This is a genomic window from Streptomyces sp. KLMMK, assembly GCF_036961605.1.
Classification (GTDB): domain Bacteria; phylum Actinomycetota; class Actinomycetes; order Streptomycetales; family Streptomycetaceae; genus Streptomyces; species Streptomyces telluris.
In genome coordinates, this window is sequence record NZ_JBAMDC010000007.1 from 1 (window position 1) to 56,735 (window position 56,735).

Annotated in this window: 53 protein-coding genes and 1 pseudogene (1 of these 54 running past the window's edge); 23 read left to right on the plus strand and 31 right to left on the minus strand. The window is 70.5% G+C overall.

Features of this window, described 5'->3' with window-relative positions; genetic code table 11:
- Nucleotides 1–1,317, minus strand: a 1,317-nt coding sequence (locus V7793_RS02560; RefSeq protein ID WP_335581216.1) for a DUF2252 domain-containing protein, incomplete at its 3' end; no start/stop codon positions are given.
- A 5-nt stretch (nt 1,318–1,322) separates the two neighbouring features.
- Entirely contained in the window at nt 1,323–2,312 is a 990-nt protein-coding gene (locus V7793_RS02565; protein ID WP_335581217.1) for a hypothetical protein, read from the minus strand.
- Nucleotides 2,313–2,454: 142 nt separating this feature from the next.
- On the opposite strand from V7793_RS02565, the gene V7793_RS02570 reads away from it, so the two are divergent.
- Complete coding sequence (locus V7793_RS02570) at nt 2,455–3,846, plus strand: diacylglycerol/lipid kinase family protein (RefSeq protein WP_443057830.1); 1,392 nt, start codon at nt 2,455–2,457, stop codon at nt 3,844–3,846.
- Here V7793_RS02570 and V7793_RS02575 read toward each other — a convergent pair.
- Both V7793_RS02575 and V7793_RS02580 read right to left on the minus strand, forming a co-directional pair.
- Entirely contained in the window at nt 3,814–4,353 is a 540-nt protein-coding gene (locus tag V7793_RS02575) for a potassium channel family protein (RefSeq protein ID WP_335581219.1), read from the minus strand. The genes V7793_RS02570 and V7793_RS02575 overlap by 33 nt on opposite strands.
- Nucleotides 4,350–5,975: an MFS transporter gene (locus tag V7793_RS02580; RefSeq protein ID WP_335581220.1), complete on the minus strand. Its 1,626-nt coding sequence runs from the start codon at nt 5,973–5,975 to the stop codon at nt 4,350–4,352. Before V7793_RS02580 ends, V7793_RS02575 begins: the two co-directional genes overlap by 4 nt.
- Nucleotides 5,976–6,181: 206 nt before the next feature.
- Between V7793_RS02580 and V7793_RS02585 the strand changes: the two genes are divergently transcribed.
- From V7793_RS02585 to V7793_RS02600, 4 genes are all read left to right on the plus strand, one after another.
- Nucleotides 6,182–8,893: a LuxR C-terminal-related transcriptional regulator gene (locus tag V7793_RS02585; protein WP_335581221.1), complete on the plus strand. Its 2,712-nt coding sequence runs from the start codon at nt 6,182–6,184 to the stop codon at nt 8,891–8,893.
- 190 nt (nt 8,894–9,083) lie between these two features.
- Nucleotides 9,084–9,281, plus strand: a complete 198-nt coding sequence (locus tag V7793_RS02590; RefSeq protein WP_335581276.1) for a hypothetical protein — start codon at nt 9,084–9,086, stop codon at nt 9,279–9,281.
- 166 nt (nt 9,282–9,447) lie between these two features.
- Nucleotides 9,448–10,791, plus strand: coding sequence for a hypothetical protein (locus tag V7793_RS02595; protein ID WP_335581222.1), 1,344 nt, complete (start codon nt 9,448–9,450; stop codon nt 10,789–10,791).
- Nucleotides 10,788–11,204, plus strand: coding sequence for an SHOCT domain-containing protein (locus tag V7793_RS02600; RefSeq protein WP_335581223.1), 417 nt, complete (start codon nt 10,788–10,790; stop codon nt 11,202–11,204). The genes V7793_RS02595 and V7793_RS02600 overlap by 4 nt, the downstream gene beginning before the upstream one ends.
- 41 nt (nt 11,205–11,245) lie before the next feature.
- Here the strand turns inward: V7793_RS02600 and V7793_RS02605 are convergent, their stop codons facing one another.
- Complete coding sequence (locus V7793_RS02605) at nt 11,246–11,884, minus strand: DUF4232 domain-containing protein (RefSeq protein WP_335581277.1); 639 nt, start codon at nt 11,882–11,884, stop codon at nt 11,246–11,248.
- Here V7793_RS02605 and V7793_RS02610 point away from each other — a divergent pair.
- The 5 genes and pseudogenes from V7793_RS02610 (at nt 11,883) to V7793_RS02630 (ending at nt 17,174) form a co-directional block, all read left to right on the plus strand.
- Nucleotides 11,883–12,014, plus strand: a complete 132-nt coding sequence (locus V7793_RS02610; protein ID WP_335581279.1) for a hypothetical protein — start codon at nt 11,883–11,885, stop codon at nt 12,012–12,014. The two genes, V7793_RS02605 and V7793_RS02610, sit on opposite strands and share 2 nt — an antisense overlap.
- Before the next feature lie 496 nt (nt 12,015–12,510).
- A pseudogene (locus V7793_RS02615) lies at nt 12,511–12,717 on the plus strand (TetR family transcriptional regulator C-terminal domain-containing protein); the annotation flags it as partial.
- 52 nt (nt 12,718–12,769) lie between these two features.
- Entirely contained in the window at nt 12,770–13,183 is a 414-nt protein-coding gene (locus tag V7793_RS02620; RefSeq protein ID WP_335581224.1) for a hypothetical protein, read from the plus strand.
- A 153-nt stretch (nt 13,184–13,336) separates the two neighbouring features.
- Nucleotides 13,337–14,167 (plus strand): ammonia-dependent NAD(+) synthetase, encoded by an 831-nt coding sequence (gene nadE / locus V7793_RS02625; protein WP_335581225.1) that lies wholly within the window; start codon nt 13,337–13,339, stop codon nt 14,165–14,167.
- Nucleotides 14,168–14,468: 301 nt separating this feature from the next.
- Nucleotides 14,469–17,174 carry an AMP-binding protein gene (locus V7793_RS02630; RefSeq protein ID WP_335581226.1) on the plus strand — a complete coding sequence of 902 codons (2,706 nt, stop codon included), beginning with the start codon at nt 14,469–14,471 and terminating at the stop codon, nt 17,172–17,174.
- 95 nt (nt 17,175–17,269) lie between these two features.
- Here the strand turns inward: V7793_RS02630 and V7793_RS02635 are convergent, their stop codons facing one another.
- The 6 genes from V7793_RS02635 to V7793_RS02660 all read right to left on the minus strand — a co-directional run bounded on the left by V7793_RS02635 (nt 17,270) and on the right by V7793_RS02660 (nt 22,888).
- Entirely contained in the window at nt 17,270–17,494 is a 225-nt protein-coding gene (locus V7793_RS02635; RefSeq protein ID WP_335581227.1) for a hypothetical protein, read from the minus strand.
- A complete protein-coding gene (locus tag V7793_RS02640; protein ID WP_335581228.1) occupies nt 17,491–17,652 on the minus strand; it encodes a hypothetical protein in 162 nt (53 codons plus the stop codon). The genes V7793_RS02635 and V7793_RS02640 overlap by 4 nt, the downstream gene beginning before the upstream one ends.
- Before the next feature lie 204 nt (nt 17,653–17,856).
- Entirely contained in the window at nt 17,857–18,366 is a 510-nt protein-coding gene (locus V7793_RS02645; RefSeq protein WP_335581229.1) for a metallophosphoesterase family protein, read from the minus strand.
- Nucleotides 18,367–18,382: 16 nt separating this feature from the next.
- On the minus strand, nt 18,383–20,500 hold the full coding sequence (locus V7793_RS02650) for a catalase (RefSeq protein ID WP_335581230.1): 2,118 nt from the start codon (nt 20,498–20,500) through the stop codon (nt 18,383–18,385).
- Nucleotides 20,501–21,048: 548 nt separating this feature from the next.
- Nucleotides 21,049–22,047 carry an L-histidine N(alpha)-methyltransferase gene (locus tag V7793_RS02655; protein ID WP_335581231.1) on the minus strand — a complete coding sequence of 333 codons (999 nt, stop codon included), beginning with the start codon at nt 22,045–22,047 and terminating at the stop codon, nt 21,049–21,051.
- A 259-nt stretch (nt 22,048–22,306) separates the two neighbouring features.
- Nucleotides 22,307–22,888: a hemerythrin domain-containing protein gene (locus tag V7793_RS02660; RefSeq protein WP_335581232.1), complete on the minus strand. Its 582-nt coding sequence runs from the start codon at nt 22,886–22,888 to the stop codon at nt 22,307–22,309.
- Between the two features lie 148 nt (nt 22,889–23,036).
- Here V7793_RS02660 and V7793_RS02665 point away from each other — a divergent pair, with 148 nt between their 5' ends.
- Nucleotides 23,037–23,402, plus strand: coding sequence for a DUF488 domain-containing protein (locus V7793_RS02665; protein ID WP_335581233.1), 366 nt, complete (start codon nt 23,037–23,039; stop codon nt 23,400–23,402).
- A gap of 101 nt (nt 23,403–23,503) precedes the next feature.
- Here the strand turns inward: V7793_RS02665 and V7793_RS02670 are convergent, their stop codons facing one another.
- Both V7793_RS02670 and V7793_RS02675 read right to left on the minus strand, forming a co-directional pair.
- Nucleotides 23,504–24,361 carry a geranyl diphosphate 2-C-methyltransferase gene (locus tag V7793_RS02670; RefSeq protein WP_335581234.1) on the minus strand — a complete coding sequence of 286 codons (858 nt, stop codon included), beginning with the start codon at nt 24,359–24,361 and terminating at the stop codon, nt 23,504–23,506.
- A gap of 75 nt (nt 24,362–24,436) precedes the next feature.
- Nucleotides 24,437–25,714, minus strand: coding sequence for a family 2 encapsulin nanocompartment cargo protein terpene cyclase (locus V7793_RS02675; protein ID WP_335581235.1), 1,278 nt, complete (start codon nt 25,712–25,714; stop codon nt 24,437–24,439).
- A 598-nt stretch (nt 25,715–26,312) separates the two neighbouring features.
- Here V7793_RS02675 and V7793_RS02680 point away from each other — a divergent pair.
- The gene (locus V7793_RS02680) at nt 26,313–27,686 is read left to right on the plus strand and encodes a cytochrome P450 (RefSeq protein WP_335581236.1); all 1,374 of its coding nucleotides are present in this window, start codon (nt 26,313–26,315) and stop codon (nt 27,684–27,686) included.
- 21 nt (nt 27,687–27,707) lie between these two features.
- Here the strand turns inward: V7793_RS02680 and V7793_RS02685 are convergent, their stop codons facing one another.
- Nucleotides 27,708–28,646, minus strand: coding sequence for an amidohydrolase family protein (locus tag V7793_RS02685; protein WP_335581237.1), 939 nt, complete (start codon nt 28,644–28,646; stop codon nt 27,708–27,710).
- A 323-nt stretch (nt 28,647–28,969) separates the two neighbouring features.
- Here V7793_RS02685 and V7793_RS02690 point away from each other — a divergent pair, with 323 nt between their 5' ends.
- Nucleotides 28,970–29,575, plus strand: a complete 606-nt coding sequence (locus V7793_RS02690; protein WP_335581238.1) for a carbonic anhydrase — start codon at nt 28,970–28,972, stop codon at nt 29,573–29,575.
- Between the two features lie 55 nt (nt 29,576–29,630).
- Nucleotides 29,631–29,906, plus strand: a complete 276-nt coding sequence (locus V7793_RS02695; RefSeq protein ID WP_335581239.1) for a hypothetical protein — start codon at nt 29,631–29,633, stop codon at nt 29,904–29,906.
- 89 nt (nt 29,907–29,995) lie between these two features.
- Here the strand turns inward: V7793_RS02695 and V7793_RS02700 are convergent, their stop codons facing one another.
- Nucleotides 29,996–30,430, minus strand: coding sequence for an ester cyclase (locus V7793_RS02700; protein ID WP_335581240.1), 435 nt, complete (start codon nt 30,428–30,430; stop codon nt 29,996–29,998).
- Between the two features lie 160 nt (nt 30,431–30,590).
- On the opposite strand from V7793_RS02700, the gene V7793_RS02705 reads away from it, so the two are divergent.
- The 4 genes from V7793_RS02705 (at nt 30,591) to V7793_RS02720 (ending at nt 33,670) form a co-directional block, all read left to right on the plus strand.
- Entirely contained in the window at nt 30,591–31,079 is a 489-nt protein-coding gene (locus tag V7793_RS02705; RefSeq protein WP_335581241.1) for a hypothetical protein, read from the plus strand.
- A 174-nt stretch (nt 31,080–31,253) separates the two neighbouring features.
- Entirely contained in the window at nt 31,254–31,781 is a 528-nt protein-coding gene (locus V7793_RS02710) for a hypothetical protein (RefSeq protein WP_335581242.1), read from the plus strand.
- A gap of 368 nt (nt 31,782–32,149) precedes the next feature.
- Nucleotides 32,150–33,169 carry an outer membrane protein assembly factor BamB family protein gene (locus V7793_RS02715; RefSeq protein WP_335581243.1) on the plus strand — a complete coding sequence of 340 codons (1,020 nt, stop codon included), beginning with the start codon at nt 32,150–32,152 and terminating at the stop codon, nt 33,167–33,169.
- A 147-nt stretch (nt 33,170–33,316) separates the two neighbouring features.
- Nucleotides 33,317–33,670 (plus strand): SH3 domain-containing protein, encoded by a 354-nt coding sequence (locus V7793_RS02720; protein ID WP_335581244.1) that lies wholly within the window; start codon nt 33,317–33,319, stop codon nt 33,668–33,670.
- A gap of 276 nt (nt 33,671–33,946) precedes the next feature.
- Here the strand turns inward: V7793_RS02720 and V7793_RS02725 are convergent, their stop codons facing one another.
- Complete coding sequence (locus V7793_RS02725) at nt 33,947–34,786, minus strand: protein kinase (RefSeq protein WP_335581245.1); 840 nt, start codon at nt 34,784–34,786, stop codon at nt 33,947–33,949.
- Nucleotides 34,787–34,872: 86 nt separating this feature from the next.
- On the minus strand, nt 34,873–35,352 hold the full coding sequence (locus V7793_RS02730) for a glycine-rich domain-containing protein (RefSeq protein WP_335581246.1): 480 nt from the start codon (nt 35,350–35,352) through the stop codon (nt 34,873–34,875).
- Between the two features lie 397 nt (nt 35,353–35,749).
- Between V7793_RS02730 and V7793_RS02735 the strand changes: the two genes are divergently transcribed.
- A complete protein-coding gene (locus tag V7793_RS02735) occupies nt 35,750–37,801 on the plus strand; it encodes an insecticidal delta-endotoxin Cry8Ea1 family protein (protein WP_335581247.1) in 2,052 nt (683 codons plus the stop codon).
- Between the two features lie 97 nt (nt 37,802–37,898).
- On the opposite strand, the gene istB is transcribed toward V7793_RS02735, so the two are convergent.
- From istB to V7793_RS02760, 5 genes are all read right to left on the minus strand, one after another.
- Nucleotides 37,899–38,666 (minus strand): IS21-like element helper ATPase IstB, encoded by a 768-nt coding sequence (gene istB, locus V7793_RS02740; protein WP_443057832.1) that lies wholly within the window; start codon nt 38,664–38,666, stop codon nt 37,899–37,901.
- A gap of 53 nt (nt 38,667–38,719) precedes the next feature.
- Nucleotides 38,720–40,402: an IS21 family transposase gene (gene istA / locus V7793_RS02745; RefSeq protein WP_443057831.1), complete on the minus strand. Its 1,683-nt coding sequence runs from the start codon at nt 40,400–40,402 to the stop codon at nt 38,720–38,722.
- Nucleotides 40,403–40,761: 359 nt separating this feature from the next.
- Nucleotides 40,762–40,920, minus strand: coding sequence for a hypothetical protein (locus V7793_RS02750; protein WP_335581249.1), 159 nt, complete (start codon nt 40,918–40,920; stop codon nt 40,762–40,764).
- A gap of 136 nt (nt 40,921–41,056) precedes the next feature.
- The gene (locus tag V7793_RS02755; RefSeq protein ID WP_335581250.1) at nt 41,057–41,188 is read right to left on the minus strand and encodes a hypothetical protein; all 132 of its coding nucleotides are present in this window, start codon (nt 41,186–41,188) and stop codon (nt 41,057–41,059) included.
- Nucleotides 41,189–41,295: 107 nt separating this feature from the next.
- Nucleotides 41,296–41,532, minus strand: coding sequence for a hypothetical protein (locus tag V7793_RS02760; RefSeq protein WP_335581251.1), 237 nt, complete (start codon nt 41,530–41,532; stop codon nt 41,296–41,298).
- A 118-nt stretch (nt 41,533–41,650) separates the two neighbouring features.
- Between V7793_RS02760 and V7793_RS02765 the strand changes: the two genes are divergently transcribed.
- Nucleotides 41,651–42,859: a helix-turn-helix transcriptional regulator gene (locus tag V7793_RS02765; protein ID WP_335581252.1), complete on the plus strand. Its 1,209-nt coding sequence runs from the start codon at nt 41,651–41,653 to the stop codon at nt 42,857–42,859.
- A 1,875-nt stretch (nt 42,860–44,734) separates the two neighbouring features.
- Here V7793_RS02765 and V7793_RS02770 read toward each other — a convergent pair.
- The 4 genes from V7793_RS02770 to V7793_RS02785 all read right to left on the minus strand — a co-directional run bounded on the left by V7793_RS02770 (nt 44,735) and on the right by V7793_RS02785 (nt 48,462).
- Nucleotides 44,735–45,577, minus strand: coding sequence for a phage major capsid protein (locus V7793_RS02770; RefSeq protein WP_335581253.1), 843 nt, complete (start codon nt 45,575–45,577; stop codon nt 44,735–44,737).
- 21 nt (nt 45,578–45,598) lie between these two features.
- Complete coding sequence (locus V7793_RS02775; protein ID WP_335581254.1) at nt 45,599–45,835, minus strand: hypothetical protein; 237 nt, start codon at nt 45,833–45,835, stop codon at nt 45,599–45,601.
- A gap of 199 nt (nt 45,836–46,034) precedes the next feature.
- Nucleotides 46,035–46,286, minus strand: coding sequence for a hypothetical protein (locus V7793_RS02780; protein WP_335581255.1), 252 nt, complete (start codon nt 46,284–46,286; stop codon nt 46,035–46,037).
- Between the two features lie 478 nt (nt 46,287–46,764).
- Nucleotides 46,765–48,462, minus strand: coding sequence for a recombinase family protein (locus V7793_RS02785; protein WP_335581256.1), 1,698 nt, complete (start codon nt 48,460–48,462; stop codon nt 46,765–46,767).
- A gap of 51 nt (nt 48,463–48,513) precedes the next feature.
- Here V7793_RS02785 and V7793_RS02790 point away from each other — a divergent pair, with 51 nt between their 5' ends.
- Both V7793_RS02790 and V7793_RS02795 read left to right on the plus strand, forming a co-directional pair.
- On the plus strand, nt 48,514–48,849 hold the full coding sequence (locus V7793_RS02790; protein WP_335581257.1) for an antibiotic biosynthesis monooxygenase family protein: 336 nt from the start codon (nt 48,514–48,516) through the stop codon (nt 48,847–48,849).
- A gap of 218 nt (nt 48,850–49,067) precedes the next feature.
- The gene (locus V7793_RS02795) at nt 49,068–49,259 is read left to right on the plus strand and encodes a DUF1272 domain-containing protein (protein WP_335581258.1); all 192 of its coding nucleotides are present in this window, start codon (nt 49,068–49,070) and stop codon (nt 49,257–49,259) included.
- Between the two features lie 35 nt (nt 49,260–49,294).
- On the opposite strand, the gene V7793_RS02800 is transcribed toward V7793_RS02795, so the two are convergent.
- Complete coding sequence (locus tag V7793_RS02800; protein WP_335581259.1) at nt 49,295–50,329, minus strand: MerR family transcriptional regulator; 1,035 nt, start codon at nt 50,327–50,329, stop codon at nt 49,295–49,297.
- A 161-nt stretch (nt 50,330–50,490) separates the two neighbouring features.
- Entirely contained in the window at nt 50,491–51,204 is a 714-nt protein-coding gene (locus V7793_RS02805) for an MOSC domain-containing protein (protein ID WP_335581260.1), read from the minus strand.
- Between the two features lie 82 nt (nt 51,205–51,286).
- Between V7793_RS02805 and V7793_RS02810 the strand changes: the two genes are divergently transcribed.
- Nucleotides 51,287–51,958 carry a LysE family translocator gene (locus V7793_RS02810; RefSeq protein WP_335581261.1) on the plus strand — a complete coding sequence of 224 codons (672 nt, stop codon included), beginning with the start codon at nt 51,287–51,289 and terminating at the stop codon, nt 51,956–51,958.
- A gap of 153 nt (nt 51,959–52,111) precedes the next feature.
- On the opposite strand, the gene V7793_RS02815 is transcribed toward V7793_RS02810, so the two are convergent.
- From V7793_RS02815 to V7793_RS02825, 3 genes are all read right to left on the minus strand, one after another.
- On the minus strand, nt 52,112–53,233 hold the full coding sequence (locus V7793_RS02815) for an alpha/beta hydrolase (RefSeq protein ID WP_335581262.1): 1,122 nt from the start codon (nt 53,231–53,233) through the stop codon (nt 52,112–52,114).
- 478 nt (nt 53,234–53,711) lie between these two features.
- On the minus strand, nt 53,712–55,382 hold the full coding sequence (locus tag V7793_RS02820; protein WP_335581263.1) for an amidase: 1,671 nt from the start codon (nt 55,380–55,382) through the stop codon (nt 53,712–53,714).
- Between the two features lie 171 nt (nt 55,383–55,553).
- Nucleotides 55,554–56,735: the 3' portion of an aminotransferase class I/II-fold pyridoxal phosphate-dependent enzyme gene (locus V7793_RS02825; RefSeq protein WP_335581264.1), read on the minus strand. It continues 87 nt past the right edge of the window; 1,182 of the gene's 1,269 nt are visible here — the last part of the coding sequence; its start codon lies off the right edge, out of view; the stop codon is at nt 55,554–55,556.

Below are 56,735 nucleotides of genomic sequence, written 5' to 3' on the forward strand. Positions count from 1 at the left end.
CTCGGCCGCGGCCCGCTCGAAGGCCTCGCCGCCGCCCAGGTACGCGGCGATCGCGATCCGGTCGCCGGACCGGGCGTGGGCGCGGGCCAGGGTGGCGCCGCACAGCTCCCCGTAGAGCTGCAGTTGCCCCGGCGACATCGTCTCCGGCCGGGCGCTCCCCTTCCAGTCGCGCAGCTGCCGGACGTAGAAGTCGCGCCGGCGGCCGTCCATCCCTTCGGCACGCTCCCACCCGAGGAAGATGTCGCCGACGGCCTGCATCAGGCGCTGTCCGCAGACCACGCGCTGTCCTTCGTTGCGGTACGCGCTCGGGCGCACGTACGGCGCCAGCACCGACGGGCCCGCCTCCTTGGCCTGCAGGAGCAGCGGATCGTCGTCGTCCTTGCCGAACATCAGCACGATCCAGCAGCGGGTGCCGACGCTGCCGACGCCCACGACCTTGCGCGCGGCGTCGGCCATCCGGAACCCGCTCAGGAGGTGCCGGCGGTCGGAGGCGAGGCTGTGGCCGTAGCGCCCGACGAGCAAGCGGAGACGCTTTTCGAGTTCGGCCCGCGGTTCCTCGGTCATCAGGTCGCTCAGCGGGACGAGCAGGGGCGGATCGGCGGCGATCCGCCGGGCGCCGTCGACGACCGTGGTGAGCCGTTGGGAGGCTTGCAGGTTGTCGCGGTGACGTGCGGTTTCCAGCGCCCGGGAGACCCGTCGGCGCTCCTGCTTGCCGAGCCTGTCGGCGAACAGCACGCGCAGGCGTTCGGCGTCGAAGTGTGCGTACCAGACGTCGAGGTTGCCCATCTCGGCGAATCCGCGCATCGCCTGCCGGTAGGACCGTACGCTGCCGCGGACGACGTCCGCGCGCCGTTTCCGTGAGAAGCCGTTCTCCCGTCCCGCGACGGCCAGGCTGGCAGCAAGCCGCTCGACGTCCCACTCCCACGGCCCGGGCAGGGTCTCGTCGAAGTCGTTGACGTCGAAGACCAGGTGGCGCTCGGGCGAGGCGAAGAGGCCGAAGTTCAGCAGGTGGGCGTCTCCGCACAGCTGCGCCTCGATCCCGGTGGTGGGCCGGGCGCCGAGGTCCGCGGCCATGACGGCCGCGGCACCGCGGTAGAAGGCGAACGGCGACTCCAGCATCCTGCCGTAGCGGATCGGGACGAGTTCCGGCACGCGGTCGGCGCTCTGCCGTTCGAGGATCTCCACCGGGTCCGCCCGGTCGGCCCGGGGCTCGAACCGGGCGTGGGCCGAGCGCGGCATCCGGCGGCGGGCCGCCTTGCCGCGGGCCGCGCGTTCGCCCGGCGTCAGGCGGGGTTCCTGCGTGCTCGAAGAAGCCATGTCCGTCACTCCTCGTCCCCTCCTCGCCGCCCCCGCGACCGGCGGTGTACGAACCAGACGCCCGCCGCGAACAGGGAGACCGCGACGAGGACGAGCAGGCACGTCCCCCAGAACCCGCCGGTCAGCCGGAGCCCCGCCACGGCGGCCACGGCCGCGACCACGAAGGGGACGATCGCGAGGGCGACGACCCGCAGTACGGCGGCGACGCCCGCCACCGTGGGCACATGGACAAGCCGTCTGCGGTGTCCGCCCCACTCCTCCGCGGCGTCCGGGGTGTAGTAGCGCACGGCTTTCGCCCCGAGCCGCAGGGTGTTCTGCCGGTAGATCACCGCGAGGGCGGGCACCCAGATCAGCGGCAGCACCATGCCCACGAGGAACAGGGCCGCGATCAGGGTCGTCGAGACCACCTGCTGGAGCCGGCTGCGCTTCTCGCCCCCGCCCACGATGCCGAGGAGCGCCGCCATCCTGACGATCATCGACCACCGTGTCCGCCGGGGAAGCCGTCCCCGGCCTCCCGGCGGGTGGCGCTTCGTCTCGCTCAGGGCCTGGGCGGCCACCTCGGTCGACGGGTACACGTCCTGAAGGACCAGCAGGTCCGCCACGCGGTTCTCGCCCCGGGGGTCGTGTCCGGCGAGGGCGGCCAGTTCGATCACCATCTGCGCCTGGGAGAGCAGCGCCGCGACGAAGCTGACGGGCATGGTGATCATGAACGGCCCGCCCAGCACGGCCCCGTCGGCGATCGTGAGGCGCGTTCCGTGGGCGATGACGTCCCGGCGGAGCTCGTCGTCCCCGGCCAGGGGCTTGCGCTGCTTCCGGCGGGCCACGTACGCGTCGGCCCGGGGCCCGAAGCGCCTCACCGCGAAGAGGGCCAGCTGCTCGGGCATGTGCTGCGGGTCGGCCCAGATCATCGGCAGCAGCGCCTGGGCCTGGACCGTCGCCGACTCGGCCGTACGGGCCTGTCGTGATCCTTCGGTGGTACGTCCGCCGCCGTTCATCGGTCCCACTGTGGGCCCGGTGCGCCGGGCCTGCCTCACCCGTTGCGGGTGAGGTGGTCGCCGCCCGCTGCGGGCGGCGACCATGGGTGAAAGGGGTCGTCCGGGCCGCGGGGGCCGGAGGGCTCCGAGGGCTGGAGGTCCCATGAGGCGTGGTCCTGTCGGGCATGGTTCTGTGAGGCGTGGCGTCGCCCGCGGAGGGGCGAGGCAGCGCTGGTGCGCGCGGCTGGCGGTCGCGGCGACCGCCGGTGCCGGAGTGCTCCTGCTGTCGGTGGCGGGGCTCAAGAGCGTGGTGCTGGTGGCCGTGGGGCTGGCCGGCCTGGTGGTTGCGGCAGCCGCCGGGTGGTGGGCCCTGACGCGCCGGGGCGTGGTGCGGGGCCTCGCTCTGGTCCTGGCCGTGGCGGCCCCGGTGGCCGTGCTCGCGTCCTACGCCGCAGCGAAGCTGCTCTGGCTCGTCCTCGTCTCCGTGGCGCTGTGGGCGCTCGCCGCTGTCGCCGGCTGGGCCGCGCTGAGGACGGAAGCGGCCCCCGCCGCCGCGGCTCCCGGCCGGCCCGTTGCGCCGCCCGAGCACGCCTGCCTGCTGATGAACCCTCGCTCGGGTGGCGGAAAGGTGGGGCGCTTCGGGCTCAAGGAAAAGGCCGAGGCGCTGGGCGCGGAAGTCGTGCTCCTCGGCTCCGCTCCCTCCTGGGACGTCGCCGAGCTCGCCCGCGAGGCCCTCGCCCGGGGCGCGGACCTGCTCGGCGTGGCGGGCGGTGACGGTACGCAGGCGCTGGTGGCGGGTGTGGCGGCCGAGCACGGGGTGCCGTTCGTGGTGATCCCGGCCGGGACGCGCAATCACTTCGCCCTGGACCTCGGGCTCGACCGCGAGGACCCGTCCCGGAGCCTGGAAGCGCTCACCGACGGGGTGGAGCTCCGGGTGGACCTCGGGCGCATCGGCGGGCGGGTCTTCGTCAACAACGCGTCCTTCGGCGCGTACGCGGAGGTCGTGCAGAGCCCGGCGTACCGCGACGACAAGGTCGGCACCCTGCTGCGGCTGCTGCCCGACGTGCTGACCCACCAGCACGGCCCGCGGCTCACGGTCCGCGCCGCCGGTGCGGCGCCCGTCGACGGCCCGCAGGCCGTACTGGTCAGCAACAACCCGTACCGGGTCGGCGACCGTGCCGGGCTGGGCCGGCGCGACCGGCTCGACGGCGGAGTGCTGGGGCTGGTGAGCGTCAAGGCCGACAGCGCGGTGCAGGCCGCCGATCTGCTCCGGGGCAGGCGCGCGCCCGGCCTGGTGACCCTCACTTCCGGCGAGATCGTCGTCGACGCCGACCGGCCGGAGGTGCAGGTCGGCATCGACGGAGAAGCGGTTGCCCTTCCCACTCCGGTGCGCTGCGTGTCGGAGCCCGGTGCGCTCCGGGTACGGGTTCCCCGGCACCGTCCGGGGGTTCCGCAGGCGCGGCCGCGGCTGGACTGGCGGCGTCTGTGGGAGCTCGCGTTCACGGCGGGCCGTGGCCGTGCCCTACCCGCGGCCGGCGCTCCCGGGACCCGTTGACGGCCCGGCAGCAGGCGGTTGCCCGTCGGCGTTCCCGCGCGCGAGGGCGTGCTGGACCGCCCCGACGACGACGTGGGCGGCGACGCCGATGAGCATGATGTCGCCCACCATCTGCACCATGGTGACGATCCGTGCCGGTTCGGTGCGGGGGCTGATGTCGCCGAAGCCGACGGTGCTGAAGACCGTGAGCGTGAAGTACAGGGCATCGGTCCGGTTGAGGGGCTCGCTGAAGCTGCCCGGTCCGGTCTGCTCCATGAGGTAGTAGGTGGCCGCGAAGAGCAGCAGGAACAGCGGCACGGTGGTGGCCAGCGCCTGGACGGCTCGCAGACGGGGCCGGGAGGAGCGCATGATCGAGCGGATCTGCCAGGTGAAGAGGGCCGCCACGACGGCCAGGCCGAGGACGAGGCCCACGGCGGTGGTTCCCTCGAACTTCTTGTCCAGGGGGAGGAGGTAGTAGGCGAGGACCAGCCCCGTCGCGGTGCCGATGGGCCGCAGGACCACGCTCACCGCCCGGCCTCCCCCGGCTTCCCCGTCCCTGTCTTCCCCGTCCTCGTCTCCGCCGTCAGCCGTTCGGCCGGCAGGCGGCGCGTGAACGGGAAGGCGCCGAGGGTGATGGCCGCGGCGGCCAGGACGGAGGCCTTGAGGGCGTCGAGCTGCGCCGCGGCGTACGAGTCGACAAGCGCGTCGGTTTCGGACGACGGGAGCGAGGCCTTTTCGGCTGCGCCGCGCACCTGGTCCGTACTGACGAAGCTGACCCCGGCCTCCATGGCGATGCCGGCCTGCTGACGTGCCGCGTCCGAGATCTTCGGGTTGTCGTCGATCTGCGTGGTGAAGGCATGGACCAGGGCACCGATCAGCAGGGAGCCGATGAGTGCGGTGCCCAGGGACGAACCGAGGTTCTGCGCGGTGTACTGCAGGCCGCCCGCCTCGCTGCGTTCCTCCTCCCCGACGCTGGACTGCACGACGTTGCCCAGCTGGGAGGCGAGGAGCCCCATGCCCAGGCCGAGGACGGCCATCGCCAGGCCGAAGGAGAGGTTGTCGATCCGGGGCTCGATCGTGGCCAGCAGCCACACCTGGGCCGCCACGAGCACCAGCAGGCCGCACCGCACCACGGTCCTGGGCGCCGCGATCCGGCCGAACAGCGGCCCGGCCATCGCGGACAGCAGCATGGTCACCGACACGGGCAGCAGCCGGAGGCCGGTCTGGAAGGCGTCGAAGCCCTGCACGACCTGGAGGTACAGCGGGATGACGAAGAACAGGCCCAGCAGGACGAGGTTCTGGCAGAGCAGCATCGTCAGCCCGGCCCTCAGCGGTGGTACCCCGAACAGCGACAGGCGCATCAGGGGCTCCCTCCCCCGTGCCTGCTGCCGCCGTTCCCAGACGCAGAACAGCCACAGGACGACGCCCCCCGCGGCGATGACGAACACGGTCGGGGAGAAACCGAAGACGGTGAAGGGCGGGTTCCGGGGCTTCAGCCACCCCCAGGAGCTGCTCTGCAGGACACCGAGGACGACGAGGGCGACCCCGGCGGCCGACAGCACGACGCCTCCCTTGTCCAGGGCGGCCTTCGGCTCCGGCGGAATGTCCGGGATCCACCGGACGACACACAGCATGGCGATGACGACCACGACCTCGCCGGCGAACACCAGCCGCCAGGTCAGGTACGTCGTCACCCATCCGCCGAGCAGCGGCCCCACGGCGATGCCTGCTCCGGCCAGCCCGCCGACGACGCCGTAGGCGACCGCCCGTTCCCGCCCGCGGTACGCGCCGGCAACGAGGGCTGCAAGCGCCGGGAGGACGAGGGTGGCGCCGAGCCCCTCGACCACCGACCAGCCGACCGCCAGTACCCACAGCGACGGCGCCACCGAGGTGACGGCGGACCCCGCTCCGTAGACGATCAGGCCGACCGCGAAGGCCCTGCGGCGCCCGAACGCGTCACCGAGCTTCCCGCCGGTGATCATGAAGGCGGCCATGACCAGGGTGTAGAGGGTGATGACGGCCTGGATCGCCGTGACCTCGGTGTCGAAGTCCTCGACCAGCGTGCTGATCGAGACGTTCATCACCGACGTGTCCAGCACCATCAGGAACTGGGCCGTGCCGAGCACGATCAGGGCCCGCCATCGTTCCACGCCTGCGCCCCTTCCGCGTTCCGGTGCACCGCACTCTAGAACCGCACGGCGAACGGTCGGCGTTTTCGATGCTTTCAGCAGGGTGTGTCGCCCTGCGGCTCAGGAGATCCGGACCGGTCGGAACCCGGAGCGGGTCCGTGTGCGATCAACGGTCGGACGTGGTGAAGATGGAGAGCAGAGGAGCGGTCTAGCACGGTGGTGATCGGATGCCTCCGACCGGCGCCCCGTTCTCCGGCGGGCGCGGAACGACACTGGCCTGGTCCGGTGATCCCCTGCTCGCCGCGAAGCTCGCGGTACCCGCCGCCCCGCGCGCCCACGTCCCCCGGCACCGGCTGCTCGACAGGCTCGGTGCGGCCACGGACGGACCGATGACCCTGATCACCGGTCCCGCAGGCGCGGGAAAGACCACCCTCGCCGCGGCGTGGGTGCGCGACGGCGAGCCTCCCGGGCCCGTGGCGTGGCTGACGCTCGACCCGTACGACGGAGCACCGGGCGTCTTCTGGAGCTACGTCGTGGAAGCCTTGCGGCGCGCTCTCCCCCGGCAGCTTCCCGGCGGCATCCCCGTGCCGGCCTGCCCCGGCAGCGTCGGCACCTCCCTGCTGACCCGGCTCGCCGCCGCGACGGAGCGCCTGCCCGGGCCCGTGGTCCTCGTCCTCGACGGCTTCGAGAAGGTGACGGGCCGACGGGTACCGGCCGGCCTGGAGTTCCTCCTCGAACACTGCGGGCCGCTGCTGCGGCTGGTCGTGACCAGCAGGCTGGACCCGCTGCTTCCGCTCCACCGCTACCGGGCCGACGGCCGGCTGACGGAGGTCCGCGGCGCCGACCTGGCCTTCACCCCGCACGAGGCGGCCGCGCTGCTGCGCGGGCACGGCGTCAAGCCGGGGGACGACGTCATCCGCGCCCTGACGCAGCGGACCCGAGGGTGGGCCGCCGGTCTGAGGCTGTGCGCCCTGGCCGTGCAGCGCACCGGCGATCCGGAAGGCTTCACCCGCTCGTTCACCGGCTCCGAGCAGGCGGTCTCGGGCTATCTGACCGCCGAGGTGCTCGACGCCCAGCCCGTCGCCACCAGAGAGCTGCTGCTGCGCGCGAGTGTGCTCGACCGCCTCCACCCGGACCTGGTGAACGCCCTGACCGGGCGCCAGGACGCCGAGGCGGTCCTGGCCGGGCTGACCCACGAGAACGCCTTCGTCGACCCCGTCCCCGGCACGTCCTGGTGCCGGGTCCACCCGCTGTTCGCCGGCGTGCTCCGCGCCCAGCTGCGCATACGGCATCCCGCTCTCGTACCGCGGCTGCACGCCCGCGCCGCCCGCTGGCTGGCCGGATCGGGCCGCACCGTCGAGGCGCTGGAGCACGCCGCGGAGGCCGGGGACTGGCAGTTCGGCGCCTCCGAGGCCGTTCACCAGCTGATGGTCGGGTCCCTGTGCACCCCTCCGGAGGCCGGACGTGCCGGGCGCGCCTTCTCCCGTATGCCGTCCTCCGCGGCCGGGACCGAACCGGCCCTCGTGGCAGCCGCCCTCAGGCTGGCACGGCATGACCGTGCCGGCTGCCGCGAGCGCCTCGCCGTGGCCGAACGGCACCTGCGCCGGAACGGCGCCGAGCCGGACCCGGAGGCCGGGCTCACCCACGCGCTGCTGCACCTGCTGTGCGCATCGCAGGTGGAGGAGCGGGCGGAGGAATCGGCACAGGCCGTCTCGGACGCGATGGGGCGGATACCGCTCGAACGCCTCCGGGCGCACCCCGAGATCGAGGCGCTGAGGCTGTACGGGCTCGCCCGGGCGTTCCTGGGCTCCGGTCGCCTCGCCGATGCCCGCCGCCTGTCCGCTGAGGCCGCCGCCGAGGCCAATGAGGCCAATGAGGTGGCCGAAGCCACTGAGATCGCCGGAGTCGCCGACGCCTGTCCGGCCGAGGCGTCCCTCCCCGTACAGCACATATCCCTCGGCCTGCTCGCACTGACGGAGAGCGCCGCGGGCGCCCTGACCTCGGCAGAAGACCACGCGCTGCGCTCACTGGTCGTAGCCGACCAGTACGGCGCCCCGCCGGACCACCGGTCCGGCGCCGGATACCTCGCCCTGGCCGTGGTGGCGTTCGAACGGGACGACCAGGAAGTCGCCCGGCGCCGGCTCGAACAGGCCCTCGCCTGCCCTGACGTGCGTGAAGGCCCGGCCCTGGCGACCGAAGCGGCGGTGCTGCGGTCCCGCCTGGAACTGGCCCGGGGGCGCCGGGAGGCAGCCCTCGCCGCCCTCCCCCGCCCGGGAACGGACGGCGCGCCGTGGCCCCTCCAGCGGGTCGCGCTCACACGCTCGGCCGTGGCGCTGGCCCGAGGGGACCACCAAGCCGCCGTCGCCGCCCTGCACGGCACCCCGGACGGCGGACCGGCACCCCTCGTCGCCCTCGCCCGCTCCCACCTGCCTGCCGGACGCACCGACCGCGCCCTGCGGCTGCTGGCCCGCGCCGAGGACTCCCCGGACCTGAGCCTGCCGGACCGGGTGGGCATCCTGCTGCTCCGGGCCCACGCCGCGCTCCTGGCCGAGGACAGGGCGGCTGCTCAGCGCCTGCTCGACCGGGCCTTGGACACCGCCCGGCCCGAGCGGCTGCGCCGGCCCTTCATCGAGGCCGATCCCTGGCTGCGCCACCTGCTGAACAAGGCGGGCGGTACCGGTCCCGCACCGAACCGGGGGGCCTGGCTGAGCGCGCACGGGGAAGGCGAACCGGCCCCCGGCGTCGTCCAGCCCCTCAGCAGCCGTGAACGCGACGTCCTGGTGTGTGTCCAGAAGATGATGTCCTCCGACGAGATCGCCGCCGAGCTCACCCTCTCCGTCAACACCGTGAAGACCCACCTGCGCAGCGTCTACCGCAAGCTGTGCGTCTCGCGGCGCCGCGACGCCGTGGAGCGGGGCAGGGAACTGCACATCCTGTGACGACTGCAGATCCTGTGACGACTGCAGGCCCTGTGACACCACTGCAGGCCCTGCGACCCCTGCACGTCCCTTGCCGACGGACCGCCTGTTCCGGGTGGTGGCGGATGCCTCCGCATGCGCGCACGCTGCCACCGATGGGCGCATGCAGCGCATGCACCACGTGTGCCTCGACGGCAAAGGCAGTTCGACCATGCGCTACGAATTCCGCGTGACGGGTGACGTTTCCGCCCTCATGGCCGAGGCGTTCCCGGAACTGGCGACCGAACCGGTCTCGCGGCAGACGCTGTTCTTCGGCACCGTCACGGACGAGGCCCACCTGTTCGGGCTCCTCGCACGCTTCCAGAACCTCGGCCTGACGGTGGAGGAGATGCGCCGCCTGCCCGGATGACGGGGCGACGTCCGCCCGCACGGCGGAGCGGCGTCCGCCCGGCTCATCCGCTGCGGGTGATGCGGAGCACGCCGCAAGGCGCCGACCCTGTGGGTGAGACGAGCCCTTCGATCTTCGGCGCGTGCCCGCTCCCGGCGCACATGCCACCCGAAGGAGGGAGCAGGCCATGGACCCGCCTCGCGCCCCCGGCCCCCAGGGATCCGGCGCACCATACGACGACGGACCGCTGACCCCCAGCGAACGCCGCGACTACGCGCGCCTTCGGAAGCGCGAGACCCTGCACCACCGGCGGCTGCGCTACGCCGGGGCCTCCGTCCTGCTGGTGCTCGCCTTCGTGCTGTCACCCCTCGCGGTCGTCGCGGCCTGGGCCGACAGCCAGGTCTCGGACACCGGCCGTTACGTCCAGACCGTCGCACCACTGGCCAAGGACCCTGCCGTACAGAACGCCGTCACGGACCGGCTGACCACCCGCGTGGTCGACAACGTCGACGTCAAGGGCATCACCGACTCCCTGCGCAACGCACTCGCCAAGACCGACGCCCCGCCGGCCGTCGTGGACAAGTCGCACCTCCTCGCCGGCCCCCTCAAGAACGCCATCACCACGGCCGTGCACACCGTGATCGACAAGGTCGTCACGAGCGACCAGTTCGCTCAGCTGTGGGACGGCGCGAACCGCAAGGCCCACGCGGCCCTGGTCAAGACGCTCACCGGTGAGGGGAACAGCGCCGTGGAGGCCAAGGGCGATTCCGTCGTCCTGGACCTGGGAACCGTCATCGACAACGTCAAGCAGAAGCTGGTCGCCGAGGGCTACGAGAAGGCCGCGAACATCCCGGACGTCGACAAGACGATCCCCCTGTTCCAGACCGACAAGCTCGACGACGCCCAGAGCACCATGCGCCTGCTCGACGTCGTCGGGACGTGGCTGCCCGTCGTCGTGATCGTCCTGGCCGCGTTCGCCGTGTGGGCGGCGCCCGCGCACAGGGTGGCCCTCATGGTCGCGGCCATCGGTATCGGCGTGATGATGGTGCTGCTCCTGGTGGGACTCGTCATCGCCCGGCGCATCTACCTCGACTCCGTCCCGACCACCGCCCTGCCCTCGGACGCGGCCGCCGCGGTCTACGACACCTTCGTCCGCTTCCTGCGCAACAGCACCCGCACGGTCCTCGTCACGGCGGTCATCACGGCCGTGGCCGCTTATCTCTACGGACCCGGACGCGGCGCCCGGTTCATCCGCTCGGCGAGCTCCCGGGCCACCGGTGCCACCGGACGGGCCATGGCCCGCTCCGGTCTGCGCACCGGTGCCACGGGCCACTGGCTGGAGACGCACCGGCGCTGGACCACCGGCATCGTCATCGTGGCAGCGGTCGTGGCCCTGGTCCTCTGGAACTACCCGACGGCCGCCGTGGTCGCCCTGATCCTCTGCATCGCCGTCGTCGTCCTGGCCGTCCTCGCGGTACTCGGCGCCGCCTCCACCGGGGCGGGCACGGAAGAACAAAGGACCCGATCATGAACGAGTACGTATATCTGGCCTACGACTATCCGCTCCTGGGCGCGTTCTGGACCGTCCTCTGGATAGTCCTGTGGGTCTCGTGGTTCATCCTGCTGTTCCGTGTGATCGCCGACATCTTCCGCGACGACACGCTCAGCGGCTGGGCCAAGACCGGCTGGCTCTTCTTCACCATCCTGCTGCCCTTCCTGGGCGTCTTCGTCTACGTCCTCGCCCGCGGCCGGAGCATGGGCTCCCGCGAACGGCGTCACCTCCAGGCACAACAGGAGGCGTTCGACCACTACATCCGCGAGACGGCCGGCGGCACGGGCCGCAAGAGCGAAGCCGACGAGCTCATGAAGCTGTCGGAGATCCGCGCCAGGGGAGACATCTCCGACGAGGAATTCCGCCGCGCGAAGGAGAAGATCCTGCACTGACGTGCCGGGCTCCCCGGGCGGCACCAGGACGGGGAATCCCCCTACGGCCGGGCCGGGGAACCGGCCTCAGGCGGCCTCGAAGCGGGAGGCCTCGCAGCGGACGGCCTGTCAGGGGCCTGCGCACCGGGCGGCGTACCACCGCCGCCCGGTGCGCGCGTCTCGTCCTTCTTCCAAGGACCGACCCCGAGCTGCCCGGTCGTGCCCAGGTCGAGTTCGGGCGTCACCATCACCGCCGGAGCGCCGGGCTCCGGCCGCACCCTCGCGTAGGGGATGTTCACGGCATCGCCGCCCCCGGTGGTGTTGCGCCAGACCAGACCGGAGTGCGCGCGCTCGCCGGGTTGCAGGACCAGTTGCCGGGGCTCCCCGTCGGCTCCGGTACCGGTCGCGATGGCACCGCCGCCACGGAGGATCTTCACGCCGTCCACGGGCCGGTGGTCCCCGTCGAGGAGCTGGAGCTGCGGGTAGCCGTTGAGCCGGTAGGGCCGGGTGCCGCAGTTCTCCAGCAGGAGCCCCACGACGCGCAGCCCCATGGCGGCGTCTCCTTCGTCCGCGTACACATGCACTCCCGACGACGGGCAGGCGCCCCCTCGGGACGGGGCTTCGGCGGCGGGGACGCTCCTCACCTTCGTGATCCGTACACCCGTGATGGCCTTCCGGGCGCCCGGAAGAGGTTCACTCATGGTGACCGTGCGCTTCACGGTCTGCCCCGGCCCGACCGAGGGCACCGACTCCTTCGCCGTCTCCAGTGCTTCCCCGGAATCCGACGTGAAGGTGAAGGTGATCGTGTACGTAAAGGGTTCGCTCTTGTGATTGGTGACCTCGAACCCGGCACAGGGACGCGCACCGGGGCTCACATCGGTGATCCTCACGCCGCCCTTGCCCGGCTCGCCGACGGCACCGCCCGGAACGGCCGGTGAGCCGGGCGCGGAGGCCTGACCGGACGCCGGGGCCCCGCACGAGGGTTCACCGGAAGCGCCCGGAGAACCGGACCCGGATCCTTGCGCCCGCGCCGGGCCGCCATCTTCCGACCCTGCCACCTGGGAACCGCACGCCGTGAGCAGCAGGACGCCCGTGAGGGCGACGGGAAAAGCGCGAAAAGCACGAAACATGTGCCGATTCGACCAGGACCGCACCAAAGCCCGCCGTGGCGCACACCACAATCTCCTGTCACAGTCCCGCCACAGACGAACGGTCAGCCGGCTCCGGCCCGGTTTGGATCGCCGTCGGCGGCGGAGCCACGCGGGCCCGGCTGCCGACCGAGGAACTCCTACACGTCGTCCCAGGCCATCGAGCTCATCCTCCAGCCGGCAGGTGTCCCGCGACGGCCGACCCGGAGCAACTCGCCGCCAGCGCCGTCGCGTTCACCCACGGACTCGTCGTCCAGGCCCTCTTCGACCCCGGCCGGTTCCCCGAGGCCGTACAGACCGCCATGCTCGACGACTTCCTGACCTCGATCGCGACGCCGCGGGCCGGCGCCGGCGCTGGTGCCGGCGGTTCCGCCGCCGGCCGTTAGGACAGACCGCACCAGGCCCCGGGGCGGGCGGCGAGCCGGGTACCGTCGCGGGATGTTCGAGCTGCTGCCCCGGACCGGGATCGTCCTGCCGTGCGGAGCCGGGACGCTGGCCTTCGGCATGGCCGAACGCCCGGCGCAGTGGACCCTCGCCACGCTGTGCGACGTCCGGGAGACATGGGTGTGCGGGCTGAACTGGTCGTTCTCCGCCGAGTACGGAGGCGTCTCGCTGCTGATCGGCAGCAGGCACGGCGAGGGGATGGACTACGTCGTTCTCGACCGGATCGGCGACGCGCCGAGCACCTCGGCCACCACGCCGGTCGTCTGGCAGGACATCGACCTCTTCGGCCACCCGCACCGAGAAGTGGCAGAGGCCCTCGGAGACGTGCCCGTCGGCGTGCGGCTGACGCGCCCCGCGGGACCCGGCACCCACCTGAGCTCCGTCCGCCTCACCGCCGCCGCACCGTGACCCGCACGGCGCACGCCGCGCCCGCACCGCGCCCGTCGCGCGCACCCCGGCGAGCTCGCTCGCGCTCACCGCGGGAACCGCTTCGACCTGCTCGAACAGGGCCCCGCTAGGGTGGGCGCGACAGCACATCGTGAAGCGCAATGAGGAGCAGACGTGAGCGAGACGGCGTCCATCGCCCTGCAGCAGGAGATCGCCCGGGAACTGGAGGTCGCCGAGACCTTCGAGGCCGAGCGGGAGATCGAGCGCCGGGTGGCCTTCCTCGCCGAGCGGCTGACCTCCACCGGCCTGCGCTCCCTCGTGCTCGGCATCAGCGGCGGCGTCGACTCCACCACCGCCGGCCGGCTGTGCCAGCTCGCCGTCGAGCAGGCCCGGGCGGCCGGGCACGAGGCGCGGTTCTACGCGATGCGGCTGCCCTACGGGGTCCAGGCCGACGAGCACGACGCCCAGCTCGCGCTCTCGTTCATCCAGGCCGACCACCTGCTGACCGTGGATATCAAGCCCGCGAGCGACGCCGCACTCGACGCCTCCCTGGCCGCCGGCGTCGGCTTCCGCGACGCCCACCACCAGGACTTCGTGCACGGCAACATCAAGGCCCGGCAGCGCATGATCGCCCAGTACACGGTGGCCGGCGCCCACGACGGCCTGGTCGTCGGTACCGACCACGCCGCCGAGGCGGTCTCCGGCTTCTTCACCAAGTTCGGCGACGGCGCCGCCGACCTGGTGCCGCTGACCGGCCTGACCAAGCGCCGGGTGCGCGCCGTCGCGGACGCGCTGGGCGCTCCCGCCGAGCTGGTGTGGAAGACCCCGACGGCCGACCTGGAGACCCTCGACCCTGGCAAGGCCGACGAGGACGCGCTCGGGGTCACCTACGACGACATCGACGACTTTCTGGAGGGCAAGCCGGTGGACGAGCGTGCCTTCGACACGATCGTCCGCCGCTACCGCCTCACCGACCACAAGCGTCAGCTGCCCATCGCTCCCTGAGGTCCTGAACCGAAGGCCCTCCTGCCCGGGCAGGAGGGCCTTCGGCCTGAGGAGCCCCGGAGGCCGAAAACGCCTCATGAGGAACCTCGACAGCCAAGCGTCAAGGTAAAGCCCACCCAAAGGGCGGTGAGCCTCGCCCAACGATCTAGAAAGCCACCCGGGACGCTGACTCGTAACAGCTTTGGATCATTGCTGCAGGTCAGGGCCCTTTTTTCGGGCAGAGGCAAGGAAGTTCACCTTCCGGAAAAGACCCTCTCCGCCGGGCTTCCAGGTAAAGCAACCCTTATCTACGATACTCAGCGTGACGCTCTCTTTCGGCCAGCCAAACGGAGTCGCATCAGTCCCCTTCGCCCGCGCCCTCGCAACGCATGGTGATCGCACGGCCCTCGTCACCCCCGCCGGTGAGGTCTCGTACCGCGAGCTCGCCGAGCGCGTGACGGCCGTCGCCGGGCGCCTCGGCCCCCGCCGACGTCTGGTGCTGCTCGCCGGCGCCAACACGGCCGATGCCCTCGTCGTCCATCTCGCGGCCCTGGCCGCCGGCCACCCCGTCCTCCTGGCGCCGGGCAGCGGCTCCGCGGCGGAATCGCTCACCGCCGCCTACGACCCCGACGTGGTCGCGCGGCCCGCCGGCGACGGCAGGTGGCACCTCGACGAGCGGCGCGCCGTCTCGGCGCACGAGCTCCACCCCGACCTCGCGCTGCTGCTGAGCACCTCCGGATCGACGGGCTCGCCGAAACTCGTGCGCCTCTCCCACGGCAACCTCCAGGCGAACGCGGAATCGATCAGCGCGTGCCTGGACATCCGTGAGGACGACCGGGCCGCCACGACGCTGCCCATGCACTACTGCTACGGCCTCTCGGTCGTCCACAGCCACCTCCTGCGCGGCGCGGGGCTGATCCTCACCGACCTCTCCGTGTCCGACCCCCGCTTCTGGGACTTCTTCCGTTCCGCCCGCGGCTCGTCCTTCGCCGGGGTCCCGCACACCTTCGACCTGCTCGACAGGGTCGGTTTCGCCGCCATGCGCCTGCCCCACCTGCGCTACGTCACCCAGGCGGGCGGCCGGCTGGCGCCCGAGCGCGTGGCCAGCTACGCGGACCTGGGCCGGCGCGCCGGCTGGGACCTGTTCGTGATGTACGGGCAGACCGAGGCCACCGCCCGCATGGCCTACCTGCCGCCCGAACTCGTCTTCGCGCACCCGCGGTCGATCGGCGTCCCCGTCCCCGGCGGCTCCCTCCGTATCGAGCCCCTGCCCGGCGACCCGGCCGGCCCGGGCACCGGCGAGCTGGTGTACCGCGGGCCGAACGTCATGCTGGGCTACGCCCGGACCCCGGCGGACCTGCGCCTGGGACGCACCGTCGACGAGCTGCGCACCGGGGACATCGCGCGGCGCACGGACAGCGGGCTGTACGAGGTGATCGGCCGGAGCAGCCGGTTCCTGAAGATCCTCGGCCTGCGCATCGAACCGGAGCGCATCGAGTCGGTCCTGGAGGGGCACGGCATCACCGCGTGCTGCACGGGCGACGACGAGCGGCTGATCGTGGCCGTCACCGGCTCCCCTCCCCCCGACCTCGCGCGGCTGCGGCGGCTGGCGGCGGAAGCGGGCGGATTACCCGTCCACACCGTGCACGTACGCCACTTCACCGAACTGCCGCGGCTCGCCACGGGCAAGCCCGACTACCGGGCCGTACGGCAGCAGGCCCGGGCCCCCGGAGCCTCGGGGTCGCCGACGACGGCAACGGCAACGGCGACAGCGCACGAGGCGACGGCCGTGACCGTCACCACGGCTACCACGGTGACCACGGCACTCTGCCGTCTCTACGCGGAGGTCCTCGGCCGGACGGACGTCACCGAGGACAGCACCTTCGTCGGCCTCGGCGGCGACTCCCTCTCCTACGTGGAGATGTCGCTGCGGATCGAGCGGGCGCTGGGCCGCCTCCCCGCCGACTGGCACATCCGGCCGATCCGCGAACTCCGGCCGGCGGACCCCCTCCCCCGGCCCGGGAACCGCCCGGCCGCGCGCCGCATACGCACGCTGGAGACCGGAGTCGCCCTCCGCGCCGTCGCCATCGTCCTCATCGTCGGCTCCCACATACCCCTGTTCACCGTCCAGGGCGGGGCGCACGTGCTGCTGGGCATCGCCGGCTTCAACTTCGCCCGCTTCCACCTCACCTCGGCGCCGCGCCGCGAGCGCGCCCGGCACGCATGGCACAGCATCGCGCGCATCGCCCTGCCGAGCGTCGCCTGGATCAGCCTCGTGGTCTTCCTCGGCCGGGGCTACGACCCCGAGAACGCCGTTCTGCTCAACAGCGTCATCGGCTCGCACGAAGGCCTGCAGGAGTGGCACTACTGGTTCGTCGAAGCCCTCGTCTACTTCCTGGTCGCCCTGGCCGTCTGCCTGACCGTCCCGGCGCTGGACCGCACCGAACGCCGGTTCCCGTTCGCCTTCCCCGCCGCCCTGATAGCGCTCGGGCTGGTCACCCGCTACAACCTCCCCGGGTTCGACCTGCGCGTCCCGCACCTGACGCCGGTCGTCGTCTTCTGGCTCTTCGCCCTGGGCTGGGCCGCGGCCAAGGCGAGCACCCTGCGGCACCGCCTGCTGGTGACCACGACGGTCCTGGCGTCCGTGCCGGGCCTGTTCCACTTCCCCGGCCAGTCCCAGCGGGAGGCCGTGGTCATCTGCGGTCTGCTCCTGCTGGTGTGGGTCCCGGTCCTGCCGAGCACCAGGACCCTGAACCGGGCGGCCGGCCTGCTGGCCGGCAGCTCGCTCTCCATCTACCTGACGCACTGGCAGGTCTACCCGCACCTCAAGGACCACTCGCCGACGCTGGCGCTGTGCGCCTCGCTCGTCATCGGCATCGCGTACGCCGCGGTGGCGACGCGTCTGATGCGCAGGCTGCCGTTCGCCCGCCGGCCGGCCGCGAAGGAGCCCTCGGCGGGGCCGGACGCCCCGGCGAACCCGGGCACGGGCAGGCCCCGGGGTGACCTCGGCGGGGCGCTGGCCGGGTAGGGGCGGCGTCCGTCGCCGTGGCCGCCTCCGGTGCCGTGCGGTCGCCCCGCACCGGCACACGCAGCCGCCCCCGTCCGAGGAGAGGAGCGCCGGCTTCAGTCCGGGGGCTCGTCCGCTTTCGGTGGCTTGAGGTCACCCGTCCTATCGGTGCGCTGGTCCGCTCCCCCGGCGCCCTCGGCTTTGCCGGCGTTCTTCGACCCGCGGGAGGAGGCCGGGGTCGCCCGGTCCCGCCCCGGTGCGGCATCCGCCTGCTGGTCCTGCATGTCCCGGGGGACGGCCTTGTGGTGACCCGCGGGCTTCTCGCCGCGCCGGCCGGTCACGGCTGGGTCCTCTTGCCGTGCCCCTCGTCGCGCGTCCGCTCCTTGTCCCTGTCCTTCTCCGCTCGCTCGCCGCCCGCCCTCACCCCTTCCAGGGCCTCGTCGCCTGCGGTGCCGCCCTCGGTCCGGTAGCCCTCGCGGGCGCTCGCCGAACCCGGCACGGAACGCTCTCGCGCCTGACTCTCCTGACCGGAATGAGCTCCCGGTCCGCGCTGGTCTCGGGGTGTCTTCCTGGGCTGCTGCCGGGCCATGTCGGCCACCTCCGTGGTCGCGGTCGTGGGCGTTCACCCCACCGCGCGGATGCGGTGGGCGCGCCCCGGGTACCCGGAACCCGGCAGGACATGCGGTGGCGGCGGCCCGGTCTCCTACCCGGCCTCCGCCGCCTCGATGCGGTGCAGGGTCACCGCCGTGAGCCTTCCGTCGGCGGCACTGGCAGTCATGTACGTGCGGTAGGGCTGGCGGCGCCGGTCGGTCGGCGAGCCGGGGTTCAGCAGGCGCAGGCCGCCGGGGGCGGTGGTGTCCCAGGGGATGTGGCTGTGGCCGAAGACCAGGACGTCGGTGGAGGGGAAGCGTTCGGCGCAGCGGCTCTCGCGGCCGCGGGCCGGGCCGGTCTCGTGGACGACGGCGAAGCGCAGCCCGCCGAGCTCGGCGTGAGCGGTCTCGGGCAGGCGGGCGCGCAGTTCAGGGCCGTCGTTGTTGCCGTGGACGGCGATGAGCCGGCGGGCGCGGGCGGTGAACAGCTCCAGGGTGGCGATGTCCGTCCAGTCACCCGCGTGGAGGACGACGTCGGCGTCGTCGATCGCGGCCAGGAGGGGCGGCGGCAGTCTGCGGGCCCGGGTGGGCAGGTGGGTGTCGGAAGTCAGGAGCAGCCGCATCGCGCCGGTACGCACCTCAGTTGAGCAGTCCGGGACGGTGGGGGAACCGGTGCTGCCCGATGGCGTCGGCGAAGGCGTCGGCGAGGTCCTCCGCCGGGGCGGTGCCGTTGCCGGTGAACACCCCGTAGTCCGGAGCGGACTCGCCCAGGACGGCGTCCTCGGGCAGCCGCGCGGCGGTGAGCAGCCGGGTGCCTTCGCCGAGGACGGCCAGCGGCTTGCCGTGCCGGTACGCTTCCTCGACGAACCGCACGGCCGCGGGGTCGGCGGCCAGCGCGGAGACCGCCCGGGCGCCGTCGGGGACGAGGACCGCGTCGTAGAGGACGGAGGCCACGGTCGGCAGGGCGCGGTCGACGTCGAGGGATTCGCCGCCCGTGCCCTGGACGGTGCCGTGCTTGGCGGCCAGGACCTCGACGGTCGCGCCCCGGGCGGTGAGCCGGTCGCGGACCGTCGTGACCTGCCCGGTGTCCGTGCCGTCGGCGGCCAGGACGGCGATCTTGCGGGTACGGATGCCCTCGCCGGCCAGGTTCTCCTGGCTGAGGGCGGGGGACGCGGCCGCGGTGACGCCGCCGACCGGCGCCGGGGCGGGCAGGCCGAGGCCCTCGGCGACCTCGGCCGCCAGGTCCTGGCTGACGTGGGCGAGGTTGCCGGTCATCCGCTCGCGCACCTCGACCGCGTCGACCTTGCCCAGCTCGAAGCGGAACGCCTCGACGATGTGCCGCCGCTCCCAGTCGGCCATGCTGTTCCAGAACAGCGCCGCCTGGCTGTAGTGGTCCTTGAAGCTCTCGCTGCGCACCCGGATCTTGTCCCCGTCCACGCGCTCCGCGTAGTGCCGGAAGACCCCGGCGCCCCCGCCCGCGCCCGCGTGGGCGGGGCAGCCGCCGCCGAGCGAGTTCGGGAAGTAGTTGGTGCCCGGGTGGATGACCTGCTGGCCGAAGCCGTCGCGGTGGTTGTGGTGGACGTCCGCGATCGGCCGGTTGACGGGGAGCTGGCTGAAGTTGGGGCCGCCGAGGCGGATCAGCTGGGTGTCGAGGTAGGAGAAGTTGCGCCCCTGGAGCAGCGGGTCGTTGGTGAAGTCGATGCCCGGTACGACGTTCGCCGTGTGGAAGGCGACCTGTTCGGTCTCGGCGAAGAAGTTCTGCGGGTTGCGGTCGAGGACGAGCCGGCCGACGGGCCGTACGGGCACCTGCTCCTCGGGGATGATCTTCGTGGCGTCGAGCAGGTCGAAGGCGAAGGCGAACTCGTCCTCCTCCGGGACGAGCTGGACGCCGAGCTCCCATTCCGGGTACGCGCCCGCCTCGATGGCCTCCCACAGGTCGCGGCGGTTGAAGTCGGGGTCGCGGCCGGCCGCGATCTGCGCCTCGTCCCACACGAGGGAGTGGACGCCGAGCGCGGGCTTCCAGTGGAACTTCACGAACGTGCCGCGCCCGTCGGCGGTGACGAACCGGAAGGTGTGCACGCCGAAGCCCTGCATCATCCGGAAGCTGCGCGGGATGGCGCGGTCCGACATCAGCCACATCAGCATGTGGGTGGACTCGGGCTGGAGGGAGCAGAAGTCCCAGAAGGTGTCGTGCGCGGAGGCGCCGGTGGGCATCTCGTTCTGCGGCTCCATCTTCACCGCGTGCACGAAGTCGGGGAACTTGATTGCGTCCTGGATGAAGAACACCGGCATGTTGTTGCCGACGAGGTCGTAATTGCCCTCGCGGGTGTAGAACTTGGTGGCGAAGCCGCGCACGTCGCGGACCGTGTCGGCGGATCCGCGCGGCCCCTGCACGGTGGAGAAGCGGACGAACACCGGAGTGCGGCGGCCCGCCTCGGCGAGGAAGTCGGCGCAGGTGTACTCGCTGAGCGACTCGTACGGCTCGAAGTAGCCGTAGGCGCCCGCGCCCCGGGCGTGCACGACGCGTTCGGGGATGCGCTCGTGGTCGAAGTGCGTGATCTTCTCGCGGTTGTGGAAGTCCTCCAGCAGGGTGGGGCCCCGGTGCCCGGCGCGCAGCGCGTTGTCGGTGTCGTCGACGCGCACCCCCTGGTCGGTGGTGAGCGCGTCGTGCCGCGGCGCGGCGCGGAACCGGTCCAGCTGCTGGTCCTTGGCGTCCGGGTCCGAGGAGCCTCGGCCTGACGCGGAGTGAGCGGGCACGCGTGTATGTCCTTCCTCGTCATGCGGTTCTCTCGGGGCCGGCGGCGTCGGCGGCGCCGCTCGCCCCCTCAGGCTGACCCGCCTGCCCGGGGGCGGCAAGCCGAAACGGGAGGGCCGCCCGCGCCGGGAATGCTCCAGGTGGCCCAGCGGTGTGCCTGCACGGCGCCGGGCGATCCGGGTGTGCCGGGCAGGAGTGTTTGTATCCGGCATGTACGGCAAGGCGAGGGGGAACACACCGCCACTGCGGAAGGGGCGCTCGTGGTCGCCGTCGCCCTGCTCCTGCCTCCTTTCCTGTTGTGCTTGGTGCTCGCGCTGGGCCGCTACGAGGAACGATTGCTGAGCAGTCCCGTGCCCGGAAACCCCGTACAGCCTCAGCGTCCCCTGCGGGCCGTGCCCGGCCTGCCCCGCACGGAGCCGGCGCCGCCGGTGGACGGGGCGTCGCCTGTCAGCCCACTCGCTGAGGCCAGCGGCAGGCAGGCCGCCTGAAGGCCGGCGCCTGACCGGCCCCGGGCGGGGAGGGCCCCTCAGGCACGAAGCTGCGACTCGGCTCACCTCAGCAGCAGGGCCGCGTACTGGAATTCCTCCTCCACCCAGTGCCGGCGGCACCGGAAGCCGAAGGACTCCACTTCCCCCAGGAGTTCGCCCAGCTCGAATTTGTGCAGCACGTCGTAGAAGAACGTCTCGTCCTGGGCGAAGTCGAGGGTCGTGCCGAGCCGTGAGACCACCACCCGCTGGCGCCTGGTGCTACGGATCTCGCCTCGTACCTGCCTGCGGGGGACGTCGTAGACCACGTCCGGTTCGAAGAAGGCGGGGTCGAAATCGGCCCCGTATTCCCTGTTGAGGTGAGCCAGGGTGTTGAGGGCGAACAAGCGGCGCACCGGCCGTTCCCCCGTGCATCCGGCGCGGTAGGCACGGCGTACGGTGTCCACCGGCTGGAAGAGGTCGGCGCAGATCAGCACGTGGTCGCCCGGTCCGCAGCAGGCCCGCAAGGCGCGCAGGAAGCCGGACCGCTCGGGCGGCGTCAGGCATCCGAAGGTACTGCCGAGCATCGCCATGAGACGTCCTGTCCCGCCGCCCCGGAGCCACGGCAGGGCGGTGGCGAAGTCACCGTGCACCAGGGTGACGCGGGCCGCCGGCCACCGGGCGCCGAGTCGGCGGGCGGCGGCCCGCATCGGTTCGAGGCTCACGTCGATGCCGGTGTACGCGCCGAGGCGTCCGTTCGTCTCCATGGCCGCCAGCAGGATCTCCGACTTCTCCGCGCTGCCGGCTCCGAGGTCCACGAGTTCGGTGGCGCCCGACAGGCGCACCATCTCGGCTCCATGGTCACGCAGCAGCCTGCGTTCCGAGCGGGGAGGGTAGTAGGCGGGCAGGCGGCTGATCTCCTCGAACAGCTGTGAGCCCACCGTGTCGTAGCCGTAGCGGTGCGGGATCCGGCGAGGCTTCTCGGCGAGGCCCGCCCGCAGCTCGTCCTCCTCGCCGCCGGCCGGCCGCGAGTGCGGCGCGAGAGCGACCTCGACGGCACCGGCCCCGGGACGCTCCACGCTCATCCACCGCTCCTGGGTCTCGGGCCGCCGGCCTTCGTCCCGTCCTATCACCGCCCCCGCGGCATCGCTTGTGCAGGAGAGCGGGGCAGCGGCTGTACGGATCCCGCGGAGCCGCCCTCCGGCCGATTCCGGCCTTCCCGGGTGGCTTCGGCCTTCCGGGTGACTTCGGCCTTCCGGGTGATCGCGCGGAGCGAGACGGCTGCCGACCGTGGTGAGGGTCCACCGCCCACGGTCGGCGCCGGGTCGACGGTCTCGCTCCGGCTCAGCTCCGGCCCAGCACCTTGCGCATCGCGTCACGGGCGCGGTCCGCCACGGCGGCGGGAGGGCCGAACAAGGCGTTCTTGGCGGCGGAATCCGTCCCCGGGTGCGGGCGTGTCGGTGCGACGGCCTCCGCCGCGCGCACGGCCTTGGCGAGCGCCTGCAGCCGGGCAGGGTCGCCGGCGTCCAGCAGCCGGGTGAACTCGTAGGTCTCCTCGGCCCGCGCGTGGGCGCGCACGGACTCGCGCAGGGACATGAACTCCTCGACGAAGGCGGGGCCGTCGGGATCCAGGCTCTCCAGCCGCTTCAGCGCCCGCTTGGCCTCGTCCTCTTCCTTGAGCCGGTCGGCCACCACGTGCTCACCGCCCTCCGCGGCCCGCCGGGCATAGGGGTGGACGACCTCTTCTTCGGCGGTTTCGTGCACCGCGAGCAGATGGACGAGATGCCGGAAGGCATGCCGCCGCTCCTCTCCGGTGTGCTCCAGTACTTCGTCGAGCAGAGTCCGGATCTCCTCGTGCTGCTTCATCAGCAGCGCCACGACGTCATTGCTCTCCGGCCGCAGGCCGGCAGTGTCCGGGTACCCCATGAGTGTCCTCCTCTGGGATGTCGGTCGTATGCGTCGGCACGGTTCTGCGGCTACCCCGGAACGCATCCCTGACACGGCCGGAAGTCCCGGACCGGACCCCGGCCCCGCTCCACGTGCGTTCCGCCCGGACGCGCGGAACGATGGGCCCATGCAGCGGTCACAGCAGGTGCGGGTGCGCAGGGTCTACGACCCGCCCGAGGAGGCCGACGGGATGCGGGTGCTCGTCGACCGCATCTGGCCGCGTGGTCTGAGCAAGGACGCTGCCGCACTCGACGAGTGGTGCAAGGACGTCGCGCCCTCCACCGAGCTGCGCAAGTGGTACGGCCACGACCCCGCCCGCTTCGAGGAGTTCACCGGCCGGTACCGCTCCGAACTGGACGACACGGCCCACGCGGCGTCCCTCCAGCACCTGAAGGACCTGGCCCGGCACGGAACCGTCACCCTTCTCACCGCGACGAAGGACCGCGACATCAGCGCTGCAGCAGTTCTCCGGGAACTCCTGACGCGGCGGTGACGCCCGCGAGCGGCCCGCGCGGCACGCAGCAGCGACCAGCCCTTCGGCCCCCGGCGAACTCTCCGTCGGGGGCCGAAGGGGGGCCGAAGGGCTGTGCCCGGTCAGACCCGGTCGGCCGCGATGAGCAGGTACTGGAAACTGCCGTCCTTGTACGCGGTCAGGAAGGCCTTCTCGATGCCCGTGGCCAGGGGCGACTGGGCGCGCAGCTCCCAGTACGGGATGGTGGCCTCGGTCAGGTCCACGACGGCGGCCGGGACGAGACGGTTCTTCGCCATCTCCTTGAAGTAGCTGCTCCGCGGGTGGATGTCACAGATGTAGTGGGCGTTGATCTCGCTGACGGCCCGGGACGGCAGCCCGTAGGCGTCGTTGTAGCAGCCGGTGATGGTCACGTACCGCCCGCCGTGGCTCAGCATCCGGGCGTACTCGGGGAACAGCTGGGACAGGTCGACGTACATGGTGCTCTCGTTGTTCCAGATGGCCCGGAAACGGCCCGTCCCGAAGCCCGTGTCCAGCATGTTCTTGAGGTGGAAGCGCACCTTGTCGGCCACGCCGTGCTTGCCGGCCTGCTCATTGGCGAACGCCACCTGGGTCTCGGAGATGGAGACCCCGTCGACGTGGCAGCCGAAGCGCTGATTGGCGACGAGACTGCTGCCGCCGCGGCCCGACCCGGAGTCCAGCAGGTGGTCGTCGGGGCCGATGGGACCCAGGTGGCTCAGCAGCAGATCCGCCTGGGCGCACTCCAGACGATGCAGTTCGGCGGTGACCCGCTCGTCGCGGGTCTCCTCGGGGCCTTCCAGGACCGACCAGTCGGCATCGCCGATTCCGTAGTGGTGGTGGTAGATGCCGTCCACTTCGCCGAGGCGAAGGTTGACCGGGTTCTTCTCCCGGTTCCAGTAATCGGCGACGGACCGCTGGTAAGCGCTGGCGAGAACCGGGGCGTGGGTCTGCTGAATGGTCACCGTGGCTTCTCTTTCCGTGAGCTGATGAACTGATATGGCTTCACTGGGTCGTTGCGGGGGCTCGCGCGACGCGGCTCACTGGGACGGCGCGCCGTGGTACCGGGGGCTGGTGGCGTGCCACTCCTTGCTGCCGCCCATCCAGGCCCACAGCCCCGCGAGGTAGCGCCGCAGCTCGGGAGAGCCGGCCGCGCTCAGGACGGCGCACTCCGCCTCCACGGTGTGCATGAGCTCGTCGTGGATGCACGCCGCGCGGTCGACGGCCTCCTGCAGCGAGCAGCTGTCCTCGGTGGCGATGAGGTTGGGAAGGTTGGTGTCGGTGGGGTCTTCCTTGCTCATCGAATACAGGTCGTTGAGCAGCACATTGGCCGTGCCGGCGTACAGATAGGTGCGGCGCACGCGCGCGTCGGCGAATTCCGCGGCCGGGAGCTCGTAGCCGCCGACCGGGTCGATCAGGACCATGCACGGGTAGAAGGCGTTCTCGTAGCGGTGCAGCATGTACTCCCACACGGCGGGGGTCCGCCCGGAGCTGCGCCACTCCGCCTCCTGGTTGTAGCCCACGAACATCACGGCCAGTTCGTGACGCAGCCGGGCGACCTGGGTGGGGCTCGCGATCCCCGCCAGGTGATCGAGACAGGAGCGGAAGGCGCGGAGGACCGGCTCCTTCCGGACGAGGTTCTCGAACTCCGCCAGGTAGCGGGCCGGGAGCCGGACGGGGTCGACGACGGCGTGGGCCATGGCCAGGCGGGAGCCGATCAGCTCCGGTGTGGTGTCCTCCCCCTCGTCGACCCAGTGGTCGTCGACGGCCCACTCAGCCAGTCCGCAGCGGGCGGCGGTGAGGATGCGCTCGGGATCGTCGGTGTCGGGGTGGGCAAGCATGAACAGCCGCCCGAAGTTGTGGGACCGCAGCCGCTCGAGACGGCCCTGGAAGATCCCGGTCTCCTCCGCCCACTCGACCAGCCGGTTGTTCACCTCTTCGCCGAGGGCCGGGTCGTCCCGCTCGGCATCCGGGCAGTAGAGCGGCGGTACGCGAACGGAAGCCCCTTCCGAGGATCCCTCCGAGGACCCGTCCGAGGGCCCCTCCGCGGGCCGGGCCCCGGCGGCCTCGGTGGCCGTGGACTTCGCAGGCGCCGACAGGCCGCGGGTTCCGGAAACCTGCCGCCCGTCTCCCACCGACGGAGCGAGATCCGTACGGAACAGGCGGGCCGCCGACGTGCCCAGCCCCGTCGGCCCGGCGAGGATCCCGTGCAGCGCGTCCGCCACGGCCGGTGCCGTGGCGCCGGGTGCGAGATCGTGCGGGCGGAGGGCACTGCGCGCACCCGCCTTGAGCGGAGAAGCGCCGTCGAGCTGGGGCATCCTGGGGTTCCCTTCGCTAGGCGAGCAGGCATCGTGAACGGCGGTCCGTGACACCGGAGTTCCGGGTCACGGCACTCGGCTGACAATGCGCGCGGAGGCAACCGCAGGCACCACCGGTCACCGTTCGCCACCCCGATCAGGCCATGCAGCAGCGTGACCGATCAGCAGGCAGCCGCACAGCAGAAGCAACGCAAGTTCATCCGTATGTAGCTGTGTATGTTTATCCGGTCGGCTGGTGACGCAGATTCAACAGAAGGCCATGGGAGCGCTGCGGAGGTCGGCGTACCCGGCTCCGGACACCAGGTGCCCGTGTTCCAGCCGCAGATCTGCCGGAAGACGCTCTACACGCGGCTCTTCGACACCCCTTCCCCGGCTACGCCCCGCAGCAGCACAAGCACCGCAGCGGCGACGGCAACGACAACACCGGTATGCGTAAGGCCTGAACCCTCCCGGTTTGGGCAACGAGACCGGCTGCGGGGCGCGCATACGGGCTTCGGCGCTGCCGTCCATGGTGACCGGCCTCCCGGCGCGGAGGAGACTGGCCGGTGCCCTGTGCATCGGGCTGTCGGCGAGAGCGAGGAAGCGAGGAGGAGCAGCCATGGACATCCCCGGTCCCGAGCCCCGGGCGGATGGTGGCGTCGGTGCTGTCGCGGCCGCGGGCGGTCTGCATCGCTACCAGTTGCAGCTGCACGCCGCGTACGGGCCTGTCGTACGCTTCCAGCTTCCGGGTGCGCAGGCCGCCGTATCGGTCGCCGACCCCGTACTGCTGGAGGGGACCGCTCACATCGACAAGCGGCCGGAGCGGCTGTTCGAGTTCCTGGCACCTTTGTTCGAGACGGGCAATCTGCAGGTGATGCCGGCCGATGAGCACGGGCCGTGGCGGCGCCTGCTGCTGTCGGTGCTGGCCGGCCGGCCTTCCCACGAGCGGCACTTCGCGCGGTTCACCACGCTCGTGACGGCGCTCGCGGACCGCTGGGCCGAACGGGCCGAACGGGCCGAACAGGCCGGCCGGACCGACCGGACCGCTCCCGTCGAGCTGCAGAAGGAGCTCACCGCACTGTCCCTGCGGATGATCTGCGAGTACGCGCTGGGCGGCGAGGTCGCCGATCCCGGCAGGGTCGTGGCCGCCTTCGAGGACGTGCTCACCGAGCACTTGGGGCACCTCTACGAGGTTCCCGCCCCCGGCACACGGGAGGAACGGTCCGAGCGGGCGCAGGCGGCCCTGGCCCATCTGCGGGCGACGGTCGACCAGGTCGTCGCGGACCACCGCTCCGGCGACCGCGTCGGCGACCGCGCCGACAGGAGCGATCTCATCGGGGCTCTCGTCGAGGCCGGTGAACGCCCCGCGCGGATCCGCGACACCGTCATGGTGATGATGCTGGCCGCCCACCACACAACCGGCGTGGCCGTTTCGTGGACCCTGCATCTGCTGGGCCGTCACCCCGATGTCGCCGAACGCGTCGCCGGGGAGCTGGACCGCGTACTAGGCGACCGTGCGGCACCCGAGTACGCCGATCTGCGTCGGCTCCCGTACCTGGACATGGTCCTCAGGGAGTCGATGCGGCTCTTCCCGCCCGGGCCGTACGGCGCGCGGGAGACGACCGAGACCCTCTTCCTGGGTGAGCGGGGCGAGTACGAGATCCCGGCCGGAGCGACGGTCTTCTATCCGATCTGGGCCGTCCACATGAACCCCGCCTACTGGCCCGAGCCCGAGAAGTTCGTGCCCGAGCGGTTCAGCCCGGAGGAGACGGCCGGGCGGCCCCGGCTGGCCTACATCCCCTTCGGCATCGGGCCCCGCAGCTGCGAGGGCGCCGCCCTGGCCATAGTCGAAGCCGAGCTCGTACTGGCGGTGCTCCTCAAGCGCTTCCGTTTCCGGCCCGTTCCGGGACACGAGGTGACGCCGATCGAACGGTTCGTGCTCTGGGCGGCCGACGACATCCGCATGACCGTCAGCCCGCGGGTCCCGGAGTGACCGGGACGGGACGGGGCGGGGTCAGCGCCGGGCGAGCCGGGGAAGGAGGGCTTCGGCGTTGCCGCGGTTGACGGCGTGGAGTTGCCCGGGTTCCCAGTGCGGGTGGTTGTCCAGCGCCGCGTCGTAGCCGGTGCCCCACTCCTCGGGGACCATGGGGAAGTCGCTGCCGTACAGCACGCGCCCGGGCTCCGCGAAGGCCAGGAGCGAGGGCAGCGAGGACGGGCCGGCCACGAAGGCGGTGTCGAAGTAGAAGCGGCGCAGGTCGGTCAGGACCTCCTCAGGGGAGGTGCCGGGCCGCAGCCGCCCCGCACTGGCGAACCGGTGGGCGGCGTACGGCAGGAAGCCTCCGGCGTGCGGCAGGATCATCCTGATCCGCGGGTAGCGGCGCGGAATCCCGTTGACGACCAGGTGCAGGGCGGTGCGGGTGGTGTCGTAGGGGAAGTCCACGAGTGGGCCGGGCAGGTCGGGGAGCGGGGCGCCCGGCGGTGCGGTGGGGTGGATCAGGACGACCGCGGCGCGGGCGTCCAGTTCGGCCCAGAGCGGCTCGAACAGCGGGTCGCCGAGGTACCGGCCATGGGCGTTGGAGAGCACCATCACCCCGTCGGCGTCCAGCTCGTCGAGGGCGTGCGCGGCCTCGGCGAGCGCGCCGTCCACGTCGGGCAGGGGGAGGACGGCGAAGTGCCCGAACCGGTCGGGCCGGTCCTTGACCAGTTCCGCGGTGTACTCGTTGACCGTGCGGGCCGTGGCGCGGGCCCCTTCGGTGTCGTCCGGCGGGCCGACCGGGGCGGCGAACGACAGCACGCCGGCGGCGATCGACCGGCGGTCCATCATGGCGATCGCGCTCTGCACGTCCCAGACCGGCGCGGGCCAGCCGAAGGCGGCGGCGCGGCCGGAGATCGCGCGGCGTTGCTCCGGCGGGATCAGATGCTGGTGGACGTCGATGCGTGCGGGATCCGTCATGCCTTTCCGAACCTCCTCGAATTCCCAGGGGGGCGCACGCCGATCGTTCACTACCAAGGCGTACGCCCTGGTAGTTCGCCGTACGACTGTGCCTGAATTACGCATCCAAGGGCATTGCTTGAACAGCCTTTGACCCGCCTCCGTAAGGTAATGTATTGGCAAAGGGGTGGCTTTACCCGCCGAGCCCGGCCCGGCCGTGGCCGCCCCTCTCCCCCGCGCCGGCCGCCGTCCCCCTTCGCACCACCACCGGCACCCGGCATCCAGTGCTGACCTTGAACACCGCGCTCCCCGGCATGCCCGCGGGCCGCAGGAGAAAGGCCACCATGAAGTCCCTTGCAGACAACGCCCGGTCCTTCACTACGCACGTGGCGGAGCGCGCGGACGAGTTCCGCGCCCTCGAAGCCGGCCAGTGCCCGCAGGCACTGTTCATCACCTGCTCCGACTCCCGCGTCGTGCCCGCCCTGATCACAGGCGCACGGCCGGGCGAGTTGTTCGAGCTGCGGACGGCGGGCAACATCGTGCCCGAGTACCGCAGCGACCACCCCACCGGCGAGACGGCCACCATCGAGTACGCGGTCCGCGTCCTGGGCGTCAGCGACATCGTGGTGTGCGGGCACTCCCACTGCGGCGCGGTCAGCGCCCTGGTGCGCGGCGACGACCTCTCCCGTGCGCCGGCCGTGCGCGGCTGGCTGGAGAGGGCCGCACCACCGTCCGGGCCGGCGATGCCCGACTCCCCCGACCTGGCGGAAGCGGTCCAGCGGCACGCCATGGCCCAGGTGGAACGGCTCCACGCACATCCGTGCGTGGCAGAGCGGACGGAGGACGGCACGCTGTCGGTGCACGCCTGGTACTACGAGGTGCACACCGGCGTGGTCAGGGCGCACCGGGCCGACGCGACGACCGGGGACCAGTGGTTCCGGCCGCTGTGAACGCCGGGCAAGGCGCCGGGCCCGACGGGTCCGGCGGAGCACGAAGGAGATCACAGTGTTCGACCTCAAAGCAGAGGCAGACATGCGTCTGTTCTCGGACCGGCTGGCAGCGGACCTGGCCCGGCTGAAGCGAAGCAAGGAAGGCGAGGAGGCGGAGGAGACAGGCGGGGAGACGGAGGAGGCGAAGGGAGACGACGACACGGCTCCTTCGGCGGACACGCCTGCCCCGGCGCCCGACGAGCCTCCAGAGTCTCCAGAGCTTCAAGAGCCTCAAGAGCCCGGCGACGGCGGCGACGGCGACGGCACGCCCGAGGAGGCCGGCACGAGGTGAAGTCCCGGCGGCCGTTCCGTACACCGGCCCGGCCGCCGGTCACCGGGCCGCGGGCCACCAGGCGCCGGGCCACCAGTCGCCGGTCTTCCTCACTCGTTCGGCATGCCGAGCGGCGGAACGACACCGACCTGCTGCAGGAAGCGCAGGACGTCCTTGTCGGCCCACTTCTCGGCCAGCTTGCCGTTCTCGATGCGGTGGATGACCGTCGCCGTGATCTCCAGTTGGTTGCCCGTGGCGGGGATGCCGGGGAGGTCGCCCTCGTGGGTGCCACGGCACAGCAGCCGCGTGGCGACCTTGTCGCCCTCCGCGACCTGGTCCTGGATCTCGTGCGTGCCCGGGGTCGCCTCCCAGAAGACCTGGAAGATCTCCTTCAGCCCCGCGAGGCCCGTGCCGAAACCGGGGAAGGGCGGTGGAGAGTGGTCCAGATAGTCCTCCGCCACGATGTCGTCAAGGGCATCGACGTCACCGTTGTCGATCGCGGCGTAGAAGCGGCGGACGAGCTGCTTGTTCTCTTCGATGAGCACCTGTGCAGTGTGACCAATGGAGCCGTTTCCCCCGGAGATGGCGCGCCCTGCCTCCGCCAAGGATCACTCCTCCGGCATGCCCGGCGGTGACGGCGTCGCGGGCCGGGCACGGCCCCACCCCCACCGCCGTGGCCTCCGGGGCGCCAGCGATGATGCCTCCATGGCAACAGACCTCAAGCTCTTCGCGGACTACTTCCAGATCCACCTCCTGGACGACGAGTCCGACGGCGACCTCAGTGACGTGTGGACCGAGCAGACCGTCCTGGACGGCCTCGGCGTCACCGAGGACGCCCTGGCCGTCGGCACCGCCGTCAACGTCAACGTGGCCGTCAGCGTCCACGTCCTCGCGGCGCAGCCGGACGAGGACGGCGACGACTACGACCACATCGTCGAGGCGAGCCTCAACCTGTCCTCGGGACGCCTCGTCGTGCTGGGCTGCACCGACTACTTCCCCGACGCGGCACGCTTCGCCATGCCCGCGGGGTGGATCCGCATACGCGCTTCCCGGCGCAACCTGGCCGCGGCCGTCCTCGCGGACATCGACTCGGACAACGCCCCCGAGACCACCGAACAGTTGCGACTGCAGGCCTGGCCGGCGCCGTACGCCGAGCCGCGCATCATCAAGCGCTGGGCACGGCCCGCGGCGTAGCAGGGGGATCCGGGCCGCGAGGTCGATCGCCGCCGTGGACGCTCAGCCGCCGGCTCACTCCTTCGGTGGGATCGGCGCTCGCTGTCGCATGTCCCGGTTCCGGTCCGGGAAGACAAGCGCTTCCGAGTCGCCGAGCGAGGGGCTGGAAACGGTCCCTTGGCCGAGGGGGATCTCATGGTGAAGAGACTGAACAGGACCCGGCTGCCTGCTGTTCTGGGGTGCGTCGTGGTGATCGGGGCGATGTCTTCCCTGGCCGCCCACGGCGCCGCGGAAGGCGAGCCGGTCCGGCGGTCGACGGGGGCCCCGCCGCTGAACTCCTGCAAGCAGGACGACCACAAGCTCACGATCCTGGTCACCACCGACGAGGGGAACGTCGCCGACGGCGACCGGCTCTGGAAGAGTCACCAGGCCTTCATGAGGAGCACCCACAAGGACTTCCTCGTCGCGTACAACGTCGCCAAGGGCCCGGAGCGCACCAACCCCCTCGACCCCGCCTCCGCGCCGACCGGCAGGACCACCTACGCGCTCGACGAGTGCTACCGGGCGGGCTCGGATATCGGCAAGCACTGGCAGAAGGCCGCCGCCGAGTGGCCGGACTTCAACGCGATCGTCGCCTGGATGAACCGGCCCCGCACCCAGGTGGTGACCCTCCATGACGGAGTGGTGCGCAACTCCCTCTGGCAGCCCGACGACATCCACTGATCGCCTCGCCCCGGGCGTTCACGGAACGGCCGGGAGTTCACTTGATCAGGCGAAGGCGGTCCCGGAAGCCGGCTCCAACAGGATCCGGCTTCTGCCACTCTCTGGTGCCCATGAGCTCCATGGATGTGGATGTGGATTCCGTGAACCGGCGTAAGCGCGGACGGCGTCGTCGCCTGCCTACCACCTTGGCTGTCACCGGGTTGCTCTGTGCCGCGATAGCCGCATGCGGAAGCGGCGGTGGCCAGCACCAGACCGAGGGCGCACGGGATGCGAAGCCGACGGCCCCGGCCGGGTCCCTGCCGATGGCCCCCATCACCACCTTTCAAGGCCCCTGGCCCTCACCGGTCGGCGAAGGCGGTCCCGCCGACATGGTGACGCTGGGTCCGCGCCTCGCCTACGCCTATGACCGGGACGACGTCGGCATCACCGCCTACGGGCTCGACTCCGGTGAGCCCGTCTGGCACACGGCCGTGCCGAAGGGCGTCACCGTCGCCCGGACGCCGCGCTTGGTCGGCGACACGGTGATCGGCGCCTTCGACACCGTGGAAGAGGGCAGCGGGACCTACGCCGACCGGCGCGGCATCACCGTCGTCGCGCTGGACGCCCGCACCGGCAGGAGCCTGTGGTCGCGCGAGATCCCCGGCGGCAAGGACAGACCGGCCGAGGCCGCCCCTCATGTGGTCGGCGCCGACACCCGGCACGTGCTCGTCGCGTCGTACGAGCAGGGCTACGCGGAGACCCCTCCCTTGTCCGCCCTGCTCGACACCCGGACCGGTCAAGTCATCTGGACCGACCCCGATTTCAAGGGGGTGGACCTGGAACAGTCGGTGGCCGTCGGCATGCGCGGCGACGGTGACTTCGCGGGCAAGGCCACCTCCGACGGCGACCAGTTGTGGAAGCGAGACCTCCGGCTGGGCGAGGCCATGACGTCGGACCCCGGCCCCGGACTGACCCGGGCCGACGGAACCCAGGCCGGCGACACCCTGCTGATCGACCCCGCAACCGGCACTACCCGCCTGGACCCGGGCGACACTTCCCTGTCCAGCTGCCATTACGACGGCTGGAACACGACGGTCTGCGCCGGCGCCGACGGTTCCGGCAAGGCGACCGTGTGGGCCGTGGACGTGCGCACCGCCCGCGTCCTGTGGCGCCTGCCCGACGAGGCGGCCGACCGCACGGCCCCCGGCATCACTGCGGCGTGGCACGGGGTCGTCTTCGCCCAAGCCGATCAGGCCATGACCCTGGACGCCCGCACGGGCAGCGACCTGCGGACGGACCTCGGCCCGGTCTCCCCTGCGCTGGTCAACGACGGCTACGGGCTGGTCTACGACCCTCTGGCCCGGGCGATCGACGTCTACCGGGCCACCGGGGCCGCCGCCTCCGGCTGAGCGCGCACGGGTGCGTGGCGCGCCCGACGTGCTCGCAGACAATTCGTGACAGGGGCGTGACAAGATCACCGCGGGATGGTCTTCCGGACCCGCCTATGGTGATCGCGCGGCATCCGCCGCACCACAAGAACCACTTCCGGAGGATCCGTGCGACGCATATCCCTCGCACTCACCACCGTCGCCCTCGTGGGCGCCACCGCGGCCCTGGCCGCCCCGGCCCAGGCCGCCCCCGCGGCCGCCACCCGGGCCGCCGCGAGCACCAAGGCGTGCCACGCGGACAACGCCATGATCTACACCGACGGCACCCGCCTGCGTACGAAGGCCGGCACGTCGGGCGCGGTCAAGGGCCAGCTGTACTTCGGCGACCCGATCCGCATCCTCCGCTCGTCCGGCGGCTGGGACAATGTCGAGCTGAAGGCCAAGAGCAAGGGCGGCCTGTCCAAGGGCGCCCGCGGCTGGGTCGCCCACAAGAACATCATCCCGCCGTTCTGCGGCATGTGACGGCAGGGCAGGACCTGACCACAGAGCAGTCACTGACGGCAGAGCAGACAGGCAGTGACGACAGAGCACTGCCGACCACGCGGCATCGCACTTCACGGTAGGTGCGCGAGCGCGACGGCCCGGACCGGCTCACGGTCCGGGCCGTCGCAGCCGTAACGGGATGTCCGGTATGCGCCACCGGCACCCCCTGACCGGTTCCCTTCCGGGGGTGGGGCAGGATAGGCCCATGAGTGTTGTGAAGATCAATGAGTGTGTCAAGCCACTCACATAGACGTCTCAGCTGCTCAGCGCGCGGCAGACTTCTGCGCTGGTGGGACGGTCTCCCGGAACCGGGCTCAGCATCGCTTCGATCACCTTGCCGAGAGGGCCCGCCACGGTCACGGGGCGGTGCGGGCCGTCGACAACGGCTTGGCGCTGTACGGCGCGGGGGGCGTCGTCCGGGTAGGCCACGGCCCGCCATCCGGTCGCGCTGATGAGCAGCGAGGCGCCGAGCGCGTAGACGTCGGCCTCCATGGTGGGCACGGCGTAGCCGGTCGCCAGGACAGACTTTGAGATCTCCGGCGCCTCGTAGTGGACCAGACAGCCCTGGGACGGGAAGTCGTAGGCGTCCGGGATGGGGCCGCCATGGGCCAGGGCAAGGTCAATCAGGTGGGTCCGGTCCGTCCCCACCAGGAGGTGGGCGGGTTGGATATCGCCGTGGGCCCACCCGTGGGCGTGCAGGGAGGCAAGAGCCTGGGTGCAGGAGAGCGCGTCCCCCAGGTCCGGCTCCTTGCCCGCCTTCTCGGCGCGGCAGGGCTCCCACAGGTCGTAGAGGCTCGTTCCCTCGCGCCAGGGCTGGACGTTCCACGTTCCGCGCTCCCACTCGCCGTGGGTGGCGTCCACGCCCAGGTGGCGGAGGATGACGCCTTCCCGCCCGGGAGCGCGGGCCGTCCATTCTTGGGCGGGCCATTCGGGCGTGGCCTCGATGGGGTAGCCCAGCTTCACCGCGTACCGGCCCTCGTCGCTCTCCACGTCCCAGACGGTGGAGCCACGCCGGTTCAGGACCAGACGCTGGGATGACGGCGTGATCGGTCCCAGCACGGCCGTCAGGAGCTCGTGCGGTGCTGTCTCAGACAAAGCCAGTCCCTTCCGATAGCGATGTGGCCGCCCCTGAGGTCAGGGACGGCCACCCGTTCGTCACCGCCGGAGGTTATCGGCGGCTGCTACTTCCCGTACGGCCTTCCACAGTCCGCGTCACACTGCGCCGCGTTCTGCCCGTTCACGGTCCAGAGGTCATCCAGAACCATGAACCCGGCCGCCTTCATGGCGTGCGCCGACGCCTTCACCATCTCCGGGTCACGCCCGCCTCCGCCAGGGGCCGGGTTGTGGTCCAGGAACCGGCCGGCGTGCTCCTGGCAGAACTCGCGGTACGCCTTGGTGTGCAGGATGAACGCGTGGAGTCCCATGTCCACGTCGTCCGACGGCACCATCGGCACGGTGGCGGTGGAAACGGTGGCCAGGAAGGCCACCGCCTGGTCCGCGATCCGCTCGGCCCGCTCCTGCGGCTGTCCGTCGTGGACGGCTACGAAGTGAGCCAGGCTGGCAAACAGGTCCTCACTGACCAAGGACCGGCCGGTCCGCTGGTCTGCTGTGTCTTTATCGGGGTGAACGGGGACCAGCGTCTCGGCGAGTTCGGGGACCACGTTGCTCCATCCGTGAAGTGGATGGACACGACGCGGGGCCGTGATTCTCGGAGTGATTGGGAGCCGCCCCTATCGGGTGACTTCCCGATCGGGGTGCCGTGCCGGTTGGAGTGTCCGCGCTGAACCGGGGGCCGGGTGGCGATAGGTTGTGTGTCACCGGGCTCTGTCGACCCGCGTCCCTGACAGGCGCGGTTCGGAAGGGCCCGGCTCCATTCGTGGCTCAGCCAGCGGGATTGTCCGCGTAGTAGGCAATCATCATGGAAGCACGCCTGATCGGAGTGGCCCGATGACGACAACTGGGAAGCCTCCTGCCTCCGCACCAGCGCTGGCGAAGGACCAGCCGACGCCACCGGATTTCGCGGGGGATGTTACGTATGGGTTCGATACCGAGCAGTTGGTGCAGGAGGCCACCAAGGGCATCTTGTGCGCGTCCATGGACCTGATCCCCGGAGTCGGCCCGCTCCTGGGCAAGGCCACCGGCATGCTGCTGGACCAGTTCTGGCCCAGCGGAAAGAACGATGTCTGGGAAGAGATCCGCAAGAACGTCGAGAAGGTCGTCGACCAGAAGCTCGAAGCGTTCTACGGAAAGCTCATGGCAAACGAGCTCAAGGGAATTCATAACCTGGTCTCGCAGTATGTCAGGCACGCCAAGAGCGCCACGAGCGGCGGTGATGTGAGCAAGGAAACAGCCCGGAACTCCTGGCGCGCAGCCGCCAACCTGATCCTCTCCCACATGCCCAAGTTCCAGGACGAGCAGTACAAGTACGCCGTCCTGCCCGTTTTCACCCAGGCTGCGAACCTGCACCTGTTGCTGCTGCGGGACAAGGCCAAGAACGGGCTCAAGATCGGTTTCGAACCGGGCGAAATCAGGGACGCCCGTGCCGAGCTGAAGAAGCTGGCCGGTGTACGTGGTCCACTCAACTGGATGCAGGGAGTCGACAAGGGCGGCGAGTACTGCGTGTACGCGCACAACACCTACGTCAACGGTGTCATCCGGTCGCTCGCGGATTCCTGGTTCCAGAGCTACGCCTACCAGCGCCAGATGTTCTTGGCGGCTTTCGAGTACATCCCTCTGTGGGAGCTGATGTCCGATCCTGATAAGGAGGTGAAGGAGGTTCCACGCAAGGTCGAGCTGATCCTCGGCCCGATCGGCAAACCCGACGGGTCTCTGTTCGATAAATGGCGTGGGGACTACCGTCATCCGATTCCCGCCCCGCCCAGATACAGCCGCCTGGGCGCGCTGCGGATCTGGAGCCAGGTCTACATGATCCACGGATGCCAGCAGTACCTCGGGAACGGATGGCAGGAAATCCAGGGCTGCACCAAGGGCTCTGACGACGAGCACGGCAGGGGCCGTGGCCGCGGCGGCGGATGTTGTGGGTTTAGGCCGTGGGCGCAGGCCCCGGGAGAGTACATCTCCAAGGTGTGGGTCCGCGCGAACAGCGGCAGCAGGGGCGCTGTGCACACGTTCCAGTTCCAGACGAGCTGGGGTGGCAAGTCGCATGAGTGCGGAAAGGGCGCCGACTCGGACAATCAGAAGATTGAGGGGTTCGGCATCCCTGGGTGGGAGGTCTCCCGCATCGATATCCTGCGGCACACTGGCGTCTACACCAAGGCCCTGGCGATCGGGTTCCGCCCGGTCCACGACGCGTGGAAGCCCGGGAATGTGAAGCTGCCGGTGGTCTCGGGGCGCTCGTACAACGTGGTGGAGGCATCCACCAGCCGTCTGCTCGACCTCGACTGTTTCAGTCTTGCCCCGGCCTCCGGCCTGGTGGTGCGGGAGCAGGCGGACACCCGTAGTCAGGACTGGACTCTCTTCGCGGATCCCAGTGGCGCCTGGACCCTGGTGAACCATTTCAGCCGCCTGCCCCTCACCGTCGGAGGCGGCGAGGGCAACGGTGGTGTGGTCATCGGGAAACGGGGCTCCGCCGGGACTGCGTGGTCGCTGGACGACAACGGGGACGGTACGTGGAGCCTGGTCGGCGACCAGGGGCGTCTGCTGTCGGCCACCACCGACGGCGCCCTGATCGCCAGCACTACAGGCGGCGGGTCGCGCTGGGTGCTGCTGCCCGCAGCCGACCCGGCCAACGAGACCACTGACATCAGCCCCTCCCTGCTGACCGAGCACCCGGTCACTGACGGCCAGCAGTCCGCCGCCGACCTGTACCTGGTCAACCCGGAGGGCGGCGAGAGCGTGCCCAACTGGCAGCTGACGTTCCTGCTGCCCACCGAAACCGGCGACTTCACCATCACCGGCGGCGCCCAGCTCCACTCCCGCCAGGACCAGGAACGAGGCGTCCTAGTCACCGTGACCGCCTCCGACCCCGCCGGGCGCAACCTGGAACCCGGCCAGGAAGTGGCCTTCACCCTCACACCCCAGAGCGCCGGCAGCGGTGCGCGCGTCGTACCCGACGATGTGCGCCTCAACAGTCTGCGCATCTCCGGCTGAAATCAGCCGATACCTCCCCCGTGCGACCGCCGCGGGCCTCAGCCGAAGCCCTTAACGTTCAATCCTGGAGCGACCGGCGGGACACCAAGGTCCTGCATCAGCTGATCTCGCGTTCGTCGCAGGTTGCCTGGAGCCGGTAGGACTCGGCGCCGGTCTGGATCAGCGTGCCGCGGAAAGTGAGGCGATCGGCGATGGCCGCGCAGAGCCGGCGGTCCCCGAAGGTCTTGTCCCATTCGGCGAACGGGGAGTTCGTCGCGACCGCGGTGGCCTTGCGTTCCTCTCGCTCGGTGAAGATCTGGAACAGCAGCTTGGAGCCCTTCTTGTCCAGGTTCGCGTAGCCGAACTCGTCCAGACACAGAAGGTCGACCTTGCTGTAGCGGGCCATCACCGAGGAGAGCCGCTTGGCTGCTTCCGCCTCGGCGAGCTCGTTCACCAGGGCCTGGGTGGTGGTGTAACGGACGGTGAGTCCGGCCTCGGCGATCGCGGTGCCGATCCCGATGAGCAGGTGGGACTTGCCCGTGCCGGAGTCACCGATCATCACCAAGGGCCTGCCTTCACGGACCCAGGACGTCGACTTGAGATCCGCGACGACCTCGACGGGAACGTTGGGATTCTTGTCGAACCGGAAGTCCTCGATGCGCTTGGGGCGGGGGAACTTCGCTGAGCGGACGAGTCTCATCTGGCGGCGGACGTCCCGGTCCGCGCGCTCGACTTCCAGCAGGTCGAGGAGGAACTGCTTGTAGGACATCTGCTCGCGTCGAGCTGTGGCGGCCAGTTCCACGAACCGCTCGCGGACGGCGGGCAGCCGCAGGTCCCGGCAGGCGTCGTCGATCGCAGCGTCCTCCGGATCACCGGGCAGCGGCATCCTGGTGGGCGGAACCTGACGGTCCGTGGGGGCTTCGGTGGTCTTGGCGGGACTCATGCGGTCGTGCCCTTCTTTCGTTCCGTGTTCGTGCTGATCACCGGCGCGAGCAGCCGGTCGTACTTGGCCAGGTCCGGCAGCGCCGTGCGCAGATCGGGCGGCAGCCGCCGGGACCGGAGGGAGATCACCTGGGCGCCCTCGCCGTCCGTGTCCTGTTCCCCGTCATCAACCGGAACCGTCCCGCCGATGCCGGCGGCCTCGTCCGGGGCGTCCCCGGCGGTGTTCTCCATGGCCTTGCGGGCCTCGATGGCCACCAGGTCCGGGTTGACGGAGCCGACCTTGAGCAGGGTGGTCAGCCCAGCGATCACCGCGTCGGCGGGCAGCTGGCGGTGCAGCAGCAGAACTTCGATCAGCAGCCTGGTCCCGTCCCGGTCCCCGCATCTGGTCTTGGCTGCGGACCAGAACGCCTCGTGAACTTTGGTGAAGGTGCCCTCGGCCCTCGCTTGAGCGAGGGCCGAGGCCCCGGCAAACGCGCCGGGGCGGACCAGCAGGATCTCCAGGTAGTGGTCAAGGATGTCGTGGAAGGTGTACCGGCGCGTCAGACGCGGGTGCCGGGTGACGACTTTGCGCCCGTCGTAGACCCACAGCTCGTTCGCCCGCAGCTTCACCCGCACCTTGGTGCCGATGAACTTCGCGGGCACCGAGTAGTAGCACTGCCGCACCGTGATCCGCCCGTTGCGCTGAACCAGCGGCGTCAGATCGATCCCGCAGTCGTATTCGTCCGCGGGCAGCACCGACAGCAGTCCGCGCTCTTGCTCGAAGTCGAAGCCGATCGAGGTCGGCCGACCATGGATATGCCGGGCATCCTCGGCCACATCGATTGCGGCCAGGCGCTCGTTCAGCTCCGCCAGAGAATCGACTTCCGGCGTGGGGACCAGGTGCTTGCGACGGAACCTGCCGCCCTCATGCTCGACCCCGCCCTTCTCGTGAGCCCCCTCGATGCCCGGGACGCAGTAATAGGCCGAGAAGCCGTACCACGACCTGAACGCCGCCCACCGGGCCGTCTCGGTGCGAGAGCGGCCGAACAGCACCTGCTTGACCGCGGGTTTGAGGTTGTCGTAACGGATGTGGACAGTCGGACAGCCGCCCAGCACCTCGAACGCCTCGACATGCCCTTCGAAGAACGCCTCCTGCGAGGCCGTGGCGTAGACCCGGTGCACCGCCTTGCCGGAGTACGACATCCGCAGCGTGAACAGCACGCACTTGCGCCGCTGCCCGGCCAGGTCCAGCCACACGTCCGCGAAGTCGACCTCCGCCTCCTCGCCGGGGTTCTTCGTCTGCGGGACCGTTCCTTCCAGATGCCGACGACCTTCCTTGGCCTCCAGCACCAGCTCCGGACGGCGCCGGGCCACGTAGTCACGGACCGTGGTGTAGCCGGCGCACTCGAAGTCATGCTCCGCGGCCAGCCGCTCCCGGATCCGGTTGACCGTGTGCTTCTGCTTCCTCGGCGCGTTCAGGTCCTCGCGCAGCATCGCGTCGATGAAGCCCTTCACCGGCTCCAGCACGCTCTCACGCGGCGGTGGCTGCTTCCGCCTCGGCGGCACCGGATGCGCCAACGCCTTCGCCACCGTCTTCCGCGACACCCTGTACCGCTGGGCAAGAACCCGCTGCGACACCGTCGAATCCTGCCGACGGTCCCGGCGAATCCGCTCAAAGATCCACTCACGCGACCTGTACACACGGGTCTCCTGACACGACCGTGATCAACAAGCAAAGCGTGAAGGGCCAAATAGCTCAAAGGCCCGATTACTCCATCAGCGGCATGTCACCCACCCCGACCCGCAGTGGCCCCCAAACTCACCGAGACCCCAGCGGATCCCGAAACCGCCGCCCTACTGGTCCCCGTTGACCCCGATAGAAACATCTGCTGCAACTGCGGTCATGCGTGTTCCTCCCTCGTTGGGGTGGTGCACTGCACTTGCACCCGTCCGGCCACCTCATGGCCGGAGCGGCCGGACGGGCGTTTGGGTGCCTGCCTCTCCGCCGGGGACGCCTCCGGGGAGAAGGTCGGTCAGCATCCGGTGGAGAAGCAGGCGGTCTAGGGGGCGCCGCGCGAGGTGCGCGGTGGTAGGTAGCGCTCCAGGCGCTCCATAGCGCCGCACCACGCCTCCAGCTCGTCCAACCGCTCTTGCGTCTCGCGGAGCCGCTGGACGACCGCCTCCGCGAGGCTCCGTCGGAAGGCTGGCGTGTAGTACACAGCCGGGCTGTACGCGGGCGTCAACGCGGTGGCGGCGACGTCCCCCTTCGGACGCCTCTGTAAGGGCAGATCAGCGCAGCCATCGGGAGTGACTACGAACGCCGGGCGGGCGTGTTCACCGTCGGCGGGGTGCCGTTCAGCGCCAGCCATCCGGCCACACCTCCCGCTCCTCACGGGCGGGCACGTGCCAGTTCGCGAAGTGCCGCACGATGCGGGCGCGAACCACGATCACCGCCATCTCGTCGCCCGACCCCTCGGCGGCCTTCATGTCGCCGCTCAACGTGAGGCAGCCACGGCAGGGAGGCGGCTCGGGCGGGGCAGACGTGACCATCCACTGGCCGCCGGAGTGCGGCAGCGAGATGACATCTGCCGGGCTCAGCACTGCTGGGCCCGAGGCGAGAGACCCATCTTCCGGCGCTCCTCGTTGGTCACTGGCCGCACCGACCCGGGACGTGCCGTCCATTCGCCGGTCGTCCCGCCAACTCCCGCCAGGGTGTACGTCACCCCGTTGTAGTCCATGGCGACGGCGAACCGGCCCGTAGCCTCGTCCACAACCAGCGACCCGGACCGGTCCTTGGTCCATCCGCTCCACGCGCTCATCATGTCCGCCATTTGTTCGAGCCTCCGTGTGCCCCGCCACCTGTGCCGGGGATGAGGCGCTTAGCGTCCGTCCGTTCGTGATCTCTGACTAGCGGCCCCATGTAGGCCAGCTGTCGGCCAGACTGTGGCCATGGGAGGGAACATCGGGGCCAACATCCGACGCTTACGCGAACAGCGCGGCTGGAGTCAGGCGCGCTTGGCCCGCGAGACGTGTCGTGCCGCCGGGGTTGCGGGTGACCCGATCGGCCGTCAGGAGATCAGTCGGTACGAGACGGGGAAGCGCAAGCCGCGCGAGTGGCTGCCGTTCCTCGCGGCTGCCCTGGTGGTACCGGTGGAGGCGATCACCGGCCCTCCACCGGCTCTCGAACTGCCTGCGCCGTCACTGGCCGACTACCTACCTCCTGGAGACCCACTAGCGCCTCTGAAGGCACGCGAGGGACGCCGCATCGGCTTCACCGCCGTCGCGGATCTCCGGCAGCGAGTGCATGGGCTGCGACTGGCTGATGACGTGCTGGCGGGCGGTGATCTCATTCGACCTGCCCTGCGGGAACTGCGCTCCGCCGTCAAGCTGTACCGCGAGACCAGCCACAGCGAAGACGTGGGTCGCGAGCTGCTCTCGCAAATTGGCGAGTTGGCCCAGATCGCCGGGTGGATCGCCAGCGACGCGGGGCAGCACGACGAGGCGGAGAGGGTCTACCGTCTCGGCATCAGCGCCGCCCGGCAGGCAGGTGACCTGACCCTGACCGGGAACCTTGCCGGTTCGCTTGCTTACCAGCTCAGCAATACCGGGCGGGAGGCCGAAGGACTGAGTCTTGCCCGTGACGCCCTGGCCGAAGCAGGGCCCGAGGCTCCACCGAAGGCGCGGGCCCTGTACCTGGATCGTGTGGCATGGGCCGAGACGAAGATGGGGCAGGGGCACGCCCAGGCCGCCATGCGGGCCCTTGGCGAGGCCGGCGAAGCGCTGACACAGGACAGCGCAGGGACCGAATCACCCGGCTACCTCTATTGGGTCGATGCTGGCGAACTGAGGGTCATGGAATCCCGCGTCTACACGGAACTGCGCCGCCCCCTCCGGGCCGTTCCGTTGCTGCGGGACGTACTGAGTCGATACGACGCGACACACACGCGGGAGCTAGCGCTCTACCTGTCGTGGCTGGCCGTCGCTCTGGCGGATGCGAACGAACCCGAGGAAGCGGCGGCCGTCGCGGAACGCGTGATTTCCCTGTCCGCCGACGTGGCCAGCGACCGGACGGCACGGAGGGTGCGGGTCGTTCTGGACCGGCTTGGGGAGTTCCGCGACGTGCCGGAAGTCCAGGCCGTGCTCGACAGTGCGGCATGAATACAGAAAGCCCCCGCTCCCGCCACGAGGGCAGGAGGGGAGCCGAGGGTCGAACCCAAGCTCAACGGTTGGCGTGTCCATTCGCCCCCCAGGAAACAGTCGCGGCCTTACCGACCTCCGTCTGCACCAAGGCCGGGCCGTCATCGGCATTGTGCCTCCGGCGCTGGTCGGACCGCTTGGGAACAGGTCCAGGAATGGCTAGTCACCCCCGGGCCAGTTCTTCAGTCAGAGAGGCTCCCCACAACAGGTCTTAGTTTCCGATACTTTGGCCACCTAGTCCCCAACTCAACTACCGCACGAAGGCATTTTAGATCCTTATCTGACGCCAGATCGAATTTACGACGCTCCATCTTCAATGGCCGCCAAATGTTCTTCACAGTTTCCCTGGGCGGCCAAAGAGATTTGCACTGGAGCTTGCGGTGCGTGAACGGAACTGCGTCCGGCCAGGAGATCTTAATACCCGTCAACCCCGAGGCTCTCCATCGTTCTGCCTGGGCAGGGGCCAGAGTCACAGATCCCTGTTCGGCGCCCAGCACGGTGAGATCCTCCCTGCCCAGCCCTCTAATTCGAGCCCAAAGGCGCATTGGAGCACTGCGGCGAATGACGATCTCCACGAGCTCAATCTGACCTTCAATGCGACCCCAATTGCGAACATGGATCAAGACTTGACCGTTACTGTCTCGCCAGGCCCTGGCTCTCAATCGGTATCCCGATGCATACAACGTAAACCAGCCCAGAGCAACTGCTGCAGCGAACGCACTTACGGACGTGCCGACAGCACTGATCCATTCGGTTACCTTAGGCTCCAACGAGGATGGGATCCCCGTCGGGCTTCCACTTGGGGCAGGCTGCGGCGTAACGTTCATGGACACCAACAGTGGAGCGTTCTTTGACCATCTCGCCGCGTATACGAGGCCGAGCAGGGATGAGGGCATCCATGTGCGGCACTTGGCTTGCACGCGGTAGGTCTCCCCTGGGCGTCCAAGGCGGCCTGGCAACGCCCATGCGCCGAGGACACCGCCATGGGGTTCATTGGATCCATATAGACCGGCGTAAGCCTCGTTGATCCATCCGCATCCTCTTGCCGCGAAAAAAGAGAAAGGAATGGATAGCCACCTGAATCATTAGGGACGAGAATCAAGTCGCTCCCGTACTCTACGGCCTCAAGCCACCAGCGATTACCATCTTCCTGGGGGCGGCCCGAGAGCGGAACCTGCTCCATTCCTTCATCCCAAAGCCGCACCGAAGTGACGACAAATTCTGCTCGATCGGTAAGGTCGTGCGGCCATGGTTGGGATGCCAACGTCTGACGCATCACCCCTTCGTCATAATGCGTGAAGTTCGCGTGCAGCGCGTAATACCCACCGGAGAGGGACTTCGCAACCTCAGTCAACGTGTACCGACTGTGTGCCAGTCCAGCCATTTCTTCGGGATCCATCGCGAGCAGCAGATTCATAGTCGCCCACCGCTTCTCCCAATCGCGTCACGCCACGATGCAGCAGCACCAGTTTCCCTGATCGCAGTACATGCGCAACCTGAGATCAACACCGACTCTGATGACTCGTCGACGCTGGCACCCTTGCGTGAAAGGCCGACAGCTCGCGCCCCGGAGACGTAGCCGCTCAGGGGCGTGACAGACCTTAGAACCCGTACAGACAGCGAGCCGCTATGACGCTTCGGTGAAAATACTGAGGACCAAAGGGACCATGACCACCCCATCCGGGCATTGTGGGCGTCATGATGGCTCGCTCGCCCGTGGCCGTAGGCACTGCGAGGGCTGATCACGGACCGTCATGCGATCGGCTGGATCGCCGGTGCCGCCTCCGGCCCTCACCCGAGGCGGGGCGGCACCACGAACGCGTCACCCGGTGGGGCTCAGGCGCCGCCGACCGTGATCTTCTGAATGGCCGCTGGGTGCGGGAAGGCGTGGGCCACGCGCATGGTCGCCTTGATCGCCACCTGGTCGCTCGTGAACTTGGCGTCCTTCGACACATCCACCCGCACGTCCCGGCGCATGACCACCTGCACACGATCACGCGGGATGGCCCACACGGTCCCGGCGTTGACCGCGCTGGTCACGTACAGGGGGACGCCCAGGATGGTGCGCCGCGTCGGCTCGGTGGCGTCGGAGCCCAGGAGTGGGACGTTACTGCCGGTGCCCTCCTTCAGCTTGCCGAGGGAGAGAGCGTCCGCCGGGTTCGCCACGAAGGCGGTGATGGTCGCGCCCTGCTCCTCTGCCTGGCTGATCGCCTGGAGGAAGGGGTCCGTGTTGGTGAAGGCCGTACCAGCGCTCACGACGCCGACCCCGGTGACGCTCGCCAGGCCCTTGGGGGCGGGTGCCGCCAGGTTCCTGAAGAAGGACTGGTCCAGGACCCGGGCGATGGAGCGGGCCAGGCCGTCGCCTACAAGCTTCTGGGCGTCGGGGTTGCTGTCCTCGGCCAGTTCCGAGGACACGATGGACAGGCCAGCGATTTTGGCGGGGGTGATGGTCAGCTCCCCGAGGGCGGCATCCGTCGGGGCGATCTCCGCCCCCTCCTCCACGAAGGACGCGCCCGCGTCCGTCGCCACGATCGGGATGTGAATGGTCGTGCTGTCGGTGGCCAGCTTGGTGGCCACCTGGAGCGCCACGCTCTCTCGCTCCACGGGCTGGACGATGAGCGGGCCGTAGTCGTCGGGGGTGATTGCGGAAGCGCCGGCGGAGGTCGTCAGGAAAGACAAGCGATCATCCTTACAGGGGAGTTAGCGGGTTCGAGCGGTGCGGAACAGGCCGTCCCAGGTGGCCGTCCGTCGCTCTTCATTCGGGGTGAGGCCGCCGCGCCCCATGCCGCGAGGGTTGGGGGCGGTGGGCATAGCGGCGTGCATGGCCTGGTTGATGGCTCCAGCCACAGCGTCCAGGCGGTCCACTGCCAGGTCTTCGGGGAGGGCCTGGACGATCTCCGCCGTGACGTAGTGGTAGCGGCTCACAAGGGCAGCCATGGCGTCCGCGCGGGCTCGCTGCTCGGCGTCAGCGGCCAACTGATCCCGCTCCGCCTCCAGCTCCCGCACACGGGCTTGCAGGGCGTCTGCGTCGGGGCCTATGGGCGCCTCTGGCGACTCGGGAGCCCCCTCCGGCCCCTTCGGCGCTTCCTGGGCGTCTGGGGCCGTCTGATCCCCGCTCGTGGCCGTGGGGGACACGTCAGACACCGCTGTGGCTCATCTCGTTCTGCGCCGAGTAGATCGGGCGCATGGCGGCCTGGGCCTCCGCCTCCGAGATGCCGCCGTTAGTGAAGGCGTTGCGGGTGATCTCGCCGAGGTCCCGAGACGCAGCGATACGCAGCGCACGGAACTCCAGGACGTGGTCCTGCGCCCCGGCCTCGTGCGCCAGGAAGAGCGCATCACCAAGAGCAGCGACAAGGCGGCGCATCAGATTGATTCGGTCAAGGATCACGGGGCCCTCCATGGGCTTCTGAATTCGGGTATGACAAAGCCCCGTGATCCGGAGACCGGAACACGAGGCTGGGTGGCCGTTTGATTCGCGCGGTGTACGCGCTCCCGGCGCCGCCGGGATGACAGACCGCCCGAAGTATGCGGTTGCCTATTTACTTAAACTGGGGACCGTGACACTCGGGCCAGGGCTGGCCGCTCCGCCAGATCCCGGCCAGTTCTCTGGGGGCAACAAAAGTGCCCTGGGGCCCTTCTTTCTTATGTACGTGTATGGAGAAGAACTAGCGCAGGGCACTTTTCTTGCCCCCTGAGACCCCACTCCCTCACGGACAGTTCGCGTGACTGACACACAACGTAAGAGAGGGTCGGTCCCCTGGCGGGCCGACCCCACCTTGTGTGAGCTGCCTCTCACTCGCCTTCTCAACGCCAAAGAGCCCGCCCTCCAGAGGAGAGCGGGCCCATCAGCCACAGCGTGTCGCTAGCTACGCGGCATCCTTCTGCGGGCTCTCAGCCCACTTGATGAGCACGCGGTCTCGCGTGTTCGCATTACGGCCCCGGCCCACGGCCTTGGTGATCCTCACCGAGTCGATGAACAAGCCCAGGAACTCACGGCGCTCCTCCAGGTCCCACCCAGCCCAGGGCGTCCCCTCCCCTATCGGGTCTCGCCTCGATGACGTCCACTCCGCCGGGATCTCGATGACGGTCCCCGCCGCCGCGTCGAGCTCCGCCAGACGAGCGGCCGTGCGCTTCTCATGGGCAGTCAAGCGCTCCACAGACTCCCGGAACATCTTCGTGCCCACTTCGCCCGCGTACAGCCCTTCCTGGCGGTCCTGGTAGAGGGTGCGGAGAGCTTCCCGCACATGCTCCAACTCCGCCCGCGTCGCCGCGCGCTCCGCCTCCCGCTGAGACGTGTCCCGCTGGTTTGCGAACCTGTGGGCCGCTTCCGCCAGCCACTCCCGGTCGTCCTCGTCAGACGGGTCCATGGCGGTGAGCCGCACCCAAACCCGGCGGGCCACCTCGTTGTCCGCATCGGTCATGCTGATCACCAGACCCCCATGGCCGGGGACGACACCACCCGCTCGGTTGCACTTGTAGTAGAGCTTTTCCGAACGCTTGTCACAGACCATGACCGAGCCGCACTCGTCGCAGAAAAGAAGACCGTGTCCTGCCAGGAGCGTGGGCACCCGGCGTCCGGACCGTATGACGGTCTTCGTTCGGCCGTCCAAGATGTCCTGGAGCTTCCACCACTCATCGGCCGGAATGATCGCCTCGTGCGACTCGATCGGCCGCCCTTCGTCATCGCGGAGAATCACGCGCTTCCCGGCCTTCCCCGGGATCACGTTGCCGTCCACGTCGGTGGTCTTCTGCTCGCGGCCCTGCCACTCCATCGCGTATCCGGCCAGACGCGGATCACGGAGGACGCGAATAACGGTGGACGAGGTCCACCCAGTCCGCTCCATCGCCTCGGAGGAGCCTCGGCCCCTCCGCGCCGCTATGCGCTTGGCCCCGGCCTCACCCAGACCAGCCGTCTTCGTCGGCACGCCGAATTCGTTCAGGCGCTTGGACACAGCGGAGGCAGTGAGCCCGTCCCCGATCCACGAGACCATGTCTCGCACCACCGGAGCCTCCACCGGGTCCGGGACCAGACGCACCACGGTTAGGTCCCCCCGGGACTCGCGCTCGGCCCGGAAGCCGAAGGGTGCAATGCCGGACACGTGGCTACCCGCCCGCCGCAGCGTGTCTTTCGTGGAGGTGATGTACGCGGACTTCAGGTCCGACTCCTGCTGCGCGAGTCCAGCGATGATCGCCAGGATGCCCACACCCACCGGAGTGGAGGTATCCAGGTAGGGCTCCTCCACCGAGACCAAGCGCACGCCGTGGCGCTCCAGCTCGTCGATGATCTTCATGGCCTCCAGCGCGCCACGCCGGGTGAGCCGGGACAGCGAGAAGACGACCACGGCGTCCACGTGACCGCCACGGACGGCGGCCATCATCTCTTCGAACCCGGGACGGTGGACGCCCGGGTCCCAGCCCGACTTCCCCACGTCCTCGAAGTGGCCAGCGTCGTCCCAGCCCTTTGAGGCGACGAGCGAGGAACAACGCTCTCGCTGCGCTATGGGGGACGCCTGGGAGTCATCCTCCCGTCTCTTGGACTGGCGGATGTAGGAGACTGCACGCACGTGGTCAAGATTAGGGCGCCACTCAGGCGCTCTGCGTGTGAGAGGTGTCATGTGCCTAGCGTGGTAAAGATCAACGTGCTGAACGTCCCCTCCGAGCAGCGAGAGGTCCTGGAGCAGCGCTTCGCGGCCCGCGCCGGCTCCGTCGAGAGCTCCGACGGCTTCGAGTGGTTCGAACTCCTCCGCCCCGTCGAGGGGACGGACACCTACCTCGTCTACACCCGCTGGCGCAGCGAGGAGGACTTCAAGGCGTGGATGGAGGGGCCGATGAAGACCGCGCACCAGGGCGGCGGCGACGGCGCCCCCAAGCAGAAGCCTGCCGCGTCCGGGTCCACCCTGTGGTCCTTCGAGGTCGTTCAGCAGACCGCGCCCAAGGCGAAGGACGCCTGACCCCAGCGGGTCGGCGACCGGTCACCGACAGGGAGTCCCGGCCGGCCGGCGCTTTGGCCGCGTCCGGGACTCACGGCTCCCAGTGGCCGGATCTTGCGTAAAGCTGGCCCTGCCGAAGCTTTCCGGCCAAGATCACTGCGCCGAGGATGGGCATCCGAATCCCTTCCATCCGGTGCCGGGCGACCAGGCGGCGGATGCCCGAACCCGCCAGGAGAGTCATGTCTTTGGAGATGCGCAACCTCTGCGAACGGTGTGAGACCACGCCCCTGCCGCAGGACGCGCCCGCCCGCATCTGTTCGCACGAGTGCACGTTCTGCGTGCCCTGCAGCGACACCATGCAGAACGTCTGCCCCAACTGCGGCGGCGAGCTCGTAGCGCGTCCCCGCCGCGTGTCGTCCCCTACCGATTGACCGCACCGGAAAGACCGGACACTCGTTGCGCAGGGCTACAGAGGGTTGTCCCGTAGCCAGGTCAGGACCTGCTCCGCATGCTCGTTCGGCGGGAAGACCGGATAGAAGGCGTGCTCGATCACGCCGTCACGGATGATCAGCGTCAGCCTCCTGTAGAGCGTCATTCCGCTGATCTCGAACGTGGGCAGGCGGAGCGTCTCCGCCAGGTCCAGCATGGGGTCGGACAGCATCTGGAACGGCAGGTCGAGGCGCTCGACCACCTCACGCTGGTAGTCGGTGTCCTGGCTGGACAGCCCGAACACACCGGCTGCTCCGGCGGCCAGCAGGTCCTGGTGGTGGTCGCGGAAGCCGCACGACTCGGGGGTGCAGCCGCGCGCGCCGGGGATCGAGTCCCAGCCTTCGGGCAGGTCGGTGCCCGGGCGGCCGGTGAGCGGGTAGACGTAGATCACCGTTCGGCCCGCGCCGAGCGCGTCGATGCGGATCGTCTCGCCGGCCGTACCCGCAAAGGCCGTGGACGGCGCCTTCATGCCGGGCAGATGGCCCGCCGCACCGTCGTCCTCGGGGACGGGCAGGTCGGCGGGCAGGCTCAAGTAGTGGTTCATCGGGTCCTCCGTCAGGTCTTCGCTCAGGCCCCGTGCTTCGTGGGCCGGGTCGGGGTGGTCGGCTTGACCGGCCTGGCCGGGTGGGTGGTTCGCGTGGACCGGGGCGACGCTGCTGTTCCGGTGAGCCGCCTCCTGGAGGTGCGAGATCAGCGCCGCCCTCCGGGTGGTGAGCGCCTCGATCCGCTCGGTGAGCTCGTCGATGGCGTCCCGGTATCCGGCCAGTGAGGCCGGGCAGTCGTCGGCGTGCCGGCGGCCGGCTTCGAGACAGTCCAGGAACGGCCGAGTGCGCTCCGCCGGGATCCCGAGGCTTCTGAGCGCCCGGATCTCCTGCGCGAGTCGTACGTCGTTCTCGCCGTAGTCCCGGTAGCCGTTGGCCAGCCGCCGGGGGATGAGCAGCCCCAGCGCTTCGTAGTAGCGCACCGCCTTGGCCGTCACCCCCGCGCGGCGGGCCAGCTCACCGATTCGCATGCCGCGTGCCCTTCATTCAGACCCCGTCCTCGCTCTCGGCCTCGCTCTCGGCCTCGCTCTCGGTCTCCGCTTCGGCCTCGACCTGGCAGAACGCTAAACCTTGCCCTCGGGGGCAAGGTCAATCCGCGCCCGGGCACCGACGGGAGACGCTGCGACCCTCGTCAGATGAGAGTGACGGCGTCCCCGGCATCCACCCGGCCGGGCGCGACGACCGTCGCCAGGGCGTCCAGCCGCGCGTCGTGCGCCTTCGCGATTGCCCGCAGGATCAGCGCGGAATGCGGGAGGTCCTGCTGGGCCTCGTTGGTCATCACGCACCGTTCGCTGGAGCGCACGAACTCCACGCAGAGGCCGTCGCCGATCCGTGCCTTGCGCCCGAACCACTCGTCCTCCACGAAGGGCGGGGTGCCCGGAGGCGTACGGACCAGGAGGTTCGGGCGGAAGCGCCGCTCGTCGACCGGGACGCCGGGAACGGCCGAGCGTACCCAGTCGAGGGTGGCGGTGGTCAGGATGCTGAGCGGGAGCTGGTCGAAGTGGGAGACCGTTTCTTCGCGGACCAGTTCGATGTCGTTCCGGCCGAGGTACCGGCGGAGGTAAGCGGTCGGCTCCGGAACGGGCGCACCCCGCGGGTCCAGCAGCTCGGGCCGTTCCTCCGGTCCGTCCGGGTAGCGGGCGCGCAGCCGGAGCAGGCCGGGCATGCGGCGAAAGCGCCGGGTGTTCTTTCCCGAGCCGAACCGGCCCTCCCCGTCGCGTACCGCGAACAGGCGGTCGCCCGCCAGGCCCCGCACGTCGACGTCCGCTCGCCGCAGCCGCTCACCGCCCGTCGATTTGATCGGATAGCGCCAAATGCGCTCGATGATCCCCACCGCAATTGTCATTCGACAGACGATACAAGAGCTTCCTGCCCGACTTCGGGCAGGAAATGGGGAGTTGGCGACTCCGGCGGTACAGTGACCATTCATGATCACCGTCTCCGCGCTGGGGTCCTTCGCACTGATCGTCGGACTCCTCACCCTCACGCCCGGCCTCGACACCGCCCTCATCCTGCGCACCGCCGCCGTGGGGCACCACAGACGCGTCTGGGGTGTGGTCCTCGGCATCCAGACGGGAACCCTCCTCTGGGGAGTGCTCAGCGCGCTCGGCATCACCGCCGTACTGACCGCTTCCCACCTCGCCTACGCGATACTCCGCTGGGCGGGAGCCGCGTATCTGGTGTGGATGGGAGGCCGGATCCTCATACCGGCCCTGCGCCGGCAGGCCGCCGGCGCCGGCTCCGACTCCCCCGACACCCTCCCCGACGCCGCGGGCGCGCCGGGCAAGCCGGACGCCGGGGACAGCTTCCGGGGCGGCTGGCGCCGGGGCACCGTGACCAACCTGCTCAACCCCAAGATGGGCGCCTTCTACGTGGCCGTCCTGCCGCAGTTCATCCCGGCCGGAGTCTCGCACCTGATGGCCGGCACGATGCTGGCCGGCGTGCACATCCTGCTCGCGACCCTCTGGTCGGGCGTGCTGATCGCATTCGCCCGGGCGCTCCGCACCAGCCTGCGGCGGCCCTCGGCGCGGCGGATCCTGGACCGGATCAGCGGCACGGTCATCGCCGGCTTCGGCGTCCGCCTCGCCCTCGGCGACTGAGCGGCATCACTCCGCCGCTCCGCCGCTCCACCGCTCCGTCTCCTGCAGAACCGCCTCGGCCCCGGCCGGCCGCTCAAGCAACGAGCAACCGGCCGGGGCCGAGGCGATGGACAGCGGAAGGGTCCGCTCAGTACGCAGGAACGGCGCAGGACCTCAGAATGCCGGAACGGGGTCCGACAGCTGCTCGCTGATGAACTGGATCGGCCCCTGGCCCATGCTCGGGACGTACGTGGCGGCGTCGTGCTTGCCGCCCGGGATCTCCTTGACCGAGGTGTGCACGGGGCCGTTCCCGTACTGCGCCACGAAGTTCTTGACCCCGTTGATGGTGATGGGGTCCTCGCGCGTGCCGTACTGGAAGGCGATGTAGACGTCCGGGCCCTTCCGGGCGATCAGGTCCTTCGCGAGCAGCTTGGGGTCGTTCTCGTCCCGCTCCTTGTCGTGGCCCTTCCACAGCGGGGAGTCGGGGAAGAAGTCCGGGCCGGAGGCGATCGCGGCCTTGAACTTGTCCGGGTGCTTCAGCACGGCCTTCATTCCGGCGAAGCCGCCGGAGGAGGAGCCCATGAACGCCCAGCCGTCGCGCGACTTGATCGTGCGGAAGTTGGCCTTCATCAGCTCCGGGACGTCCTCGGTCAGCCAGGTGCCCATCTTCGGCTGGCCCGGAATGTCACTTCCATCCCAGTACGTACCGTTGTTCTTGGGGTTGAGGACCGGCATGGCCAGGAGGAACGGCTTGCTCTTGCCCTCGGCGTGCCACTTGGTGATCGACGACTGGAGCTTGAGGTTGGTGCCCATCCAGTAGTTGTTCGGGAAACCGGGGCCGCCGGGCAGGGCGATCAGGACCGGGAAGCCGTGGTCCTTGAACTTCGGGTCCTTGTACTCCTTGGGTGCCCAGACCCACACCTTGCCCGTGAAACCGGACTTCTTGCCCTCCAGTGTGGTGACGGCGATGTGCGTGCCGTCACCGAGGGTCTCGGAATTCTTGAAGTCGGCAGCGGGTCCGGTCGGCATCAGGATCTTGGAGTCCGGCTTCTGCGCGCCGTTCGCGCCGCCGGCCTGACCGCCGCCGCTGCCACTGCCGCCGCCTGCGGCCTGCTCCTGGCCGAAGCTGACCGGGGCCCCCTTGTCGGAGAACGGGCCGATTTTGAGGTATTTGAGCACGCCGGCGGCTATCAGCCCGACGACGGCCAGGGACACCAGCACGATGGTCCATCGCTTGGCGCGACGCGCGCGGACGTACCCCTCTGCCTGATAGATCCCGCTGTTCGCTTGCGTCATCACGTCACTCCGGACATTCCTGCTGCTGCCCCGAAGGACATGACCATGTGTTTCCGCCCATGTGGAGGGGCAAAGCCTTCCACCGGTTCCGTTCGTGGCTATGACCTGCGTCGCTCTCGCGAGCGCCCGGCCTCCACGACCCACCGGAGATCGTAAATGCCTCGCCCCGCACCTCGGGCGCCCGGGTGCCAGGTGACAGCGCCCGCGGTGATGCCCGCGTGCGCGACGGCGACGATTCCGTCGAGGTGGGCCTCGTCCACGCGCAGGGGCACCGGCCAGGACCGGCACCCCGGCGCGGTGCAGGCTGCCGACCGTGGCCAGGGCCTCGGCGAACCCGGCGGGCTGCTTGCCCGGCCACGGCACCGGGTGGCCGCTCCCGGCGAGCTTCTTCGGCCTCGCCCGGCTCTGAGCCCGCGGATCAGGCCTCCTTCGGCCTGGAGGTCCGGCGCGGCGGCCGCCGGACCGCCAGGTCGTCCGTTCAGCCAGAGGTGCCGGCGCCCACCGTCGGCAGGTATCGCGGCGCCCGCCAGGCCTTCAGGCGGTGTTCCACCGCGGCCCCCAGCGACAGCAGCTTGGCGTCCTGGTGGTCACCGGCCATCAGGAGGAGGCCGACGGGGAGCTCGCCCACGAACCCTGCGGGCACCGACAGCGACGGGTACCCGGCGACGGCCGCGGGGGTGGAGGAGGGGATCACATCGTTGTCGCCGCGCCCGCAGTCGGTCGTCCAGGCGGGCGGGTTCGTCGGCGCGGCGATGGCGTCCAGCCGGTGGGCGGCCATGGTCTCGTCCAGGGAACGCCGGGAAAGGTCCTTCAGCTCGGCGCGCATGGCCCGGTACCCCGGATCGGTGGTGGGGGGCGCGGCGAGGGCCTGCTCGAAGAGCTCCTGGCCGGCGAAGCACGTCCGCTCCGCGGGGTGGGTGCGGTTGAACTCGATCAGCTCGGCGAGGTTGCGGGGCCCGTTGCGTGTGACGAGGTAGGCGTCGATGTCCCGGTGGAACTCGCTCAGCAGCGCCGGGAACTCGAGCTGGGCGAGTCGCTCCTGGTACGGGGGCGTCACCGGCACGACCTCGGCCCCCGCGCTGCGGAGTTCGTCCGCCGTACGGGTCATCAAGGCATCCACCTCCGGCCCGAGCGAGGACAGCCGCCACAGGCCGATCCGTTTGCCGCGCAGGCTGCCGGGCCGCGGGTGCCTCAGCTCGTCCGGGAGGGGAAGGCCGCCGAGAGCATCGGGCACGCCGTGGGCGCCGGGGCGCGTGGTGCCGTCGCCGCGGAGCACCGCAAGGGTGAGCGCCGCATCGATGACGTTGCGCGCCATGGGCCCCGCGGTGTCCTGCTCGGCGGAGATCGGCACCACACCGTCCCCGCTGACCAGCCCGAGGCTGGGCTTGTGGCCGACGACCCCGTTCATCCCGGCCGGGCACACGATGGAGCCGTCCGTCTCGGTGCCGATCGCCACCTGCGCCAACGACGCGGCGAGCGCGGCCGCCGAACCGGCGGACGACCCGCACGGATTCCTGTCCAGGACGTAGGGGTTGCTGGTCTGCCCGCCCACCGCCGACCAGCCCGATGTCGGCCTCGTGGCACGGAAGTTCGCCCACTCGGACAGGTTGGTCTTCCCGAGGATCACCGCCCCCGCCTCGCGCAGGCGCGTCACCAGGGCCGCGTCCGTGCGGGGCGGGCTCCCGGCCAGCGCCAGCGAACCGGCCGTCGTCGGCATATCGCGGGTGTTCACGTTGTCCTTGAGCAGGACGGGAATGCCGTCGAGCGGGCCCCGGACGCCGCCGTTCCGGCGCCTGGCGTCACTGGCGGCCGCCTGCCGCAGGGCGGTCGGGTCGGTGCGCAGCACCGCATTGATCTTGGGATCGACGGTCTCGATCCGCCGCAGGTAGGCGGCGGTCAGGGCCGCCGCAGTCAGCGATCCGTCCGCCATACGAGCCTGCAACTGCGGGATCGTCACCGTGTCGAGATCGACGCCCGGCCCCGGCGGATGGTGCGCACCGGTCGGCGACGCCGGGCCGCCGGCGCCGGATTCGGCGGCTCGCGCGCCTGGAATCGGTGCGCCTGGCAAGCCCGGTACGCCTGGCAGGCCTGTGAAAAGGGAGCCCATGGCCACGACGGCAATGAGCGTGGCGACGCTTCTCTGCCTCATGGGCCTCAGCCGACTACACGCGGACGGCCCGGCGCAAGGGTGCCGCAACGCTTACGCGTGCCACGGCCCGTCTGTGCTGAGCCGGACCGGACCGGGCCGCCCGCGGCGAGGCGGGCGGCTCCGGTACGGGTCGACGGGGCGAGGCACCCGGCCTGCGCCCGCTGGCGGACGCTAGCGGACGCGCTGCTCGTACCCCACGAGCCGGACGCAGACGGTGAGGCCGGCGATAGCCTGCTCCAACTCGGCGAGGCCGGGGTAGCTGGGTGCGATACGGATGACAGCGTCGCGCGGGTCGTCGCCGTAGGGGTGCGTGGCGCCGGCCGGGGTGAGCACGATGCCCGCCTCGGCGGCACGGCGTACGACCTCCTTGGCGCAGCCGTCCTGCACTTCGAGGGTCACGAAGTAGCCGCCCTTGGGCGAGGTCCAGGTCGCAAGGCCGGTGCCGCCGAGCTCGGCGTCCAGGATCCGCGCGACCGCCTCGAACTTGGGCTGCAGCAGGGCGCGCTGGCGCTCCATGTGGGCCTGCAGACCTTCGGCGTCCTGCAGGAACATCACGTGGCGCAGCTGGTTAACCTTGTCGGGGCCGATCGACCGCTTGGCGTTGTTGCCGAGCAGCCACTGCACGTTCGCGGGCGACGAGCCGAAGAAGGCGACGCCCGCGCCCGCCGCGGTGATCTTCGAGGTGGAGCCGAACACGAACGTCCGGTCCGGGTTCCCGGCCTCGGCGCAGGCGGCGAGCAGGTCGGCAATCCCGACGGGCTCGTCGGTGAGGTGGTGGACGGCGTAGGCGTTGTCCCAGAAGATCCGGAAGTCGGGCGCGGCGGTGGTCATCGAGGCCAGCCGTGCCACGGTCGTGCCGCTGTAGCAGACGCCGTCGGGGTTGCTGTACTTCGGTACGCACCAGATGCCCTTGACCGCCGGGTCCTCGGCGACGAGCCGCTCGACGACGTCCATGTCCGGGCCCTCGGCGGTCATCGGCACCGGGATCATGTCGATCCCGAACCGCTCGCAGAGCGCGAAGTGCCGGTCGTAGCCGGGGACCGGGCACAGGAACGCGATCCGCTCCTGCTCCACCCAGCGCGACTCGGCGCCCGGCAGCACGCTCAGCAGGGCGTGCACCAGGCAGTCGTGCATCAGCTCAAGGCTGGAGTTCCCGGCCGCGAGGAGCTGGGCGGCCGGCACCTGGAGCGCCCCGGCGAAGATCTCCCGGAGCTCGGGCAGCCCCTGGAGCCCGCCGTAGTTGCGCACGTCCGTGCCGTCGGCGGAGGTGTGGCGCCCGCCGGGCAGGCTCAGCAGGTCCTCGGAGAGGTCGAGCTGCTCGGGGGCCGGCTTGCCCCGGGTGAGGTCGAGCGA

Excerpts from the sequence above, each read along its gene's own strand:
- V7793_RS02690 (WP_335581238.1), top strand. The coding sequence starts at position 28,970 with ATGAAGTCCCTTGCAGACAACGCCCGGTCCTTCACTACGCACGTGGCG.
- V7793_RS02675 (WP_335581235.1), bottom strand. The coding sequence starts at position 25,714 with ATGCCCCAGCTCGACGGCGCTTCTCCGCTCAAGGCGGGTGCGCGCAGT.
- V7793_RS02800 (WP_335581259.1), bottom strand. The coding sequence starts at position 50,329 with ATGCGAATCGGTGAGCTGGCCCGCCGCGCGGGGGTGACGGCCAAGGCG.
- V7793_RS02620 (WP_335581224.1), top strand. The coding sequence starts at position 12,770 with ATGTTCGAGCTGCTGCCCCGGACCGGGATCGTCCTGCCGTGCGGAGCC.
- V7793_RS02605 (WP_335581277.1), bottom strand. The coding sequence starts at position 11,884 with ATGAGTGAACCTCTTCCGGGCGCCCGGAAGGCCATCACGGGTGTACGG.
- V7793_RS02590 (WP_335581276.1), top strand. The coding sequence starts at position 9,084 with ATGCGCTACGAATTCCGCGTGACGGGTGACGTTTCCGCCCTCATGGCC.
- V7793_RS02775 (WP_335581254.1), bottom strand. The coding sequence starts at position 45,835 with ATGGCTGCCCTTGTGAGCCGCTACCACTACGTCACGGCGGAGATCGTC.
- V7793_RS02655 (WP_335581231.1), bottom strand. The coding sequence starts at position 22,047 with ATGAGCGTGGAGCGTCCCGGGGCCGGTGCCGTCGAGGTCGCTCTCGCG.
- V7793_RS02755 (WP_335581250.1), bottom strand. The coding sequence starts at position 41,188 with ATGAAGGCCGCCGAGGGGTCGGGCGACGAGATGGCGGTGATCGTGGTT.
- V7793_RS02820 (WP_335581263.1), bottom strand. The coding sequence starts at position 55,382 with ATGAGGCAGAGAAGCGTCGCCACGCTCATTGCCGTCGTGGCCATGGGC.
- V7793_RS02565 (WP_335581217.1), bottom strand. The coding sequence starts at position 2,312 with ATGAACGGCGGCGGACGTACCACCGAAGGATCACGACAGGCCCGTACG.
- V7793_RS02570 (WP_443057830.1), top strand. The coding sequence starts at position 2,455 with ATGAGGCGTGGTCCTGTCGGGCATGGTTCTGTGAGGCGTGGCGTCGCC.
- V7793_RS02585 (WP_335581221.1), top strand. The coding sequence starts at position 6,182 with ATGCCTCCGACCGGCGCCCCGTTCTCCGGCGGGCGCGGAACGACACTG.
- V7793_RS02660 (WP_335581232.1), bottom strand. The coding sequence starts at position 22,888 with ATGGGGTACCCGGACACTGCCGGCCTGCGGCCGGAGAGCAATGACGTC.
- V7793_RS02665 (WP_335581233.1), top strand. The coding sequence starts at position 23,037 with ATGCAGCGGTCACAGCAGGTGCGGGTGCGCAGGGTCTACGACCCGCCC.
- istB (WP_443057832.1), bottom strand. The coding sequence starts at position 38,666 with ATGCCGCTGCCCGGTGATCCGGAGGACGCTGCGATCGACGACGCCTGC.
- V7793_RS02805 (WP_335581260.1), bottom strand. The coding sequence starts at position 51,204 with ATGACAATTGCGGTGGGGATCATCGAGCGCATTTGGCGCTATCCGATC.
- V7793_RS02810 (WP_335581261.1), top strand. The coding sequence starts at position 51,287 with ATGATCACCGTCTCCGCGCTGGGGTCCTTCGCACTGATCGTCGGACTC.
- V7793_RS02795 (WP_335581258.1), top strand. The coding sequence starts at position 49,068 with ATGTCTTTGGAGATGCGCAACCTCTGCGAACGGTGTGAGACCACGCCC.
- V7793_RS02705 (WP_335581241.1), top strand. The coding sequence starts at position 30,591 with ATGGCAACAGACCTCAAGCTCTTCGCGGACTACTTCCAGATCCACCTC.
- V7793_RS02815 (WP_335581262.1), bottom strand. The coding sequence starts at position 53,233 with ATGACGCAAGCGAACAGCGGGATCTATCAGGCAGAGGGGTACGTCCGC.
- V7793_RS02610 (WP_335581279.1), top strand. The coding sequence starts at position 11,883 with ATGGTGACCGTGCGCTTCACGGTCTGCCCCGGCCCGACCGAGGGCACC.
- V7793_RS02645 (WP_335581229.1), bottom strand. The coding sequence starts at position 18,366 with ATGCGGCTGCTCCTGACTTCCGACACCCACCTGCCCACCCGGGCCCGC.
- V7793_RS02765 (WP_335581252.1), top strand. The coding sequence starts at position 41,651 with ATGGGAGGGAACATCGGGGCCAACATCCGACGCTTACGCGAACAGCGC.
- V7793_RS02760 (WP_335581251.1), bottom strand. The coding sequence starts at position 41,532 with ATGGCGGACATGATGAGCGCGTGGAGCGGATGGACCAAGGACCGGTCC.
- V7793_RS02710 (WP_335581242.1), top strand. The coding sequence starts at position 31,254 with ATGGTGAAGAGACTGAACAGGACCCGGCTGCCTGCTGTTCTGGGGTGC.
- V7793_RS02715 (WP_335581243.1), top strand. The coding sequence starts at position 32,150 with ATGGTGACGCTGGGTCCGCGCCTCGCCTACGCCTATGACCGGGACGAC.
- V7793_RS02685 (WP_335581237.1), bottom strand. The coding sequence starts at position 28,646 with ATGACGGATCCCGCACGCATCGACGTCCACCAGCATCTGATCCCGCCG.
- V7793_RS02595 (WP_335581222.1), top strand. The coding sequence starts at position 9,448 with ATGGACCCGCCTCGCGCCCCCGGCCCCCAGGGATCCGGCGCACCATAC.
- V7793_RS02600 (WP_335581223.1), top strand. The coding sequence starts at position 10,788 with ATGAACGAGTACGTATATCTGGCCTACGACTATCCGCTCCTGGGCGCG.
- V7793_RS02680 (WP_335581236.1), top strand. The coding sequence starts at position 26,313 with ATGGACATCCCCGGTCCCGAGCCCCGGGCGGATGGTGGCGTCGGTGCT.